The organism is Micromonospora sp. WMMD975, assembly GCF_029581215.1.
Classification (GTDB): Bacteria; Actinomycetota; Actinomycetes; order Mycobacteriales; family Micromonosporaceae; genus Micromonospora.
In genome coordinates, this window is record NZ_CP120739.1 from 3511552 (window position 1) to 3569222 (window position 57671).

Consider the following 57671-nt stretch of genomic DNA (forward strand, 5'->3'; position numbering starts at 1 on the left):
CGGTGAGGATCGCGTCGGCCGGCAGGCTGCGGCCGTCGGCGAGCTCGACGACGAGTGACCCGTCCGGGCCGGCGTCGGCCACCCGGCGCACCGCACCCTCGACCACCGGGACCACGGAGGCGACGAGGGTCTGCACCGCGGCCGGGTCGATCCCCGTCGCATCGTGCAGCACCACGGTCAACTGGTCGGTCAGGTGCCGTACCAGCGGGGTCGGATGCAGTCCCATCGGCGTCGTGACGATCTGCACGACCCGCAGGTCGCGGACCTCCCAGCCGTGGCAGAACGGGCAGTTGAACACCTGACGGCCCCACCGCTCGGCGAGGCCCTCGATGTCGGGAAGCTCGTCGACGATGCCGGTCGCGGCCAACACCCGGCGTGCGACGAGGCCGTGGCCGCCCGAGAGGGCGAGGTGGAACCCGTCGTCCTCTTTCCACGCCGCCAGGACACGGCCGGTCAGGACGTTGCCGCCGTAGCTGCGGACCTCCTCCCGCCCGATGGCCCACATCGCCTCGGGTGGGGTGCCCTCGCGTCCGAGGTAGCCGTGCATGTGTGCCGCCGGGGCGTTCCGTGGTGTGGCGTCGTCGACGACGATGACTGAGCGTCGCTGACGAGCGAGCTGCAGCGCGGCCGCCAACCCGGCCGCCGATCCGCCGATGACGGCGACGTCGCACCTGCGCACGAGGCTCTGGTGCGGTGTGTGTTCGGGTGTCTCGTGGGCATGGTCCGTCATGGCTCCAGCCTAGGAACACCTGGCGACATGTGACAGAAGGCTTGCGGAATCCGCAAGAGGTCTCGATGCTGGGGAGATGAACGACCGCAGTGAGGTGGAGCGCCTGGCACGCACGCGGTTGCGGAGCATCCGCACCACGCTCGGCTACTCCCTGGACGAACTCGCCCAGCGCAGCAACCTCAGCCCGTCGACGATCAGCCGGGTGGAAACGGGCAAACGGACGCTCAGTCTCGATGTGCTCGTGCCCCTGGCCGGCGCGCTGCAGGTCAGCCTCGACGTCCTCTTCGAGGCAACCAGCGACGAGGACGTGGTGATCCGGCCGGTTCAACACCGTTCGGGTTCACGCACGACGTGGCCGCTGAGCCGCGTCGATGGACGCACCATGGCGATGAAGGTCCGGTTGGAGCCGGAGACGACGATGCCGGCCCAGCGGGTCCATCCGGGGTACGACTGGTTCTTGGCGCTCGAGGGCAGGGTGCTGCTGTGGCTCGGCGAGCGGAAGATCGAGGTCGAGAAGGGCGAGGCAGCCGAGTTCTCGACGATGACCCCACACTCGATGACAGCGCTCCACGGCCCGGCCGAGCTGATCATGATCTTCGACCGTGAGGGGCAGCGCGCGCATCTGCACCAGTGAGCGTGGACCCGGGTAACCAACTTCTCGCGTCAGGCGTTGAGCAAATTCCACACCAGGCACGCCAAGTGAGCCCGCGAAGCAATACCGTGCCGGCTTGGGAGCCGGACCGAGGTATGCCAACGCAGCATACGGACCGACTGCCACCGAGCGGCCCGACAGTCCTTCGACCAGCGCCAGCGGACTGCTTGTCCGACTCGGCTGCGAAGGTCCTTCGTAGAAATGTCGGCGTGTCGGACCACCAGCGTGACGATCTCGAGGATTCCCTGACTCGATGGCTCAACGGGCAGCCGCAGGCCAACCCGCAGCTGCCTACCGAACGGCGGCGTGGTCTGCGGTTTGCGTTCTACGGTCGGATGTCGAGCGTAGAGCACCAGGACCGGGTGACGTCCCGGCACTGGCAACGGGACTGCGCCACTGAACTCGTCGCCGCTCACGGTGCGATCGTCGCCGAGTACTTCGATGTCGGCTGCTCGCGCCGCCGCGGTTGGCGGCAGCGCCCGCAGGCCGCCGCGCTGCTGGCCACGCTCGACGACCCGGATCGCGGGTTCGACGCGATCGTGGTCGGCGAGTACGAGCGGGCGTTCTCCGCCAACCAGCTGCAGCACCTGGCACCCGTGCTCGAACAGCACGCTGTGCAGCTGTGGCTGCCCGAGACGGACGGGCCGGTTGATCACCACGATCCGGCCCATCAGGCGCTGATCATGATGCTGGGCGCCCAGTCGAAACGTGAGGTGCAGCGCGCCCGGTTCCGGGTCATCACGGCCATGCGGGCCCAAGCGCGGGAGCAGGGACGGTACCTCGGAGGCCGACCGCCCTACGGCTACCGACTCGTTGACGCCGGCCCTCATCCGAACGCCGCCCAGGCGCGCTGGGGTCGCCGGCTTCAACGCCTCGAACCGGATCCGGCCACGGCCGCACACGTGCGGTGGATGTTCGCCCAACGCCTGGACGGCCACAGCCTCGCCAGCATCGCGCGCGCCCTCAACGACGCCGACATACCGTGCCCGTCAGGCGTCGATCCCGACCGTAATCCCCACCGCCGTGGCGAGCGGTGGACCCTACGAACAGTCGCGGCGATACTCGCCAATCCGCGCTACACGGGCCGGCAGGTCTGGAACCGGCAACCCGCGCGCACCGACACCGACGCCAGCCGCATGGAGCGACAACCCATCCGACGGAACCCGACCGGGGACTGGGTGGTCTCCACGCAACGGGCCCACACCGCGCTGGTCAGTGAGCAGGACTTCGTCGCCGCCCAGGCCGTCCGCTCCCACCGCAGCGCCCACGACGGCACCACCCGCCGCTACCTCTTCACCGGCCTACTGCGCTGTGGACCGTGCGGGCCAAAAATGGAATCCCACTGGATCAATCGACGTCCCGGCTACCGATGCCGCCACGGCCACACCAGCAATCAACATCCCACCGACCGTCGACGCAAGATCCTCTACCTCAGGGAAGACCGCATCATTGCAAGACTCGCCGACCATCCCCGCCTCCCCAGCGGCATTCAGACCCCACACGACCTGTTCACGCTCCTACACCGAGGGAAGATCAGCATCGTCTGCGACCAGGAACACTGCACACCAACCGCGGAAAGATCCGCGCAGGTCAACCTGCGCGGATCATGATCGATATGTGGTAATGATGTGTCCGAGATCGACACGAACCGATGTCCAACTCGGGCTGCGCATCGTCGGCGCCATCCCTATCGGCTGATTATTGCCCAACTAAACTGGAGGGGCCCGGGTTACCACCGGGCCCCTCAGGTTTCCGGGAACTCAAGTAACGGCGACGGTCACCAGCGCCACGACGCCGACCACGAGGATGCGGATGGACCAGGTGATCTGAGTGAACTTACGGTGCGCGACTATGTTTGCCGCCCAGATCTGTCCGATGATCTCCCGTTCGAACGCGTCCCCGTCGGCCGCCTGCTCCACCCAGGCGTCGATGAAGGCTTCCCGATCGCCGCCGTACCGACGGGCGACGTGGTCGAAGTAGTGCAGCGACCACGCGGCCGCCGCCCGCCTCGGTGCCAGCGTATACAGCGCCAACAGCGCGCTGAGCGCGATGCAGACGCCGGACACGAGTAGGACGCCGTTGGTCCAGGAGCGTTGATCCGACGGCAACTGCCCCGCCAGGACTCCGGCGGCCGCCAGGACCGCGGCCGCCTTCACGTCAGCAAAGCGGATCATGTCGTTCGCCTGTTGCAGGACGGATCGTTGGGCTTCCCTCATGTGGCATCAAGCCGTTCCGCCAGGTCAGTCCGGTTATAGGAGGAGAAGACCTGCCCCAGCTGCCTGAGAAGATATCGACGTTCGCCGTCCCCCATCTGCCCGAGGAATTCGTCGATCAGCTTGGCTATCACCAGAGAGCGGGATTCGCCAGCGTCTCCGAACTTCTCGGCGATCTCTTCGAATTTGATCTTGAGTAGCTCGTCCGGACGGTCGGGATGGTGGTAGAGCCAGTAGCTGCGGGCGACGTCGGGCCGGGAGTAGATGTTCTCTCTGAGGTGGTGGATCCGCTCCAACTCGGCCCGCTGCTTCAGGCGTTCGAGGGCGGTCTCCCGGGCGATTCTCAGGATGCCTTCGGCAGCGGTGCGCGCTTGCGAGCTGACTGCCAGTTGGACGCGTGCGCCGTAGGGGTTCAGGCTGTTGATCTCGTTTTCGGCGTTGCCGGCTTGGGTGACGCAGTATTTGGCGGTCACCTTGTCGGCCCACTCGGTGGCCCTTTGCCGCGTGGTCCAGGTGACGGCCTCGTCGCTGCCCCGCCGCCAGAGATGGAGGGTCGCGTCGAATGCGATGTGTGGGTGCCGGCTGCGCAGCTCAGCGATGAAGGTGACCGGCTTTGAGGGCTCTTTTGGTGTAGCCCAGGGTCGCGATAGGCGGCCCCGCCAATTCTCACTCATGGGCGCCCAGCGGGTTTGCTCGGTGGAGCCGCTCGTTGAGCCGGTCACGTAGTTCCCTGGCAGCCGGCGCTTGGGCATCGCGGTCGAGTGGCTGCCAATCGTACAGCAGGTCGGAAATGCGCGCGAAGCGGCTGCTGGCTCCTTCACCGGTTCCGCCGGCGTGGATCATCAGGTTGGTGATCAGGCCCGCGCACACGGGCTCCGCAGTTGCTGCGTCCAGCCAGCGGAAGAGCGCCTCGCGGATTCCGCCCTGAGGCCCTTCGCCGGTGAACAGGAGCGACAGGGCTTGTACTAGTTGGATCTGCCGTGCTGCGTCGCCAGCCAGCTCGCCAAGGAGGAACTGGGCCTCGTTCAGGGTTTCTGAGATCGCCGCCAAGGCACGCAGCCCTGCGTCGTGCCGTTGGTCTTGCCCGGCCGCCCAGTCGAGGACTTGGCGGAGCGTCGCCTGCCGGTGCTGCGGTCGGCTCCACAGCGATCGCACGGCCTCCACAACCGCGTCGGTGACGACGTCGATCCGCCGCCCTGCGAGGTTGTTGAGCCGGGTCAGCACCGCCTGCGGATACGCGTCTGCCAGTGCCCCGCCGCAGGCCGCGGCGACGGCGCAGAGCAGCGGGAGGCTTCCCGATTGGACGGCCCACTGGTTGAGCCGACTGCGCATCGCCGCCCCGGCTTCGGGGCTCATCGCCACTGCCGTCATCAGTTTGACGACCAGCGGCCGTAGGGTCTGGTAGCTCCACCATCGTTCGATCAGCATGCGCACCTCGGGGGCGTCGGCCCCGGGAAGCGACAGGGTCACGGCAAGCATGGCTGAGGCCACCTGTTCGGCGACGCGAGCGTTCGGGGCACCGCCGCGGCGTATGGGCAGGTCGGACGCCCAGCTCCAGAGATTCGTTCGGAAGGCCTTGGACTGGTCGCCGTGCACGTAGCGCAGGATCGCGACGTCGTAGGACGGCAGGGTGAAGAAGATCCGGTGCTCGCCGTCGATCCGGGCGTTGACGTTCTTGGCGAGTTGGCGGATTCCGGGGGCGCCGATGCCGCCGCGGACGTTCGCCGGTTCCTCCAGCTTCTTGGCGAGCTTCTCCATCGCGTGGAGGACGTTGGTAGCTTGTCCTCCCTGCAGGAAGGCCAGGGCGATGAGAAAGAGCCGGGTCCGCGGATCGGTGTGGGTCTCGAACCAGATGACCAGTTCGTCGTCCCAGCTCTGATAGGCCTGGACCGCCTGGCCAGCGATCTCGCTTAGCGGTTCCTGCGGATCAGCTGCGGCGGCCCTGATACGGCGGGACAGCCTGGCGATCTGGGCCGGCGTGGCACCCTCGAACATCGCCGGTAGCGGTGGTGTCTTGAGCAGTGCGTCCACATCCAGCCGGGTGCGCTGGTCGTCGAGGAGTCGGCTCAGCAGTTCCTCGCGGCTGGGAGCGTTGACTCTGAGGACGGTGAAACCGAGAACGTCCTCAGGCCTTTCGAGGCTCTTGCGGTCGACCAGGACGACTAGGTATGAGTCGTGCTTTTCCACGGCTTCTCGATAGGCGATGAGCAGTTCCCGCAACCGTCCGTTCCGGCTTCCGGGCGGCACCGTGAGCAGGTATGCCGAACGGCCATACGACGACCACGGCACCTCGTCAACGGGCAGGAGCCGCTGCTCGTCGTCGTTGATCGGGATCTCCCGCCGGGGCAAAGAGACCTCGCCGAGCAGCCCCACCGCGGCGGTTCGCCGTCCAGTGCCCGGATCGGCCACTAGCAGGACGTGCCGCCGCTCCCACAGGATTCTGGCCGCTGCCTCCCTGGACAGCTCACCCGGGTTATAGGTGCGCTTTACGAAAGTGGAGATGGTCTGCTGCACAAAGTCGTCCGAGAGCTCCCGAGCGGCCTGGTAGCGCCCGAGCCAGTTGTGAACGTTCTGCACCATGTCGCGGCCGACGCTGGAGGCAACCTGGCCGCTGTTCTCCTCGACGTAAGGGCTCTCGTCGATGTCGTCGGCGTAGGAGTCGTCGATGTCCGGGTGTGTGGGCTCGATCGGATCGGTCGTCACCGGTCTCCACCCCGATGCTGCGTCATGCTCTCGACCGTGGTGGCAACCTGACCTTCATTCCGCTTCACACGTGGGCCGGAAACTCTAGGCTGTGCCGGATGCCGGGCTGGTGGGGGAAGCGGCGTGCCCGGTAGCACGCCGAGAAGGTTTCCGGAGACCTCCGGAAGGTAGAGCCACGCCTGCCGGCTGAAAGCCTTGCCGTCGACCGTCGCTGTGACCGGGAGGCAGCGGTCGGGCTGCATGCCGGCGTACCCAGCGGCGATGACATCTCCGAAAACGCGGTCAGAGAAGATGCACGCGACGAATGTCACGCGAGGGCTGGCTGCGGCGAGTACGGCCTTCACCGGCGCGGAATCGAGCAGACGGTGGGTGTCGTTGCGCGAGTCGCCGTTGCCGGTCCAGTGGGGATTCTCCGGATCAGCCGGCAACGGCCCGACGTGCAGGCTGACCCGCAGCTGGAGGCGTGCCCGCGCCTGCCGATTATGCTCGGCGAGGCGCTGTTGGAGCAGGCGCGGGAACGGGTCTACCAGGTAAGGCAAAACGTGTGTGGGAAGCCCGACGGCGAAGCCGTCGCCGGTCGGGCCGAGGAACGCCGGGCGTTCCCACTCGGCCCGCAAGCCGGCCCCGTTCAGGGCGTCGCCGACCAGGTCCAGCAGGTTTCTGCTGATCGCCTCATGGGTGCTGCCTGGTTCGGCGGTGAAGCCCTTGGCGTCCACCGCCAGGATCGCGCGGTACGGCGGCAGATCGACTGATCTTTCGAACGGAATGTGTTCCACGGAAGGCCCTTCTCGATAACGGGACCCCCTCAGCGTCAGCCCGGACCGCGCTGCTCTCTGCCCAGTTCTGGGCGGAAACCGTGTGACCGGCCGCTCAGTGCAGCAGGCTCCACGATGATGACTTCACGCCTCCCGGTCACGACAATGCCGGCCTCCCGCAGGGCGGTCAGCTCGGCGACGACCGCGTTGCGTGAGGCGCCGACCAATTCCGCGAGCTCGGCCTGCGACAGCCGGATCGCGGGTTGCCCGTCAGCGCTCCGGCTCTCCCGATTGAGCTGGAGCAGCGCCCGTGCCAACCGCTCCCGAACCGGCAGGACGGCCAGCGCTGAACGCTGAGCGTCCGAGCTGCGCAATCGGCTCACCGTATAGGTGGTGAAGCCCGCGGCGAACGCAGGCCGGGTCAGAAGACGACGAAACTGCGGGCCAGTCAGCAGCCGGGTAACCGTAGTGGTGAGGGCAGTGACGGTGGCAGACCGAGGTTGCAGATCAACGGCTGCCAGGTCACCCACGACGTCGCCAGCGGCCCGCAGTGTCAACATCGACCGGCTGCCGTCACCCTCCGACCGCACGATCTTCACGCACCCAGCTAGGACCACGTGCACGTGCTGGGTAGTGTCACCTTGGCGCAGGAGCACGGCGCGGGACTCGAAGCGGACGGGGATCCCGGTGTTCTGCACCCGGTGCCACTCGTCCTGCGGCAGGTACGCGACGAGTCCAGAGTCACCGTAGTCACGCATGCACAGAATGTATCGCCGAGGCTTCAACGGGAACAGCCAGCGCCTGTTGGGGTTCGAGTCACCTCGAAGACCAGCGCCTCGAAGTTGGGCTTGACCTGGAGTGTTGGGCATGGGCTTGTATCGGGATCGACACGAACCGATGCCCACCTCGGGTTGCGTGTTGTTGGTGCCATCCCGATCGGTTGACGACCACCCTACCCGGACTACACAGGCCCCGGACCGCCAACGGGGACTCGTCCGGTACACCCTCGAGGGCTGGCCTGAGATGTGGGCCAGCCATCGACCCTAAATCGAGTCAATCTGAATTCGAACCGACGACCCCTTGTTACGAAAAGTAGCCATCCCGACCTTGTCCTTGACTGTCAGAAGCAAGCGCTGAGCTGCGCAGACACAATCAGACGATGATCGCATTTGTAACTGATTGTCAACCATGGGCGAGGGTTTTCGCGGGTGACTCAGGCTTCACCACCCCCACCCCCACCCCCACCCCCTCTGCCGAGCGGGAGCTGTCGGGGTGGTTATGCGCAAGGTGCTGGGGCAGTGCCGGGCTTTTCGGCTGATCATCGCGGTGATGGGCTGTTGGGCTGATCATCGTGGCCACGAGAAGTAGGCCTGGTATCAGGGCGAGCGCGGTCCTGCTTCCCTGAGCGTCCGCGATGTGGGCGAAGACGGCCGCCCTTGCGACACCGCCGGCTATGTCGATGCTGTTGAGCCAGGACATCATCTGGGTGACGCGCCCTTGTGGTGCCAAGTCGCCGCCCATGGTACGGAGGGTGGCGAAGAGCGAGCCGATCATCAGCCCGGCGGCTGGGCAGACCAGGAGCACCTCTAGAGTAGAGTACGCACTCGGAGCCAGGGCAGCGGATCCGGCCGCCGCTCTATTGGGCGACAGCGGAGGCTCGCGACCACGGCGATGAGGCGTCTTCTGGTCGCCGATGACATTATCTCGGCGTTCGACCCGATCACCCGATCACGGTCGACAGCCACCGTTTGAGATGCCGCCGGTAGAGCGAGGTGGACGTAAGGCGGTCACCCCGCAATCGGCAGTACGTGCAGACAAGGCTTCGGACCTGCTGCAGAATCGCATCCGCTGCTACCGATCAGGCCATCACCTGGAGACTGACCAGCCAGCCTCGCAGTCAGAGCAGATCGCCGGGGAAAGGGCGTTCCGCCTCGCCGCGCCAACCGGGCTCGACCCAGGGACCGTCGTACAGACCCTCGGCCGAAAGGGACGGGGCTGGCACCGTCAAACCGTCCCGGTACAGTCTCACAACCTGTTGGGCGAGACGCCACACGACTGCCTGGTAGGCGGCTTCCTGCCGCCTGAGCAGGCTATAGAGGCCGTCCTGCTGATATGACGACACCGTCTCCGGGTCAGGCAGGCTGGTCGGGGCGAACCAGCTGGTGCGACGTAGCGCAGCGGGAATCTCCACGGGCTCGACGGGTGCCCACAGGACCGGAAGGATGCTGCTCGTCGCGGGCATCCTAGTCGTCCGGAGCTCCCGCGGCCGGCGGGCGAACGTGTTCCATTCGATTCTGCAGAAAGGACTACGCAGCAGAGCAGGCGAGACCAGTGGCACGAACACCTGGCAGGTAGCCAGGGCGGCGAGGGGTTCGTCGGTCCAGCGTGACTCGCCCGAGAGTGGCGTGTCCATGAATCCGGCGGTCTGGGAGTGCAACGGACCGATGAGCTCGCTGACGTGTATGCAGAGATCATCGAAGAGTCGTATGATTCGTTCGTTCATAAGGCGGTCTCTGCGCTCGCGACCCATGCCCGGGGCGTAGCTGAGGTAGAACACCGGTGCTGGCTGGTCGGCTCCGCCGTCTGCTGGCCTCCGCTCGTCGCGGTTGCGAACAATGGCCCGTCCCCCTAGGGCTGGGGCTCGCGCGAGGAGGATCTGTCCCGTGCCGGTCGCATACCACAGCGGCCGCTGACGTGGCTGCTGTTGCTGTTTTGTCAGTAGCCGGTTCACGTACTGGTACAGGTCAGCGACTGAGATCGCTCCGTCTCCGTCGACGTCGCCCTTCGGATCGGTCAGCCCTTCGATCGCCGCACTGACGAACAGGGATCCGTTCTGGTTCTCCATCGCAATCTCGGTCGGACCGGTCGAGGCGATGAGCACGCGCGTACCTGCTCCTCTCACTTCACGTCGAAGCTCGTCCGTCTTGTCCCATACGCCCCTGCACTCCTCGGCGAAGAGGCCGGCGTGGCTGCAGTCGAGAAGAATGACCACCTGGCGTGCTGGGGCCTCGGCGACCAGTCTGGCGAGGAAAGTAGCCGACAGCGTGTATGCGTAGTCCGTTCTCCTGGCCCCAGCGTGAGCCGGGTCTGCCGGCACTCGCCGGGTCTCCACAGTGCCGAACTGCAGGCGACCGTAACGGTCGATGATGCCGTGGCTTCCGAGGTAGAGCAGCAGCGTTTCGTCGGGTCGACTGTCGGCGACGAACGCTTCCAACCTGGCCCGGAGGCCGCCGAGCGGTTCGTTCAGCGACACCTGGACGCTGAAACCGGCGGACGGCTCGCCCAGTACGCCGGCGAGCCGGGTCAGGTCCGGCGCCGCCGTGCGCAGGTTCGGGAGGCTGTCATCGTCAAATCGGTCAGTGGCGATCAGCAGAGCAGTCCGCCGGTTGCCGTCCGGGGTGCCACTGGGCGGGGTAGGGTCGGCGCGCCTCGGATCGGCCAGACCGAGCCGGGCAGCGGCGAGGGGATGGACTGCGGTGACGATGTCCGTGGACGCCTCGACGGGGCCTTCCGCGACGGCGGCGAGTCCGGCGAACGTCCGGCCGGCCTGCCCGGCGTGCCCCCCGAGGTAGCGCCCCACAGCCGCCAGCACGGCGTCGGCCTCGGTGCGCCGCAGTTGGTGGAGCAGACGGTCACGGACACCTGGCCGGAACTCGTACTCCTCCGCGCCGGTGTGGAGGAGCAGCCCACCGAGCATGATCTCGGCGAGCGCGGACGTCCGTGCGGTCGGAACGAGAACGTGCTGCACCAGACGCATCACCGGCAGCGTCAGGGGTACCGCCGACAGACACACCGCCAGCTGGTAGGCGGCCGGGGAGGCGCCGGCCCGGAAACGGCGTAGTTCGTCGCCCGGCTCGGCGGGATGGAAGAGTCCCCGCTCCGCAGCCGGTTGTGCGGGTTCCACCGCCACCGCTAGGGCCAGTCCGGAGACCCCGCCCCCGATCAGCTGCGCCCAGGAGAGAAGGGCCGCGGGTTCCACACCGAGCACGGGTACGACCGACGCGCCCGGCCTGTGGTGCGGACGGCGTCGCAGGACGGCGCGCAGCTGACTGTTCGGCGCACCGGGCCGGCTGGTGTGCAGCACGGCGGCCCGCGTAGGCAGGCCGGTGCGGTGCCACAGATCCTCGGGCAGCACCTGCACCACGGCGAGTGGGCCGGCGCGGGACCAGTCGTGCAAGGTGGCACTTGCGGCGCCGTCGTGCCACGGCTTCGCCGCGCCGTCCGTGACCACGAGGACGATCCGCCGTCCTGAGCTGTCGATGAGCTCCCGAGGGCTGCGTGGCGGCGCGGACGGGTTCGCCGCGACGTGACAGCCCTGCTCGTTCAGGGTGAGGTGCCACCGACGGACGTCCCGGAAGGCCCCGGTGCGGTGCAGCGTCTCCTCAAGCTCGGCGACGTCGGTACGCCACAGTTGCATAGTGGGTGATGCGTCGACGACGAGTGCCACGTCGAGCCATCGTTCCCGGGCGGGGCGTTGCACGACCGACCAGATGCCGGTGCTGGCGATGACCTCGACGGTGGCCGCCTCGTCGAGCACTTGGTGGCGGCGGGACGCGGCACGGCGGCGAAACGGCCGCAGCGCTTTCTGCAGCTCCCGGGGGCCCGTGAGGCCGGGTGCCGCGGGCAGCGCGACCGGATGTCCGGTCGTCGGTGGTCCGGTGGCCGTCGCCCGGACCACTCCGAGGGGGACGAGGCCCGGCGGCGGCTCGGGGTGCGGGGCCGACGCCGGCTCGTCCGGGGTCTCCTGCCGTCCGACCGGGGCGGGGACCGTGGACACCGGCGCCGACGGGGGCGGAGGCGGGGGCACCTGCCGCGCCAGCCACACCGCCTCGGCCAGCTCCCGCGCCGTCGGCGCGATTCCGGCCTCGCTCAGCGCCCGGATCAGCGCCGTGAGAGACATCCTGGGTCAGCCGGTCGGGTTGAGGTGGCGAAGGACAAGTTCGGCGAGCCCATACCGGTCGGTGACACCGGTTTGCTCGGCGTTCATAGTCAGAAAGATGGCGTTGAGCAGCTGGTCGGTGGCCAGTTCCCCGACCGCACGTCGTTCGAGGAAGCGCTGGATGAGGTCGGCGTTCGCCGCCAGCGCCTCGTCTCCCAGATGCGCCCGGACGATCGCCTCGAGCCGTTCGGCGTCGGGTTCGGCGATGTCGAGCCGGACGCATCGCCGCAGGAACGCCGGTGGGAACTCCCGTTCGCCGTTGCTGGTCATGATCACGATGGGGAACGCATGACAGCGGACCAGCCCGCGTTCCACCCGCACCGGGGTGGTGGCCTGTTCGATGCCGACCTCCACGCCCGCCACGGTGTCGGCGATGCGGACCAGTTCGGGGATCCGGTACTCCCCCTCCTCGAGCACGTTGAGCAGGTCGTTGGGCAGGTCCATGTCGCTCTTGTCGACCTCGTCGATGAGCAGCACCCGTGGCGCCTCGGTCGGCAACAGGGCGGTGCCCAGCGGTCCCAGTTGGAGGTATCGGCCGATGTCGGCGGCCGGGCGCTGTTGCGAGGAGAGGTTGGCGTCCTGGAGGCGGGCGATAGCGTCGTAGCGATACAGGCCGTCCTGCAACGTGGTGCGGCTGGTGACCGGCCAGCGTAGGACCGGGCCGAGCCCCAGCTCGTGGGCGATCGCGTACGCCAGGGTGGACTTGCCCGTGCCGGGGCGGCCGGTGACCAGCAACGGCCGACGGAGCATGATTGCGACGTTGACCAGCTCGACCTCGCGTGCGTCAGCCCGGTAGGTGACGGCCCGCTCGACGGCGTTGGGTCGGCTGCCGTCGCCATCGTCTTCGGTGGTGTAGGTGACGAGAGGGCCGCCGTCGAACTGCCGCCACGGAGGTGGGTCCGGCAACGTCCACGGGTGCGGGTCGCCGTCTCCCTTGAAGATCACCATCTGGGGCGTGCCTCCTCGTCGGTGCGGTCTTCGGGCTCCAGCACGGGAGCCAGCGGCTCGGCGCGGCCGGGGTCGTCCCAGAGCAGTACGGTTCCGCGACAGTGGAGATCGCTCTGACTGGGTTGGTGGCCCGCCGTCCGATTGCGGAGCAGTCGTACCCGTTCAGGAAGGCCGACCGTGGTGGTGAGGCTTCCGGTGATCGCCTCGCGGAACTGCCGCCCCGAGCAGTCCGCCACAACGGCACCCGTGTCGTGTTCCGCGCAGGTGTCGCGCCGCCACACCGCGACCGGCACCCCGGCGTCCAGCGCGACGCGTAGCAGTTCTTCGACGGCGCCTCCGGAACTGGGGCGTCGGGTGAGCGCGACCACGGTGACCTCGGGACGCTGTTCGAGCTCGGCGGAGAATTCCTGTGCGGTAAGTCCCTCCGTGCAAACGATCCAGCGGACGTCGCCGTCCACCGTCGTCAGTTGTTGCCAGCGTCGAAGCCAGTCGTATCGCACCTCGGGGTCGACGGACCGGTCGTAGTCGCGGAGCACCACCCGGTACTTGCGGCCCAGATTCGTGTAGGGCTTCGTCGGGACCAGCTCGTCGAAGGGCTCGTCGAACAGCCCGATGGGGAGGACGAATTCGATCGACGCCGCGCCGCCGAGCCAGCAGAGCGCGTCCCTGAGGCGCTCCCGGGCTACCTCTCTAACCTGGGCGAGGGTGTGCCGGGGCTCCTCGTCGGAATAGAGGCGGCGGGGCTCACGGACCGGGTCGTCGTGCACTGTCATCGTCAGCCGGTAACGATCGACCCTGGCGTAGCCGGGGACGATCTGCAGTGAGATGACCCCGCGCGGTGCGGCGGCCGCCGCCCGGTTCCCGACTCTCCATGCCTTCAGCACGTCCAGCCGGTTCAGCCGGGTGGCCAGCACGGTGGTCCAGTCGCGCAGCTCCCGGCCCGGTCCGGTGCCGTCGTGCAGGTGGCTGAGTTCGTGCGCCATTCGCAGCAGAGGCAGTAGCCGGTCCGGGTCTCCCGCCGGGACGTCCCACAGTGTCGCTGCGACGTCGCGTAGAGCGAGTAGCGGTGTGACGGGCGGGCGCCCGTCGTCCGCGCAGGTGGCGAAGAGCCGCTGCAACGTCAGCGGGTCAGGGGCGGGTAGTTCGGCCAGCAGTCCCAGCAGCTCCATCTCCTCCTGCGGTCCACACGGGCGGTCGAGACGGTCGCCCTGCCATGCCTGCTGCCGGCGCAGGTGCGCCCAGCGCTGGTCCCGGGCGTGGAAGCGGTCGTGTGCGGCCATCATCGTGCGCCATCGGGCGGCGGGCAGCTCTCGTAGCGCCGCGACCGGTGCGAGATAGCCGCCCCGGTCGGTGTCCTCGGCGACGGTCGTCGTCACGATGGCGCAGACCGCCCCGTCCCTCGCGTCGAGCACCGGTCCGCCAGACATGCCCGCCGCGATCTCATTTCCCGTGAGCTGCCAGTTGCGGCCGTTTCCGAAGAGGTGCCATCCGCTGAACCGGCCCTCCACGGCGGCAGGGCGCAGTCCCTCCCCCAGCTTTGCCGAGTGGCCGAATGCCGTTAGGGGTGCGGCATCGTGCGGCGCGGACTCGGAGAGCCAGGCGCACGGATGCTCGGGCGGGTCGGCCACCTCGATGACCGCCAGGTCGGGGTACGCCCACAGGCCGAGGTCTCCCCGCTCGGCTGGGACGTGGTCGGTGACCGCACCGTGCAGCACCCGGTCACGCCAGACGACCTCGGTCCTGCTGCCGGCTCCCTCGGGCACCACGTGGGCGCAGGTCACGATGAGGCCAGGGGCGACCCACACTCCAGAGCCGCCCTCATCCGAGGCGGCGACGGGGTTAGGTCCGACCCGGACGAGACAGTCCTCGACGAGGTCGCTCCAACGCTGGTGCCAGGCCGTCAACGCTCCGCCCGCTCACATCCCGTCGGCGCCGGGCGCTTCGGAGGCCGATATCCCGAGCGGTTGCTGCCCACCCCAGGTGAGGCTCACCTTCAGGCTAGCGGTGCCGCCCGCTTCGGCCAGCACGCTGGTCAATTTGCCCGACTTCACGGTCAGTGACAAGCCGAACTCCACTTGGACCTGGTCCGGCACGAAGTCCTCGATTGCCTCCCGCACGCTGCGGGTCACACCACTGATCGTGGACCGCAGTTCGTCGATATCGAGGCGTTGCAGGCCACCGGCCCCCACGTTGGTCGGGCCGTCCGTCCTGACTTGCGCCCAGATGACCTCACCGCTGGGCAACCGCACCTGCATGGCCTTACTGGTCATCGCACCTCAGCCGCTCGTCAGGTCGACCGTCGTTTCTCGACAGTGACGGTGATCGTATCGACGGCGAGGATGGCGGGGAACCGGCCCGACGGCCAGCGGAAGGGAGGTCGGATGTCCGGAACCGGACAGAAGCGGTGTCGGCACGCAACGGTCTCAACACACGGTAAGCCGGCGCGGCACCCGGGGACGCAAGAACCGCGGTTGGTGCCGGCACGGCCGCGAGGGCACCCCGTGCGGACGATCGGGGCAAGTAGCTGGTGCGGCGGTTTCTGAGATGAGGCTGCCGGTGGGAGCATCTCGCTGGCCGCCGCTGCCGTCCTGCTCGTGTCGCTGGCGGTGCACCGCCTGCGCGACGGGTTCAGCGCGATGTTCCTCACCGCGTCGCGACGGGGGCCGCCAGGATCAGGCCGTCCTTCTTGCCGTGTCGATGAAGCCGTTTGGTGCCCTCGGCTGATTCAGTTGCATGAACGAGCCGGTAGGCTCGGGCTACCGGCCGATGAACAGTCCTATACGGGGAGTCGATGGGACAGGACCTGGTCTATCTCGTCGAGGGGTCGTCAGCTACCCCCGCCGTTCGCGTTTCGCTGGCGGAGGCAGGGCTGAAGGAGCGCGAGGACCTGCAGGAATGGGTGGTGGCTCACCCCGAGGTCATTGCTGATGGCGTACGGGTCATCACGACCGAGTACGACAGGTGGTCCACCGGCTCTGGGACCAGCGCCCGGCAACGCCTGGACGTGCTGGGTCTCGACCGCGCTGGTCGGCTGGTGGTGGTCGAACTCAAGCGGGAGCGAGACCGGGACATCCATCTGCAAGCGTTGACCTATGCCGCATTGGTCTCCCGGTTCACGATCGTGACGTTGGCGTCCGTTCACGCCGATTTCCTGAGCCGCCGCGGTCAGCCGACATCGCCCGACGAGGCGATGGCGTACCTCCGGGATCATGTCGAAGGCGACTTCGACGCGGAACTGCTGGTCAATCCTCGTATCGTGTTGCTTGCGGCCGATCACCCGCCGCAGGTGGTGACCGCCGTGGACTGGCTCTGCACGGTCAGCGGGCACAGACTCAGCATCGAGTTGCGCACCATGAGTGCGTGGCGGGTCGGAGACCAGATCGCCGTGCAGTTCGACTCGATGTACCCGGTCGTCGGCATTGACGACATGCTGTTGTCACCGACCGAGGCGAACGCGACGACGACAACGGTTGCCGAGAAGACCACCGAGGCGACCCGCGCGGCCAACACTGTGCAACGGATCATAGACAACGGCCTGCTGGCGATCGGCGCTCCGCTGAACCTGCAACCAACGACCGAGATTCCCGCCGATACACGCGCAGCGATCGAGGCATGGGTGGCCGAGGAACCCTCCCGCGGGCGCGCGGCGTGGACGGCGGACAGCGCCGGCCCGCTGCGCTGGGAGGGTGACGGCAATACCTGGCGGCCCACCACATTGATTCGGCACATCATCAAGCAAGCCAGCGGCCTCGACCGCGGCGGCCGAGGCCCTGCCTGGTGGATTACCGAGGCCGGCTCAGACCTGACAGCCCTCGCGTACGGCAGAAACACCCGAGACTGGACGGACCTACACCAACTGATAGAGCAACTCCATCCCGGAGAATGGACCAACTACGGGGAGCTAGCGCAAATCATCGCGGTCCCAGCCATTAGCGTCGGCCAGCACATCGCAACCTGCCCCGAATGCCCCTACGGCGCTCACCGGGTCCTGACCTCCACAGGCAAGCCGGCAGGAGGCTTCCGATGGACCGACCCCACCATCGCCCAGACCTGCCAGGAGGTCCTAACCGATGAAGGGGTCACCTTCGACCCTGACGGTCGAGCCAACCCAAATCAAAAAATCTCCGCAGCAGCACTCCAGCAGCGGCGCAAGCTCGGCAACATTCCCAGCCAGAACGCGCCGACTATGTAGCTGTCCGTGGCCCTCGATCGCGCTGACCTCCTCCTACCTCTCCCCATCGGAGGCACGAGCAGCGCGTGCGGGTCCCGCGAGCTTTCGCAACGGCGACAGTCAGGCAGACGCCAGCTTGAGCCCCTACCCGACAGCCCTGGACCGGTTGCCGCCGTCCGGCCTGCGGTAGCCGGCTGCTGAAAGCAGGGCGGCGGGACTTCACCGGAGGAAGGTTCAGCCGGAGCTGCTGCTCTCCTCGCAATCTTTACAGCATCACGGCATCGCCAAGCCCGCCCTCCGGGAGTGTGCCGTGCTTGAAGAAGCGCGCGCGCTGCACCTCATGATGGATTGTGGTTCGGAACTCGCTGCGGAGCCCGATCAACGATTGCGCCAAATACCTTGGCTCGCAGCCGATGATCTCGGGAAGTTCAGCCGTCAGCAGGTGGGCGTGCCAGCCGAGGTACAGCCCCACCGACCGGATCGTAAAGGAGTCAGCTGAGTCGGACAGGACGTAACCCAGTAGCTGATCCATGAATTCCTGCAGTCCCGGTGCGGGATCGGCATACACCTTGATGTCGACCAAGCAGCCGCCGAGGACGAGGTCTCCAACAGCGAAGGCATCGTCGAACACGGGCTGGGTCACACGTGGGATCCCGAGTCGCACCAACTCCTGACGACCACCGTCGAGGTAGGCGTGCCAGAGAGCTGCCATCGCTTCTGCCACGCCGGCGGGAAAGGCGTGCGGCCACACCTGCTCCTGCATGATGCGGTACAGGCCCTGCCACTGCTGCCGGTCAGGCTGGCGCGTCCTGCGGAGCAAGCCGGCGAACTCGGACAGGTTCCACGCGTCCCGGTGCAGCTGCCCGCCCGCCCCGCGAGGATCCCAGTGGGCACGTCTCCCCCAGCTGCCGAACTCTTCGGTGGCTGGCGGTGCAACGCCGACCTTCTGAAGTCCGGCTGCGGTCAAGACCCGTGTCACTTCCCCCGGTGGCAACATCGGCAGCAGCTCTGGATACGGGGCCTCGTCTGCTAGGTCGAAGCCGACCCGCATCTCGAAGGCCGCCCCCAGTCGCGGACGGTCAGATGGATCAAGAGTCACGGGGGCCGGCACCGGCGCAGCCAACACCAGCTCCTGCGCCCAGCGGTCCACGACGCGTTCCCGTCCGGGCAGCCGATGACGCAGGAACGTCGACGACGAGGACGACGGGTTCCGAATTTCATCGATCAACGTCACGATTTAATCGTCCCACCACCGTCTGACAATGCTGAACGGGCCGAAGCCCCCTGATACCGCCTCGGGGAATAGCGAAGGTCGACCGCGAGGACAAGCGAAGCGGTCGCCGGTTCACGGCAAGCTTGGCCGCGTTCGTGGGTAGAGGCCGCCAGCTGCTCGGCTCTTCGCCGCGGTCCCCAGTAGAAGCCCGCCTGGGACTCCGCCACGGGCAGTGTCGGACGGACCGCAGTGGTAAAACTGTCGGACAAGTCCAGTGATCCACGCTGACACCAGCCACCATGGAGTGCGGCAGTGAGAGACAGCTCGCAGGATCTGGCAAACCTCATCTGGTCCACCGCCGACCTCCTGCGAGGCCCCTTCCGCGCGAGTGAGTATGGTTCGGTTCTCCTCCCCTTCACCGTGCTCCGCCGCCTCGAGTGCCGCAAGCTGCTCGGCGGCCAGAGCCTCGTCTTCCAAGTGCACGCCGGCACCGATCCACTTGAAGCCCTCCGCACCATGCACGACAACGCCCCGGCGAAGCTGGCCGACCTGCTAGCCCAGCTCGACTTGCACGCCATCGCCTCGCGACTCGCCGATGCCGGCCTCCTGCCCCTGGTGATCGCTCGGTTCGCCGCACTCAACCTCAGCGAGCAGGCCGTCCCCGACACCGAGATGGGCTCAGTCTTCGACGCGCTGATCCGCCGTTCCGCCGAGACCACGGCCGCCCTAGGCGGAGACCACTTCACCCCGCCGGATGTGACCGCCCTGCTCGCCATGCTGATCGTCGCGCCCGACGCCGCCCGACTAGCTCGCCGCACCGCCCCCATCCGCGTCTACGACCCGGCCTGCGGAGCCGGCGGCTCCCTCATGGCGCTCTGGGCCGCCACCGGTCAGCTGAGCCCAGTGGAGTTGTTCGGCCAGGATCTCAACCACACGTCATCCGCGCTGACCTCCGCCACCCTGCTGATGCACGGGCTCGACCCCGGCGGCATCGCCCTCGGTGACACCCTCAGCAACGACGCCCACCCCCACGACACCTTCGACTACATGGTCGCTGCCCCGCCCTTCGGCATGGAGTGGAAGAAGGTCCAAGGGGCGATCAAGAAAGAGGCCGCGCTCGGCGACGCCGGCCGATTCGGCGCCGGCCTTCCGCGCATCACAGACTCCTCGCTGCTCTTCCTGCAGCACATGCTGGCCAAGATGCGCCCACCGGAGGACGGCGGCAGCCGCCTCGCCGTCCACTTCAACAGCAGCCCGCTGTTCACGGGGACGGCTGGCAGCGGCGAGTCCGAGATCCGCCGCTGGATCCTCGAGAACGACCTTCTCGAAACCGTGGTTGCCCTGCCCGAGCGGCTCCTCTACAACACAAGCATCCCTACCTACATCTGGGTTTTGACCAATCGCAAGGAGCCCAGCCGCGCCGGCAACATCATCCTGATGGACTGCCGCCGGCACTTCGCGGCGATGCGTCGCTCGATCGCCGACAAGAGCAGATATCTGACGACCGAGCAGATCTCCGAGATCGCTGCGATCCGGCGGTCGGCCACCGCGACCGACACCGTCGCGCCCGACGTCGCCAAAGTCGTGCCGGTCGCCGACTTCCGCTACGAACGGGTCGTCGGCGGCGTCCCCCGCGTCGGCTACGAGATCCGCCCGTTCGCCTTCTTCTCCATCGCGCTCGGCGACGGCTTCGCGCCGCTCTCCTCGGTCGCGCAGGTCATGAGGCCCATCCATCCCGCCGGTACCGACCGGCCGCTGCTCACTGCCAAGGATCTCGACCGGCCCGACCTCTCCGCCGCTGATCTCGACACCGCCGAAACCAGATTGGCACTCACCCCGTGTGCCGCCGGCGACGTCGTCGGCCGCCCCGGCGACTGGCACCTGCTGCCGCCCGGCTTCGGCGAGGCATTCACACGCATGATCGTGCTCAGGCCGCTTCGCCGCACCGGCCGCGCGCTATGCGAGTTCCTCAACGCCCCGCACAACGCCGAGTACGACAACCGCCTCCACCCACTCACCGATCTGCCAGTGCCAGCCGAGATCCTCAACGACGAGACGTTCAGCGACCACCTTGAGAACCTCCGCCAGGCTCGCGCTGACCTCACCCGGATCACCGCCGGCATCCTCCCCAACGTATTCGAGGGCACCCGCGCAGACCTGGCCAAGACCCGGCGCGCAGTCAGCGTCTCGCTCGCCGAGGCGGCCCTCACCACAGAACTGCTACAACCGCTAGAGGACCCCTTCTGGCGCGCCGAGTACGCGTACCCGTTCCCCATCGCCGCGCTGGCCCGCCACTATCGGATCGCCGCCTCCCCCGCCCAGCGCAAGGAAGCCCTCCTCAAATTGGGCGAGTCGGTCGCCCGCACGATCGGGGGCCTTGCTCTTGCCGTGCTGGTCGGCCGCAACGACAACCGGATGTCGCCCGAGCTACGCCGCAAATTCGAGCGCAGCGCCACCTGGGGCACCTGGAACTGGATGATCAAGGACCTGCGCACGCCCGGCCCGGTGCCCGAGCTCCCCGAACTCGACAGCATCCTCGACGAGAACGGCACCCACACCCTGCTCACCCAGGCCCTTAAGTTCCGCAACGATTCCGGGCACTCCTTCGGCGTCCAGCCCGCGCACGAGCTGGAGGAGGAGATCGCCCAGATAGAGCCGGTCGTCCAGCTCACCCTCGAGTCCGCCAGCTGGCTCGCCCAACTTGAATACGACCTGGTCGACCGCTGCGAATACACCGGCACCGGCTTTCGCCTGATCGGCCGGCGGCTGCGCGGCAGCCACCCCGACTGGGAGCCGTTCGAACGCCTGGTCTCCGGCCCGGTCACCCCGCACCGCGTTTACGTTAACGGCCCCTCCAACAGAGCGGTGATCGAACTGGGGCCGACCGCCTGCGCCGAACTGTGCCCGAAGTGCCGCCAGTGGGAGTTCTTTGTCATCAATGAGGTCCACCGGCGCACCGCCACCCTGCGCAGCGGCCGCGACCACGAGATCGACCGCCAACTGACCTGATCAGCGGCGGTCTCGGGCCGTACGGATCCGGTGCGCAAGCAGCGACAGAACACTCGCCGGCCCCCGCCTCTCGAGGTCGGCCCACTCCCAGGCGAACGCCGCGTCCTTGCACTCGGCGAATCCCGGCGTCCCGTCACTCCCCCACCGCGCAGCCCCCCTCGCGGCTTCTTGACTGCGACGGGGTGTGCAGCGTTGGGGTTCGAGTCGCCTCGAAGGTCAATACCTCGAAATCGAGCTGACCTGGCGTGTTGGCTTTGGGTGTGTGTCGGGATCTACACAAACCAAAACCCAACCGGGTCCGACGCTGTCGGCGTCAATCCCGTTGCTATAGCGGCTGATCGTTGGCGGTGCTCCACTCTCAACACCTACCGGGTGGAGCAGTTCGTGGGGCGCCGCCTTCTCAGCGTCTTTGGGTTTCTGGTTCTGCTTCCCTTGCTCTCTTCATCTCTGCGCATCGCCTGCGCCGAGCGGCAGGCGATGTCCATTTGGTTACTGTTTAAGGGCTACGCTATGGAGCCGTTTTCATCAGCCATTCTTCGATGGCGTTGTAGTCCGCGTCGGTGAGGCCACGGCGTGGGTCGACACGATGCAGGAGCGCGGGAGCGCTGTGTTGTGCCGCCACCCAGGTCCGGTCGAAGTCGGTGATCTCGTCGTCGACCCATACGAACCGGCGGCCCGCGGCCCACTCGACGAGGTGGCGTGTCTTCCAGTGCAACCGACCGTCGTCGTCATCGTCGTCTGGCCAGTCGACGATCGGCAAGTGGGGCAGGCCGAGCCGCGGCGCGAGCACCTCGTTCGCTTCGGCCATCCAGGTCGTGGCCCACACCAGCTCGCACGACAACGCGGCCAGACGGCGGCCCTGTGCGGGGTCGAGCCCGGCCAGCAACGGATTGGCTTCGTCGCCCGCCTGCCGGGCGGCGCCGGCGAACGGCAGGAGCGTTCCGTCCACGTCGAGAAACAGCAGCGGACGCGCACCGATCCCGTGATCGGCGAGACGGCGTAGAACCGCCTCGCCGGAGTCCTCATCCGGCCAGATCTGGTCCGCGGCCCAGTCCAGCCACTCGTGCGGCGGTTCGTCAGCTTGGAGGTAGGCGATCCTTGCGGCCTCGTCCATCCCGGTGGGCTCCCACCAGTGCCACCAGACCATCAGGTGCCACTCGCCGTAGCCCATGCGCCAGCCGACGCTGTACCTCTCGATCTCCGGGTGCGCTCGCCACGGCGGCAGAACTCGGCCGTGAGTGCCAAGCTGTTCGCGCACCGCGACGTCGAGAAGTTCACGGGTCCGTTCGTCCACGAATAGACGCTCCCTCAATATCCGACAGCTCAGCCCCGGCTTCACACCATGATGGAGGTGATCCCGTCTACGACATAGCCGAGGTTCAGGTCCCGGTTCAGCAGCCCCACGAAGTGATCGTGTTGTACTCCGCGCTCCGGGTGCTCCCGGCACGATCAGCCGTAGGCGTACTCGTCGATGTCCAGCTCGGCGCCTGTGAGCCGCAGGAACTCGAGCGTCCGCCGGTCAAGGTGCCAACCCAGCAGCTGATGCTGTCCGGGTAGCTTCTCCAGTCCGCCGACCGGCCCGGATAGGTCTTCCGGCTCGCCCGCGGGATGCTCGAAAACCCGCACGACTTGAAGGACGGCCGATCCTGGACCGCCGTCTGTCCGGTCAAGTTCTGCCGCAAGCATGCCGACCTGCGGCGCGTGCACAAACAGACGTTCAACGATGTGTGCGATGTGCTCGTCAACGGTCATGCCAGAGGTTCGGCAGACCACCCGCCAGCAATGCGCGGCCGGAATCACTGGATCAGCCGGGCGGCGGCTGCCTCGAATCACGGCTTCGTCCGGCTCGATCCCAAGCCGGGCGGTGATCTCTGATGCGGTCATGCTTGTTGATTTCAGCGCGAAGTAGGCGTACTGGGAGATCAGCACTGAGCGACTCGATCTGTAACGTCGGCGGCTGTCATCGGTCCGCCTTGCCGTGGCCGTCGGCGCGAATGATCTCCGGGAGACGCAACAGTTCGTCGTCGCAAGCCAGCGACTCACCGGCCGAGACGAAGGTGAGCAGCCTGATCGGGGCGTTGTTGGCCGCAGCAGCTGCCATCTTGTGGTGTCCGTCGAGCAGGAAGTGGAACAGGCCCCAGTGCCGTTCCCGCCTGAACCACGGACCTTCGATGTCGAGCAGCCCGAAGGCGACGGCAGTCGGTCGGCCAGGCGCCTGGGAATAGCGCGCTACGACATCGGCGTCCAACTCGGTCGGGTCGCCCATCGGAACGGCGAACTCGAAGAGTTCGTCATGGTCGCCGACAGCAAGCCGATCGAGTCGGTAGTAGCTCGCGTTGGCAGGGTCGATGGAGTACTCGAACTCTTCGTTGCGCCAGCCGGCCGGCCCGTCGAGCGCGAAGTAGTCGTTCGTCGCGCCCGGCGCGGCGAGCGTTGGCAGCGTATCGAGGAGCATCACCTGGTAGTCAGCGCGCGGCAACTGGGCAGTGAAAGCGTCGATGACTTCCTGGTCAAGCCCGTTTAGTCCGGCGTTGAGACGATCTCGTACGGCGGCCGCCGATAGTGGCCCCGTCGGAGCGCCAGGCTGGCGGCGCAGGACGAGCCCGCAGGTGCCGCATGAGTAGCCGATCTGGTAGGCAGGGACGCCGTCGATGGTCAGGTAGCGGCTCGGCATCCTGCCCCCATCGACCCCAATCCGGGGGTTGGCGGTACCGAGCGTCATCAGCTCGTGGGCGATGAGCTGGCTCATACCGGCACCTGCCGACCGTCACGGCGCATGACCTGGCCGAGGACCTCATTCAGATCGGCTTCTACCAGGTCCAGCAGGTCGCCGCCGAAACACGCACAGCGATAACTCCCACGGGTGGCCGAAGGAGTCGGTTCGGTGATCGCCGGGAAGCGGCGCATGCTGGGTCGGAAGTCGAACGTTGCGTAGAAGCGGTCCCAGACCGCCGCCTCGTCGCCGCTCAACTCACGGTACGCCTTTGTCGCCATTCGTTGCTCACACTCGATCAGGCGCTGTAGTAGTTGGCGTACGAGGCCATCTGTGTCTCCACCGAAAAATCGGCGAAACCCCCTGCGGCCTCACTGCGGCGGATATGACCCAGCGCCTGCGCGGCGTCTTCGGAACCCTCCGTGAGCAGATATGCCTTCGTCTCGGCCAGCCCGCCGCCGCACAGCAACTGGACGTCGATCGAGCAGGACGCGTCCCAGCTTGACGACTTCGCCCGCCAGATCGTCAGGACATCACTCATCACACCGGCGTTGAACAGCTGGACGCAGCAGAGCTTCATCACCTCCGTATCGCCGTAGCCCTGGCTCTGCTGCTCAAGGTTGGTCTGTTTCGTGAGCAGGTCGCGGACCTGATCGAGGTGTTCTGCAGCTGGACGCAGGCCGTAGCGGTGTAGGATCTCATCCTCGTTCACTGTCACCACGTCCCCTTCAGCTGCCGGGCCGGAACTCGTGGACCACCTCGATCAGCCCGACGATGTGCCGGTTGAACTCGTCGAGTTCCTCGGCGGGCACCCACAGCTCGAGGATGTCGCGGCCGCCGGCCTGCCGGACCGGGTAGCGGGAGACGAACTCGCGGTCGACCTCGAACCGGGTGACGTAGCCGACGCCGGATGCGGGGACGTTCCAGTCCCGGGCGATCATGATCGCGTACTGCTCGTTGAGGACCGGGTAGAAGATCGGCTGGTCGGGCAGCCGAGGAGGCCAGGCTGTCCAGCCCGAGGCGCGTACGAGGTCGAGCTCCTTGGGGCCGGTCGGCCGCCACAGGGTCATTGTCTCGGTCATCGCCGCTCCTTCCTGGCTGGCGCAGAGTACTGGCTGGCCCACGACGTGGACCAGCCAGTTTCCGTCCTCAATGCCGTACAGGCCAGTCGAAGCCGAAGTGCCGGGCGGCTTCCGCGCTGCCGCCGGTCAGCCACTGCTGGCGGCGCGGGTCCGCGTCCGTGATCCGCCGAACAATCTCATCGGCCACGATCTCAGGGTCGCCCGCGGGCAGGTCGATCACCGCGACGAACTGCAGCCAGAGACCTTCCACACCAGCAGGCTGGTTGGGGCAAAAGTACGACACGTGCACCCGGCCCTGGTCGTCCGGGCGTGCTGCCACCCACCCAAGATGGCAGTCCCACCGGCCGAGCAGATCGGGATGTTCCCGTAGCCGCGCCCGCAGCAGCCTGGCGACGCTGCGGTCCGGCCACTCCCAGGAGTGATCGTTCTCAGCCCGAGCGATTTCGGCGTCGTACTGGCCAGCGTCGAAGCGAACGGTCGGCAGGTCAAGGCTGGACCGGTCGGGGTTACGCCAACCCCGCCAGATCACCTCGCCGTCACGGCGCTCGATGGTGACGTACAGCGCGCCGCAGCAGCCTTCGGTGCAGTCCGCCTCGGCCAGGCGCACCTCGTGCGGCTCGACCTCGGCGTGCAACCGGTGATCGGGACCTAGCAGGTACTCAGGCTCCTCGGCCGGTCCGGCCGCGAACACCTCGGCAACGACCGGACGGCCGTCGACGAAGACGCTTGTCTCGACAGCGCCACCGAGCGGCGGGTCCGGAACGGATACGCGGATCGCGAGCCGGCTGTGCTCGTCGTCCATCGAAAGCTCCGGCAGCGGCACCTGCCCGCAGGTGGTCCTCACCAGGGAGGCCCAGCGCGCCCGTTGGTAGATCGCGGGGTCGGTCGACCGTCCGGCGAGATCCAGGACACCTGCCCAGGCAGGCTGGTCGAGCAGACGCTCGAGCGTCGCCCGTACCCAACCCAGTTCGTCGCCCGGCCACTTGAGTGTTGCCGCCTGGCCTACATGGAGGTCCGCGAGCAGCGACACGATCATCGCGTACCTGTCGAAGGCGGCGCTCATCCTGCCGGCGGCCCGAGCAAAGCGAGCCAGCGCGGTCGGCGCATCGTTGTACCGGCGTAACTCCGCGTTGCCGGCACCACGCAGGGTCATGGCCACCAACAGCTGGCCAGCCTGCTCGACAACGTCCTCGCCGATCTCGTCATCACCGACGACATCCGCGAGCCCGACCGTCTCGGCGATCGTCCGCGCGTTCGTCACCGACGGCTCACCGGGCCGGACGCCCTCGCGCAGGAGCCAGCCGAATGTGACCGGCTCCGCGAGGGAGCACAACGCCTCGACAGCCTGAGCGTGCCGCCACGGGTCCGACCGTTCGGCCAGCCACACCAGGTCCCTGGCGGCGCCCGGGATCTGCCGAAGAACACGGATTGCTGTCTCGCCGAAATGCCTGCTCAGCAGGCCCAGCAATCGCACCGGTGCGGCGTCACGCGGCCCGGCCACGCCGCTCAGCAGCGCAAGTCCGACGGTGACCTTGCCGCGTTCACGGCTGCGGTATGCCAGTTCCCGTCCGACCCGACGCCGCCATGCCGGGTCGACAGACGCCACCGCCTCAGCCAGCGGCCCGACGAACCGCGGCTCCACACGCATCGACGTCAGCGCGTCGGACAGGAGCCCGCAGGCTCGGCCCGCGGAAGGCTCAGCCTCGTAGACCGACGTCACGACGTCGACCAGCTTCCGCTTGCGTGCGGCGTACGGTTCGTCCGTACGGGGCAGACCGGCAACATGTTCCGCGTCGGGATACGGCCGCCCGCCGTCCGGCAACGGTCCGTCAGGATGAGCGAACTGCAGGATCGTCGCGTGTTCAAGCAACGTGCGTGGTTCGAGCGCCTCGCGCTCGCCAGCGTCGCTCACCGGATCGGAGAAGACTCGATTCTGATCATTATGGCGACCACCATGCCAGCCAGGCACGTCATCGACAAGGCTATTCCGACCCGACGACCGGGCGCTGCCCGCTGTTCGGACAGAAAATCGGGCGCGAGCAGGCCCTGGCGCATCCCCGGATCAGCGACTTCTGGCAGGTGGTGGACTTCACCGTGGAGACCGACCCGCCGGTGCACGAACACCATTACGGGCATCAGCCCACCCTCGATGTCAGCCGGTCCATCTCGGGTGGGGAACGTGACGACCTCGGCGGAGCGAGCCACCTCGTACCGCCGGTGAAGACGATCATCCAGTCGCTTGCCGCCGCCGACATGGACGTCGCGGCGCTGCAGCCGCCAACCGTCGCTGCCCGAGGCGATGATGCTCGACCTCGCCGCGGAAGATTGCGCCGACGATCTCGGCCCGAACCGGCCCGCCTCCGGGTTTTCTCTGGGAAACCGTCCTGCGTGTCCCACGGCGGTACGTGGCGGCCGGGCACGTGAACCCGATTCGCAAAGCCGCGCAACCGGAGTCAGCCTCCGTCGTTCTATCGATGTGCTTTCCCTCGATGCCGCCTCGCCGCCGTCACCGGCCGGAGCGCCCAACGTCCTGGCCAGCCAAGCAACGATCTCTGCCGTCCTCACGGACTGGGCCGGCGCCGGGCGAAGGCAAACTGGCCGCAAGAGGCAGCCACGGATATCCGATGGGTTGCGGTTCGCGTTCTACGGTCGGATGTCCACAAAGGAGCACCAGGATCAGCAGACCTCGTACCTGTGGCAACACGAGAACGCATCCGAGTTGGTCACCGGTCACGGCCTCATCGTGGCCGAGTTCTTTGACGTCGGATACAGCAGGCGACTTCCATGGTCGCAACGCCCGAAGGCTCGCCAACTTCTTGCCGCCCTGACTGATCCCAACCGCCCGTTCGACACGATCGTGATCGGCGAGTGTGAACGGGCGTTCTACGGCAACCAATTCACCGACCTGATGCCAATCTTCGCCCGCTACGGGGTGCAGGTGTGGCTGCCCGAACTGTGCGGACCCTACGATCCGGGCAACCCGGTGCATGACCTGGCGATCCTTCAGCTATCCGCGCAGTCGCGGCGTGAGGTGCTGCGCTCGCGATTCCGCACCACCGCAGCGATGCGGGGACAGGCCCGCGAGCAAGGCCGCTACCTGGGCGGCCGACCACCGTATGGGTATCGGCTCACCGAGGCTGGGCCGCACCCCAACCGAGCCGACGCCCGGCGAGGCCGGCGTCGCCTGCGGCTTGATCCCGACCCGGCCACTGCGCAGGTTGTCACGTGGATGTTCACCCAGCGCCTGACCGGACGCAGCATCGCCAGCATCACGCGTGAACTCAACGAGAACCACGTGCCCTGCCCATCGGATGAAGACCGCAAGCGCAACAGCCACCGCACCAACGAAACCTGGTCGCTTCGGTCGGTGGCCGCGATCCTTGAGAATCCACGCTATACCGGTCACGAGGTCTGGAACCGTCAGCGCACCGACCGCGAACCCATCGACCCCGCCGCGCCCAGCCGCGGATACCGGGAGGTCCTGCGCTGGAACCCTGCCAGCGAATGGGTAATCTCCACTCGCGTCGTCCACCCGCCGCTGGTCAGCGAACAGGACTTCATCGCCGTGCAGGCGGTCCGCTCCACCCGGCCCACCGCAGACGGCAAACCACGCGTCTACCTGCTCGCTGGGCTTATGCAATGCGGCTTGTGCGGCCGCCGGATGGACGCCCATTGGGTCAACCACCGCCCCGGGTATCGCTGTCGCCATGGCCACAGCAGCGCCAAACCCGCCGACGCGACACGTCCAGGCAACCTGTATGTCCGCGAGGATCAAACCCTGGTCTACCTGAGCGGCCAACTCGCCCGCCTCGGCGCAGACCTCAACCAGCACAATCTGGTCAAGCAACTGCGAGACCATGGCATGACGATCATCTGCGGCGTGGATGGCTGGATGCTCGGCACCGTGGCCGATGCGACCCCGCAGATCCCCACCCAGAGGCGACCTGACTGGCTCTTCTGATCTTCATGGGGTAATAACGTGTCCGAGGGGGGACTTGAACCCCCACGCCCTATACGGGCACTAGCACCTCAAGCTAGCGCGTCTGCCATTCCGCCACCCGGACTTGCCCGTCCAGCCTACCTGGTCGGCCCCAGTGACTTTCGCACCGGATCGGCCGGCCCGGCGGGCCGCACGGGGCATTACTGTACACGGCTCGAAACGATCATGCACATCACCATCAGAGCCCCACGTTTCCGCAGCTCAGGACCCTCAGCCACCGGACGGGTAGCGCGCAACCGACGATTCCGGGCAGCATTGCTCCCGTGTCCCACCCCGCCCCGCTGACCGCCGTGCAACACCAGGCCCTGGCCCTCCGCGCCGCGGGCGACCTGACCAGCGCCCGCCGCCTGCTCGCCGACGCGATCACCGCGGCCCGTCCGGCCTACGGCGAGGACCACCAGGACGTCCTGACCACCGGCCACCTGCTGGCCCGCCTGCATCGTGAGGCCGACGAGCCAGCCGCCGCCCGCCGCGTCCTGGAAGAGGCGTACGCGGCGGGCGAGCGCCGTCGCGGGGACGCCGATCCGCTGATGCTCGCCCTCAGCTTCGACCTCGCCGGGGTGGCGGAGGAGTTGGGCAACCGGCACGAGGCCCGCCGCAACTACGGTCGCGTGGCCACCGCCGGGCCCGCCGTGCTCGGTCCGGACCACCCGGCGGTACGCGCAGCCCGCCAGTACCTCGGCGGCTCCGCCGCCGCTCCCGCCGGTTATGGACCCCCTCCCGGCGGCTTCGCCCCCGCTGCCGGTGAGCGCTCCGATCCGGCGCTGTCCGGGCCCACCGTGTCGCTGCCGGCGGTCCCACCGACGTACCCTCCCCAGTCCACCGTGCCGCCACCCGCTGCCTCCACGGCACCCGCCGCCGCACCGGTGCCCGGCGCCGAATGGGCGCCGCAGCCGGGGCCGGCGTCCCGAGCACCGTGGCCCGGAACCGCGTCCGACCCGGGAGCCCGTCCCGCTCCGCCCCCGATGCCCCAGAGCGCCCCGACGCCGCTGCCCCGAAGCGGCCCGGCGTCGCTGCCGCCTCCTCCGGTGATCCCCACCTCGGCGCCTCCGGTCCGGCCCAGCGGCTCGGATCGGCCGGCCAGTCCCTGGGCGCCTCCTCCTCCACCGCCGGCCGCCGACACCGCCGGCGGTTTGCCGGCGCCGCCCGGACAGGCCACCGCACGTTTCCCGGCATCGCCGGCCACCGCCCACAACCAGCCGGTGCCCACTCCCGGCGTGATGCCGGTGCCGCCCCGGCCGTCGATCGTCCCGACGACGCCTCCCGGCCCGCCAACGCCTCCAAGCCCGCCGGCACATCCCGGCCCGCCCGCACATCCCGGCCCGCCGGCACATCCCGGCCCGCCGGCACATCACGGTCCACCGCCGCCGACCGTCGGGGCGGGTCCACTACCGCCCCCGCCGGTCATCCCATCGCCCCGTCGGCAGTCGTCGCCCGACGGTTCCGGCGCACCTCCCTGGGCGGCGGCCCCGCCGTCTTCTCCCGGGTCGACGCCGGTCGCCCCACCGGCGTCGCCGGCTCTGTTCTCCGGGCCGCCGGCGCCGCGTGTACCGACGCCGATCTCCGGTCCACCGGGGAGTGGAGTGCTGCCGCCTCCCCCGCCCGTTCCGGCCGCCCGGCCGTTCCCGAGCCCACCGATCACAGGCCCGACCCCAGCCGCGCCGATCCCAGGCGCGCCGATCTCAAGCCCGCCCGGCTCAGGCCCCCCGATCTCAGGGCCACCGATCCCGAGCCCGTCGGCGACTGGGACGCTGCCGCCACCCGCCCCACCGGTTTCCCATCCGCCCGTCCCGGCGCCGGCATCGGTCCCGCCAGTTGATCGGACCGGCGCGCCACCCGCGCCGGAGACCGCCACGGGGCACCGGCCCGCGGTTCCGGCCGCCACGTCGCCGTCGCGCCCGGCCGACCGGCCCGCCGGCCCGGGGGTGGGTGGCCCCGGACCCGGATCGGCGACGCCCGCCCCGGGCTGGGACAAGCCGACCATTCAGGTGCAGCAGATCGGCCCGTTGCTGCGGGAGGAAGCGGAACGGCAGGCCGCCGCCTCCGCCTCGCCCAGGGGCGCCGCGACAAGCAAAGCGCACGCCGCCGATGCACCACCTGTCAGCGCACCGCCGGTGAGTGGACGCCCGATCCCGGTCAGCGGACCGCCCGTGAGCGGAACACCGAGCAGCGCACCTGACGCCGCCCACTCGGCGAGCGGAACGCCGAGCAGCGCACCTGCCGCAGACCGACCGCCGGTGGTCGGCCCGCCTCCGGGCGCGCCGCCCGCCGCCGGCCCGGAGCGGGATCACCAGCCCGATGGCCCGCGCCCGCCGGCGAGCGACGCCCCGCCCGGCGCTCCGACGCGTCCGGCCGCCGGACCGCATGCCGCCGCCTATCCGCCGGCCGGCTCCGCGAGCGCACCACCGCATCCCGTGAGCGGGCCGCCCGGACCGCCCGTAAGCGGACCACCAGCGAGCGGACCACCAGCGAGCGGACCACCCGGGTACCCGGTGAGTGGACCACCCGGACCGCCGGTGAGCGGACCCGGCGGGTATCGGGTCGGCGGCCACCCGCCGTCGGTCAGCGGGCCACCCGCCATGCCCGTCAGCACCGCGCCGACCAACGCCACGCCCGTCAGCGCCACGCCCGTCAGCGCCACGCCGACCAGCGCCGCGCTGACCGGCGCCGCGCCGGTCAGCGGCACGCCCGCCAGCGCCACGCCGACCAGCGCCGCGCCGGTCAGCGGCACGCCCGCGCCGCCGTGGGGCATGGTCGCGCCGCCGTGGAGCAGCGTGGCGCCGTCGCAGCCGGTCGGTGCCGAGCCGGGGTCGGACCTCACGCCGACTGTGGACGACGAGGACGGCGGCACCACCGGGCAGGACCGGAGCCCCACCGGGTGGGACCCCGCCGTGGGGGCGAACGGCAACGACATTGACCAGCATCGGAACGTCGAAGGCCGGGGCGGCAGCGCCACCGGGGCGGACCACCACCCCGGCGGGGACGTCCCGGACGAGGGTCGGGCGTTACCGGTCTACGACGGGTTGCTGGACTTTCCCGGACCGGCGCGGCCGGAACCAGCGGCGTACCCGGAGCAGGGGGCCTGGCCGGCGGTGCCGCAGACGTTCCACCAGAGCGCCGCGTACCCGGTGGCGGAGGAGCCGGAGCGGCGCGGCCGTAACCGGACGATGGTGGCCGTGGTGGTGGGTGGTGCGGCGGTCGCGTTGGTGGCCGTGGTCGCCGGGGGCGCGGTGTGGCTGGGCCGGGATGCGCCGCCGCCCGCGCCGGCGCCGAGCGTGGCCAAGCCGAAGGTGACCGGGCCACCCCCGGTTGACCTGCGGTTGCGGGACGACACCACCACGATCACGGTGACCTGGACCGATCCGACGGACGGCGGGGTGCCGTTCGTGGTCGCCGGTGGGCGGGCCGGGCAGAAGCTCGGGGTGATGGCCACCGTGGACGCCGGGCAGACCCGCTACACGGTGAACGGGTTGAGCGCGAAGCTTGACTACTGTTTCACGGTGCTTGCGGTCTACTCGACCGACTCGTACGCCACCTCGGGTCAGGTCTGCACGGACCGCGAGGGCGGTGGCACGCCGAACTGACCGGCCACCTACGACACGCTCGGTGTCCACAGGGGGACGGTGCGGGTTTCACCAGCCCCGGCCGGCACCTATGATGGCTCCCGGCTCTGGGGAGGGTCGACCACGTGCGGCGCCCTCCCCCACCGACGCGGGGAGGCAGCCGGCTGTGACCACCATTGAGGACGTCACGAGCACCGCCGGGTCGGAGACGGTCCGCCCGCGGAAGCGGTTGCGCGGCGGGCTGGTCACCATCGGCACGGTGGCGGCGCTGCTGGCCGCGATGGGGTTGACGGTGCTCGGGCTGGGCGCCGCCGACAACGCGGTGGCCAACTTCGACTCCTCGTCCTGGCTGTGGAGCACCACGCGCAGCGAGCTGGCCCGGGTCAACGGCATCACCGCACGGGTGGACACCCGGATGGAGGTGCCCGGCGGGCGGCGGCACCAGATGCTGGTGGCGCAGACCGACCGGCTGCTGATCCTGCGTGACCTCAACACCGGCCAGGTCAGCTCGCTCGACCTGGCGACGCTCCAGATCACCGCGACCACCCCGACCGCGCCGGGGCTCGGGGTCAGCGTGGCGTTGCACGAGGACGCGGCGTTCGTGGTGGACGCGGTGCAGGGCATCGTCCGGCAGCTCGACCCGCGGGCGTTGACGCCGGTGGGCGAGCCGGTCCGTTATCCGCCGGGCATCACCGGCGGGGCGTTCGACGGCGACGGGAAGTTGTGGGTCGCGGTGCCGAGCGAGGGCACCGTCTCGGCGGTCACGGCCGCCGACCTGCCGGCGACGCCGGGTGACGCGCCGCCCGCCGGGCTCAGCCCGAAGCGGGTCGAGACGTACGACGTGGCCGAGCCGGCGCACGAGCTGGTGGTGTCCACGCTCGACGAGGGTGTGGCGGTGCTCGATCGCACGTCGGCGTCGCTGGTGACGATCGTCGGCGGCCGGACCCAGCGGGCCGACCTGACGGTGACCGCCCCCGGCATCCTGCCGACCCGAAGCAGCGGCCCGCAGGTGCCGGTGACGGTGGCCGGTGACCGGTCGGTGCACGTGGTCCGGGACGGCCGCGAGGTGCGGACGTTCACGGTGCCGGGCGCCGGGGTCCGGCTGAGCCCGGCGGTGGCCTGGGCGGGGCGGTTCTACTGTGCCGACGAGGACACCGGGGCGGTCTACTCGTTCGACGCCGCCGGCCAGTTGGTGGAGACCATCAAGGGTTCCGGCCGGCCCGGGCCGATGGAGCTGGAGGTCCGCGAGAACCACCTGTTCATCAACCCGCCGGACTCGTCGACCGCGCAGGTGGTCGACGACCGGAACCGGGTCCGTGAGGTCAACAAGTACGCGAACGACGTGCTCGGTGGCGACCCGCCGCCGGCTCCCCCGCCGCCGCCCCCGCCGAAGAAGCCGAAGGTGAGTAAGCCGGGCGCGCCGAAGTCGGTCCGCGCCGCCGCCGGCAACGCCTCGGCGCGGGTGAGCTGGCAGCCCGCCACGTCCAACGGCGCCGAGATCACCAGGTACGTGGTGGAGGGCGGCGGTCAGACCCACCAGGTGGGCGCGAACCAGCGGGCGCTTGAGGTGACCGGGCTGACCAACGGCGAGTCGTACACGTTCTCGGTGCACGCGGTGAACGCGAAGGGCGACGGGCCGGCGCGGCGCAGCAACCCGGTCGTGCCGACGGCCGAGGTGCCGGACCCGCCGGCCTCGGTGACCGCCGAGGCGCGACCGGACGGCACGGTGCGGGTGAGCTGGCCGGAGGCCGACGGGCAGGGCAACAAGGTGGCGCGGTACGCGGTGACCGCGACCTCGGCCGGGGCGAGCGCCCCGGCCGGCGAGTCGCCGAAGACCGAGCTGGTGGTGCCGGCGGGTCAGTTGGAGTACGGCACGCAGTACGCGTTCACGGTGACCGCGGTCAGTGACAAGGGCGCCGGGTCGAAGGCGTCGCCGGTGAGCAACACGGTGGTGCCGTTCACGACGCCGAAGGCCCCGACCGAGCTGCGCGCGTCCACCGTGGCCGACCAGCCCGGCACCGTCGCGGTGCAGTGGTCGCCGGCGGTGGAGAACGGCCGCCCGGTGATGAAGTACGTGGTGGAGGCCGCCGGGAAGACGGTCGAGGTGACCGACGTCAAGGCCACCGTGGGCGGGCTCGGCAACGGCCAGAACGTGACGGTGAAGGTGAAGGCGGTGAACGAGGCCGGTCCCGGCGCGGAGGCCACCACCACCGCCCGTACGGTGGCCGCGCCCCGGGTCACGGTGACCGGTTCGTCGGCGGACGCCACCTCGGTGACGGTGACGTTCACCGTGGACGCCGGCGGCGGGCGGGCCACCTGCACGGCGGCCACCGGCGGCAAGACGGCCAGCGGCGGCTGTGCCAGCCTGCGGGTGACCGGGTTGTCGCCGGGCACGGCGTACACGGTGACGGTGACCGCGAGCAACGCGGCCGGCAAGGGCACGGCCAAACGAGCCCAGACCACCGACGCGCTCTACGGAATCGCGACCTGCCGCAACGGCTCTTCCGGCGCCGAGGCGACCTACTGCTCACGGGATGTGCCGGGTGAGCGCAACGGCAACGAGATCTTCTCGGTGGCCGAGCAGGACAACAGCAAGCAGAAGGGCTGGGAGCCCAACGGCGCCCGGCTCAAGGCCTACTGCAAGAAGAAGGGCGAAGAGGTCTACGCCTACATCTACAACAACGACAAGAAGAGCACCTGGTGGGTGCGCGTGGACCACAGCAAGGGCCGCGACTACATTCCGTGGGCCTGGCTGAACCTGGAGGGCGGCGACGACCTCAACTTGCTGCCCACCTGCTGACCGCGCCGTTTCGGAAGGGCACACCCGTGAACACGCACGAACCGCTGAGCCAGCCGGAGGTCCAGGGCTTCGCCGCCCTGGCCGCCCGGCTGGCCGACAACGTCAACGCGGTCGTGCTGGGCAAGCCGCAGGTGGTCCGGCTGGCGCTGACCGCGTTGTTCGCCCAGGGGCACGTGCTGCTGGAGGACGTGCCCGGGGTCGGCAAGACCACCCTGGCGCGCGCGGTGGCGGCCACCGTCAAGGGTGAGTGGCGGCGGATCCAGTTCACCCCGGACCTGCTGCCCTCGGACGTCTCCGGGGTGACCATCTTCAACCAGGCCAGCCGCGGTTTCGAGTTCCACCCGGGGCCGGTGTTCGCGAACATCGTGATCGCCGACGAGATCAACCGGGCGTCGCCGAAGACCCAGTCGGCGCTGCTGGAGGTGATGGAGGAGCGGACCGTCACCGTGGACGGCGTACGCCATCCGGTGCCGCAGCCGTTCCTGGTGGTGGCCACGCAGAACCCGGTGGAGATGGACGGCACCTACCGGCTGCCGGAGGCGCAGCTCGACCGGTTCCTGGTGAAGCTCTCGGTGGGCTATCCGGACGAGGCGGTCGAGGTGGAGGTGCTGCGCGGCGCCACGGTCCGCTCCCCCGACTCGCTGACCGCGGTCACCGACACCGCCACGGTCGGCGAGATGGTGAAGATGGCCCGGCGGGTGCACATCGCCGAGCCGCTCTACGCGTACGCGGTGCGGCTGGCCGCGGCGACGCGGACCCATCCGCAGGTGCGGGTGGGGGTGAGCCCGCGCGGGGTGATCGCGTTGACCCGGGCGGCGTGCGCGTACGCGCTGATCGACGGGCGGGGCTGGATCATGCCGGAGGACCTGAAGGCGCTGGTCGAGCCGGTCTTCGCGCACCGGCTGCTGTTGACGCCTGATGCGCAGGTGCGGGGCGTCACGCCGGCCGAGGTGCTGCGTCAGGCGGTCGCCTCGGTGCCGGTGCCGCTGCCGTCGGGCCAGCCCGCCCCGGTGCACGGCTGAGCGTGGGGATCACCGCCCGTGGCGTCGGGCTGCTCGTCGCCGCCCTGGTGCTGCTCGGGGCGGGTTTCCGGTACGCGTACCCGGAGCTGACCGTGCTCGGCGCGGCGGCCGGCGTGGCGGTGGCCTACGCCGGGGTGACGGCCGTCTGGCGGCCCCGGTTGGCCGTGGAGCGTCGGGCCGACCCGGATCGGGTGGCCCGGGGCGAGCCGGCGGCGATGGAGTTGGCGGTGCGCAACACGGGCCGGTTGCGGGCGGCGAACCTGGTGGGGGAGGACCGCTGCGCGGGCGCGCCGGTGCCGGTGCCGTTGCTGCGGTTGCGTCCGGGGCGGGACACGCGGGTGCGGTACGCGGTGCCGACGCACCGCCGGGGTGTGGTGCCGGTGGGGCCGCTGCGGGTGGTCCGCCGGGACCCGCTCGGGCTGGTGGCGCTGACCCGCGGCTACGGCGGCACGGTCGCGGTGTGGGTGTACCCGCGGATCCACCCGTTGTCCGCGGTGCCGACCGGGGCGGGGCGCAGCCTGGACGGGCGCGTCGACAGCGTGCCGCACGGGTCGATCACGTTCGACTCGTTGCGCGAGTACGTGGTCGGCGACGAGTTGCGCCGGGTGCACTGGCGGACCAGCGCACGGGTGGGTGAGCTGATGGTGCGGGAGAACGTGGACACCAGCCTGCCGCGCCTCGTGGTGGTGCTGGACAACCGGTCGGCGGCCCATCCGGGGCGGGTGGCCGGGGTGGCGGAGTCGTTCGAGGCGGCGTGCGAGGCGGCGGCGTCGGTGGTGGCCGCGGCGGTGCGGGAGGACCTGCCGGTGCACCTGCTGCTCGTCGCGCCGGCCGAGGTGGAGCCGGCGGGGGCGGCCGGGCCGCTGGACCGGCTCGCCGCGGTCGAGTTGGCCGGCGGCGGGGTGGAGGTGCTGTCGGCGGCGACGGGCCGACTGCGGCAGGAGCGGCTCGGCGACACGCTCGTCTTCCTCACCGGGCCGGGCGCCGCCGAAGAGTTGGGGCATGTGGGCGCGCTGCGCGGGGCGTACCCGTCGGTGGTGGTGGGGATGTTCGGCGGGTCCGCGCCGACGGCGGCCGGCGCGACGGGCCTGGTGGTGCTGGACGCGGCGGACGGCGCGGCGTTCGCCGCCGAGTGGGACGGGATCCGCCGGTGGTGACCGTGTCGCCGCCGCGTCCGGCCGCCGGGCCGCCGCCGACCCCGACGCGGGGGTGGGCGGCGCGGGCGTTGCGGGCGGCGCCGGTGCCGGTGGCGCTCGTGGTGCTGGTCGCGTTGTCCGCCGTGGTGCTGGGCCGGGTGTACGCGGACCCGCTGCTGACCCGGCTGATGGTCGGCGCGGCGGCCGGTTCGGTACTGGTGAGCGTGGCCGCCCGGCGGTTGCCGTCGTGGCAGGTGGCGCCGCTGTCGGTGGCCGCCCTGGCCGGCTGGACGCTGCTGTCGCTGCGGCTGGCGGCCAGCCACGCGGCGCTGCCCGGTGGGCTCGGTGAGGTGGCAGCGGACGCCGCCGGCAACGCGATCCCCCGGCTGCTGACCGCGATGATCCCGGTGCAGCCGACGCCGGACACCGTGCTGCTCCCGGTGGTGGCGGCCTGGCTGGCCGGGTTGACCGCCGCCGAGGTGGCGCTGCGGGCCGGCCGGGTGTTGCTCGGCTACCTGCCGCCGGCGCTGCTCTACGCCGGCGCGCTCTACGTGGTCGGGCCGAACGCGGAGCCGGCGGTGGGCCCGACGGTGCTGTTCGCGGCGGTCGCGGCGGCCGGCCTGGCGGCCACCGGACGACCGGCCGGTGCGGATGCCGCCGACCCGGTCGCCGGGGGAACCCCGGCGGTACGCGCGGCGGTGCGGCTGCGGCCGGCGGTGGCGAGCGCGGGCGGGCTGGCCGTGGTGGTGGCGCTCGCCGCGCTGCTCGCCCCGGTGGTCGCCGGTCAGGTCGACGACCATCCGGTCGACCCGCGCCGCTATGTGGAGCCGCCGCGGGTGGAGACTCTGGATGAGAACCCGCTGATCCGCATCTCCGGCTGGGCGTTGAACCCGGACCAGCGGCTGCTCGACGTGCGTACGGTCGCCGGTTCGACCGGGGGCGGGCCGCCGCGGATCCGGCTGGCGGTGCTCAGCGACTACGACGGGGTGACGTGGCGGGTGGGTGCCACGTACCGCAACGCGGGGCGGATCCTGCCGGCCGTCGAGCCGGCGCCGGGCGCCACGACCGACGTGGTGCGCCAGGAGATCACGGTGGCGGACCTGACCGGGCGGCTGCTGCCGGCCGTGCCGACGCCGCGTGAGGTGGGCGGCGCGCGGGTGGCGTACGACCCGGCGAGCGGGACGCTGATCCGGCCGGAGGGGCTCGCCCCGGGGCTGCGGTATGACGTGTCCTCGGTGCGGGAGCGTCCGGACCCGAACCTGGTCGCCACCGCGAACGTGCCGGCCGGGGAGGCGGTGGCCCGGGTGCTGCGGGTGCCGGACGGGGCGCCGGAGCAGGTGCGCCGGCTGGCCACCCAGCTCGCCGAGGAGAACGGGGCGCCGTACGCGCGGGCGGACGCGATCGCCACGTTCCTCGCCGAGCACTACCGGGTGACCGCCGACGCGCCGAGCGGCCACGCCTACCCGAACCTGACGTTCTTCCTGTTCGGGCCGCGCAACGGCGGCGGGCAGCGGGGCACGTCGGAGCAGTTCGCGGCGTCGTTCGCGGTGCTCGGCCGGCTCGCCGGGCTGCCCACCCGGGTGGTGGTCGGGTTCGCGCCGAAGGCGGACGGGCCGGTGCGGGCCGCCGACGCGTATGCCTGGCCGGAGGTGCTGTTCGAGGGTGTCGGCTGGGTGCCGTTCGACCCGATGCCGCGCCCGGACTCCGAGCCCCGGCCGGTGGAGGAGGACTTCCGGCCGCAGCCGGAGGATCCGCCGCCGTCGGAGGTGCCGGCGCCGACCGGGGAGCCCACGGCCACGCCCCCGGCCGCCGGGTCCGCGCCGGACCGGGCCCGCGGCGGTCCGGGTACGCCGGTGCTTGTCGGCGGCGGCTTCGGTGGCCTGCTGCTGCTGGTGGGCGCGGTGCTGGCGGCGTTGGCCACGATGCGCCGCCGGTTGACCAGGTCCCGGTTGGAGCGGGGTGACCCCGGCGGGCGGGTCGCCGGCGCCTGGCGGGAGCTGACCGACGCGTTGCGCCTGGCGGGCCGCCCGGTGGGCGACGACCTGGCGGCGGCGGAGGTGGCCGAGCGGGCCCGCCGCACGCTCGCCGAGGCCCGCGCGGCGACGGCGGGCGGCGCGGCGACGGTGGCGGCGGGCGGCGCGGTCGACGAGCTCGCCGGACTTGTCAACCAGTTGGCCTTCGCGCCCGGCACCATGACTCCCGGCGAGGCGGACCGGGCGGCGGCGCTCGCCTCGGCGTACGGCGACGCGCTGCGCGACGCCCGGCCCCGCTGGCGGCGGTTGTGGTGGCGGGTGCACCCCGGGCCGCTGCGCTGGCGGCGCTGACCGGGCGGGACACGCGGGCGCCGGAGCACGATCGGCGGAGCGATCCGCGCGATCCGCACCGCGACGCCGGGAAAGAGTGTTACGACTGCCGGGTGGGCGCGAGCGAGGGCGGGGGACGGCGGTGAGGATCGCCGAGCCCGGCGCGCTGCGCTCCACCGACGACGACGGGGAGCGGGCCACGTTCCTGGAGCTCTTCTTCGATCTGGTCTACGTGTTCGCGCTGACCCGGATCTCCGCGCGCGCGTTCGAGGACCTGGCGTTGCAGGGCGGCCAGAGCAACTGGGCGGCGGTGACCGGCGCCGGCAAGACGCTGCTGTTGCTGCTCGCGCTCTGGATGCTCTGGCAGGGCACCGCGTGGACGACCAGCCGCTACGACCCGTACCACCTCTGGCTCCAGGTCATCGTGGTCACCGCGTTGGTGGCGGCGATGGTGATGGGGGTGGCCGTCCCGCGCGCGTTCACCGGCGGGGCCGGCCTGACCTTCGCCGTCGCGTACGTGGTGGGGCAGGTGGGCCGTTCGGCGATCCTCGTGCTGGTGCTGCGCCGGCAGCAGTACCGCCGGCTGAAGCTGCGGATGCTGCTCACGTACTGCCTGTGCGGGGTGCTGTGGCTGGCCGGCGCGGGGATGTCCACGAACGCCCGGGTGGTGCTCTGGAGCACCGCGCTGGTGATCGAGTATCTCGGTAACCGGTTCGGCTGGCCGGTGCCGGGGCTCGGTCGCTCGACCGTCTCCCGCTGGGACATCCACGGCAAACATCTGGCCGAGCGGTACCAGCAGATCTTCCTCGTGGCGATCGGCGAGACGATCCTGGTCGCCGGCCTCACCTACACCCGCTCGACCGCTGGCTGGCCCAGCACCGTGGCGTTCGCCGCCGCCCTGGCCACGTCCGTGCTGATGTGGCGGATCTACGTACAGCGGGCCGGGCAGATCCTGGGCGAGGCGGTGACCGGGGCCGAGCACCCGGCCACCATCGGCCGTTCCGCCGCCGACACCCACATGGTCATGGTGATCGGCGTGGTGGCCACCGCGATCGGTTACGAGCTGTCCATCGAGCACCCCACCGGGCACAACGAGTTGCCGTGGCTGGCCATGGTCCTGGGCGGGCCGGCGCTGTTCCTGGCCGGCCGGGCCCGGTTCGAGTACGAGGTGTTCGGCCGGGTCTCCCCGTCCCGGCTGCTGGCGATCGCCGCGCTGCTGCTGCCGGTGCCGCTGCTGGCGCGGGTCGCGCCGCTGCTCGCGGCGAGCTGGGCGGTCGTGGTGCTGGCGGCGGTGGCGGTGGTCGACCTGCGCCGGGCGTGGGGTCGTCCACCGGAGGCCCACGCGACCCCGTTCTAAGCGCCGGTGGCGGCCCCGGACCCGGGCTACGATCCGCGCGTGACCTTCTCGCTCGTCGCCCGTTCCGCCGACGGGCACCTGCACGGCGTGGCCGTGGCCAGCCGCTTCCTCGCCGCCGGGGCGCTGGTGCCGGCGGCCGAGGCGCGGGTCGGGGCGGTCGCCACCCAGGCGCACGCCAACCTCGCCTACCGGGCGCAGGCGCTCGCGCTGCTGCGCACCGGCGTCACCGCCGCCGACGCGGTGGCCGGGCTGGTCGCCGCCGACCCCGGGCGCGACGACCGGCAGCTCGCCGTGGTCGGCGCCGCGGGCGCGGGGGCCACCTGGACCGGGCCGCGCTGCCATCCCTGGGCCGGCGGGCAGGCCGGCGACGGCTGGGCCGCGCAGGGCAACATCCTGACCGGCCCGCAGGTGATCGACGCGCTGCGCGACGCCTGGCTCACCGGCACCGACCTGCCGTTCCCGCAGCGGATGCTGGCCGCGCTCGGGGCCGGTGACCGGGCCGGCGGTGACCGGCGCGGCCGGCAGAGCGCCGCGCTGCTCGTGGTGCGACGCCACGGCGGCTACGCCGGCACCGGGGACGAGTTGGTGGACCTGCGGGTGGACGACCACGCCGACCCGGTCGCCGAGCTGCGCCGCCTGCTCGACCTGCACACCATGATCTTCGGTCGCCCCGACCCGGCCACCCTGCGCGACCTGACCGGCCCGCTCGCCGTCGAGGTGGCGGAGCTACTCGCCGCCGCCGGGCACCCGGTCGGTCCGGCCGGCCTGGACGACGCGCTCGCCGCCTGGTCCGGCCTGGAGAATCTGGAGGAACGCTTCGTGCCCGGCCGGATCGACCCGATCGTGTTGGACCACCTGCGACGGGCCGCGGCGGGCTGACTCCGGCTCAGCCGCCGAAGGCGAGCCGGCGGATGCCGGCCGCCGCCAGCGCCGCCCGCTCCGCGCCGGTCAGCGGCACCCGGCCGGTGGCCTTGCGCAGCACCAGGAGCGCGTCCCAGCCGAGCCGGTCCGGCACCGGTGTCCCGGTGGTGAGCACGTCGACCACCACGGCCGCCGCGGCCGGTGTCGTCCACGGCGGCCGGTCCAGCGCGTCGGCCAGGTCCAGGCCGTGCACCGCCACCTCCACCACCCGGGTACGCAGGAACTCGGTCAACGCCATCGCGTCGCCGTGCCGGGTGCGCACCACCCGGCCCGGCGGTTCGGCGGCCACCGCCGCGTCGGTGGCCCGCCAGGCCCGCCCGAACTCCCGCGCCAGCTCGACCGCGCCCGGGTGTTCCCGCGCCGCCGCCCGGGCCCCGTCGATCCGGTCCCGGTCGACCGCCGGCGCGAACTTGGCCGCGCCGAAGTAGCCGGACGCGGTCACCTCCGGCCGTGGCGGGGCGGGTTCGGCGAGCATCGCGACCAGCCGGCCGGCGCCGGCGCGCACGTGCGCCAGCAGATCCCGTACCCGCCATGGCGGGCACGGCGTCGGACGATCCAGCGCCGACTCGTCGAGCCCGCGCAGCACCCGCTCCAGCCGCTCGCACTCGACGCGGAACGCCGCCCGTACCGGCTCCACTCCGGCGTCCTCAGCCCTTCTGGCGGGGCACCAGCCGGTGCACGACGGCGAGGACCAGCGCGGCCACCACGGCGATCGTGCCGGCGATGCCGGCCGCGCTGCCGGCGTACCCGATGAAGAGCGGACGGCGGCCGAGCGCGTCGACGGCGACCGTGGAGTGGTCGACCAGCCAGGACAGTGCCAGCGCGGAGACCAGCAGGGCCAGCGCGCCGCCGCCGCCGAGCACGGCGGCGGCGAGCCGGTGCGCGTCGCCCGGCTCCACCACGGCCCGCTCCCGCTGGAAGACCAGCAGCACCAGCCCGGCCGCGGCGGCCCAGGCGCCGACCAGCAGGTACGCGGCGACCGCGTCGCTGGGCCGGTGCCAGCCGGCGGAGAGCGTGGCCACGCCGGCGGCGGCGGCGTAGCCGGCGCCGAGGAACGCGCCCGCCACCCGCACCTGCCGGGGCAGCACCAGGATCAGCGCGATCGCCACCGAGGCCGCCACCGTGGTGTGGCCGCTGGGCAGGCTGTTGCCGGCGGCGGCCCGTTCCGGGTCGATGCCGAAGTCCGGTCGGACCAGGAACTGTTTGAGCACCTGCGTGCTCACGTTCGCGCCGGCGATCAGCAGCGTCGCGGTGACGGCGAGCGCCTTGCGGCCCCGGATCAACGCGATGAAGCCGATCACCGCGGTCGCGGCCAGCAGCGACACCACCGACATGGCGTTGAGGAGGGTGTCCACCGGGCCGTCGACCCGGTCCTGCCCGATCTGGTTGCCGGTCAACGCGACCGTGTCCAGCCACTGACCCAGGTCGGTGTGCACGGCGAAGCGCCACACCATCAGGAACGCGGCCGTCTGGGCCAGGGCCAGTACGACCAACCAGACTGCCGTCCACCCTCTTGCCGTCTCCCGCACCCGGACAACTTAGCGGTCGGGCCGGTGCGGCGCGCGTCGGAGCGCCTCGGATCTGGTGGGGGGTCCGGAAAAAATAGTGGAGAGGCCGCCACGGGGGGAGCGGCCTCTCCGTCAAATACGTTACTCCGTCCGCGCCACGGATGTGATCCCGTGGAGCGCTGAATTTTCCGTGCCTTTTCGCGCCATGGGTCGCCCCGGGCGGAGTGGTGGGCCGGTCCGTCCGCTGCGTCGGCCGGACGGCCGGCCCACCCGGCCTGACCGTGGGTGTCAGGCCGTCCGCCGGCCCGGCCGCTCCGTTCCCCCATCGGCCGGGTCGACCTCCTCCGTGGACGGGTCCTCACCCGCCCACGGAGGAGTTGTCACCTCATCCCTGCGGGAAGTAGGTGCCGTAGTCGGCGTACGCCATGGCGACGTCCGCCTGTGCCCAGAACCGGTGGTAGTTGAAGACCGGCTCGTCGCCGCCGTCCAGGTACGCCTGGACCTTCGGCCAGTCCGGGTCGTTCTTGTAGAAGGACCGGATGTCCAGGAAGCTCTTGCCCGGGGCGATCGTGTCGCCGTTGGGCATCTTCCCGGTCCAGCCCGGCGGGATGTAGAGACCCTGGCCGTCGGAGGAGTTGTAGACGTCGTCGAAGCGCTTGTAGTCGCCGCGCTTCTCCGGCATCGAGACGCCCTTGCTGTCGGCGGCGGCCGAGAGCGCGTCCAGCAGGCCCTTGGCGGTGGTCTTCGCCGCGGTGTTGCCGGACTTGGCCGCGTAGGCGATGAGGGTACGGGCGTAGGCGGCGGCGACGCCGACGTCCTGGCCCTTGACCGTCACCTCGACGTGCAGGTTGGTGTTCGGCTGCGGGCTGCTCGGGTTCCAGTTGGCCGGCTGGCCGGTCCACTTCATGTCCGACGGGATGGACCAGTTGGCGCCGGTGGTGGTGTTGGCGATCGCCCACGGCACCCACTTGTCGAGCAGGGCCTTGGCCTTGGCGTTGCCGGTCTGCAGGTACAGCTCGGCGATGCGCTCCATCGACCACGCCTGCATGCCGAACCACTGGTTCGACGGCGGGTCGTTGTAGACCGGGTCGACGTCGTAGAACATGCCGTAGAAGGTGGCGGTGCCGGCCGGCGGGGTGCCGTAGTTGCCGTCCCAGCTGTTGGTGGCGCCACCGGCGATGCCGCCCTCGGCGGACTGCAGCCAGGTGTAGAACTCCAGCTGCCGGTCCATGCTCTTCTGCCAGTCCGAGACCGCGGTCGGCGACTTCGGCTTCAGCTCCGAGATGTTCGTCATCGCCCAGGCCGCGAACGGGTTCTGGTAGCCGAAGTGGCTGTGGCTGGAGCCGATCCGCCACGACCAGTTCTGCGACGTGTCGTACGCGCCACCCCAGGCGTAGTACCAGGAGAGCAGGTAGTGCGCCGAGTCACGGCCGCTGCCGGCCGGGCAGGAGGACGCGCCGACGCAGTTGCCGATCTTCTTGAAGTACTTGTCGAACAGCGCGTAGCGCAGGTAGTCGCCCATCTTGGCGGCCTTCGCCACGGTGGCCGCCACGTCGGCCTCCTTGCCCTGCGCCTTGGCCCAGGTCAGCGCCCAGTAGGCGGCCTGGACGGCACGCGCGTCGGCGTCCGGCGCGTTGGTGTACTTCCACTGCTTCGCCGGGGCGCTCGACTCCTTGACGAACAGGTCGAGGTAGCCGTTCGGGCCGCCGTGCTTGAACGTGTCGCAGGACGGCTGCGGCACGGTCTCCCACACCGACTCCTGGGTGCCCCGCTGGAACGTGTTGATGTAGGCGGGCTTGGTGGTGCCGTCGCCGCAGCGGCCGAAGCCGTAGGTGTTGTCGACGTCCATCAGCCAGTGCATGCCGTAGATGTCACCGGTGCCGTAGGTGGACTGCAACTCCGAGCGCAGCGGGTCCTGGCCGACCGGGACGCTCGCCTCCAGGGCGGACGGGTACTGGCTGGGCAGGTTGTGCTCGGCCGCGTACTGCGGGGTGCCCGGAGCGCCCGCCGTGGGCTGATCCGCGTGGCTGGGGATGATGTACTTCTCCATCACCGTCCAGGAGTTGTTGAACGGGCTCCAGTTCTGGGTGACCCGGCCGTACTGGGCCTCCAGCCAGATCCAGAAGCTGAACGCCTCCGAGGTGGTCTCGTGCCCGTGGTCGGGCGCCTCGACGATGAGCGTCTCGATCGAGTGGTACGGCACGCCCTCGGGGCTGAAGTAACCCGAGTTCTTGATCTTGCCGTACTGGTCGAGGAACTTCTTGATGTAGGCGTTGTCGCCGCCCGGGCTGTCGTTGTCGACCTCGGTGGCGACGACCGAGACCGGCGCGTAGCCGGTGGCCGATGCCGTGATCGTGGCGGTGCCACTGACGGTGTCGGAGTCCTCCGCGGCGGAGACGGTGGCGGTGACGCCGGTGCTCCAGTTGCTCGGGGTGAGCGTCAGCGTGGACGGCGAGACGGTGATGTCGCTGTCACCGGTGACGGCGAGGCTCACCGGGACGTTACCGCTGGGCGCCGCGCTGAGCGTGTACCGGACCGTCGCGCTGCCGCCCTCGTCGACGCTCACCGCCGACGGCGTGGCGACCAGCTTCGGCCCGGTGGCCGCGGTCACCGTGAACGACTTCTCCGCGGTCGCGGTGCCGCCGGCGTTGTCGTACGCCTTGGCCTGCACGGTGTAGCTGCCGGCCGGCAGGCTCAGCAGGTCGTAGCCGTACGGGGCGGTGGTGTCGGTGTTGACGAGCATCCCGTTGCGGTAGAACTCGACCTTGCTGATGGTGCCGTCGGCGTCGCTGGCGGTCGCCGTGAGCGGCACGTCCGCCGGGGCGGTGAACGGACCGGCCGGCACCCCGAGGGAAACCGTCGGCGGCTGGTTGGTGGAAGCGCCGTTGCAGGCGACGCCGTTGAGCGTGAACGAGGTGGGCTTCGGGTTGCTGCCGCTGAACGTGCCGTTGAAGCCGATGTTCGTGGACGCGCCGCTGGGCAGGCTGCCGTTCCACGACTCGTTCGTCGCGGTCACGTCGCTGCCGGACTGGCTCCACTTGGCCGACCAGCCCTGGGTCACCCGCTGGCTGCTGTTCGGGAAGGCGAACTTCAGCGACCAGTTGTTCAGCGCGTCACCCAGGTTCTTGATGGTGACGTTGGCGGTGAAGCCGTTGCTCCAGTCGTTGGTCGCGTAGGTCACGTCGCAGGCGGGGGCGGCCTGCGCGGCGCTCGCGGGCAGGCTCACCCCGCCGATGGCGAGGGCGGTGGCGGCGAGCATCGCTATGCGGCGACGCCTGGCCATGAGTCTCATCTGGGCGGTGTCTCCTCGGACCGGGCCGGGACTCTCGGGTCCCGGCTGGGCGCCTCCACGCGCCGACAGGCGTACGCGGGGGGACGGAGGCGTCCGGAAAGGTGGTCGTCCCGGCCGTGCCGGGGATCGGGGCGCCGCACCGGTTTGTCACCGGGTGCCCTCGGCGGCCCGTGCTCGCGCGAGCTGGCTCCGCGTCGCGTATCGAAAGTCTGCCATGGAAGCGCTCCCACCACAATGGCCAGGGCGGACGCCCACTTCCATGTTTCGATCTCGTTTAGGGGCTTTCACAAAGCCGTGACGGGCGTTACAGTCGCAGCATCGCCGATGGGAGCGCTTCCATCGACGGAGATTGTAAGTACTGAATCGCCGGGGACACCCGTGCTCGGCGTATCGGCCCAGTGGCCGACGGCGATACCAGCCCGGACGCCGCCGCCGGCCATCACCCGCCAGACGGAGGGAGGTGGAACCAGAGCCACTCGCGTGGCCCGGCTCCCGCGCGACACGCACGACGGACGCCAATTCCATGTCGTGTGTGTGTGTGCATCTCGGTGGGGACGGGGGTTGCCCTCCCCCGTCCCCACACTAAACCCCCGTTGTCGACGGCAAAAGAGGCCGACGGGACAGGCGTGTGACGCCACCCGGACGGCCTTTCTCGCTATCTGCCCCATCTCGCCGCTCGCCCCCCACCCCCCGAGCGACACCCGCCCACCAACTCCGGCCGCCCGCCGGCCGCGCCGCCATACGCGCCGCGACCGCCGGAATCGAGGCCGGCCGCCTCCGGCCTATGCTGGGAGCGCTCCCGGCCCGCCGGGCGGCCCGTCACTCCGAGGAGAGACCCCATGTCGTTACTCACCCGACGGCGCCTGCTCCGCCGCGCCGCCCTGTCCGCGACCGCCGCCGGCGCGGTCCGGACCGGGCTCGCCGGCGCCACCGCGGCCGGGATCGCGGCCTCCGCCACCGCCCTCGGCGGCTGCGACTCATCGCCCGAGCGCCGCACCGACCAGGAGTCGGACCGGGGGCTGCGCTTCCCGCCCGACTTCGGCTGGGGCGCGGCGACCTCGGCGTACCAGATCGAGGGGGCCGCCAAGGAGGACGGGCGCGGTGAGTCCGTCTGGGACACCTTCAGCCGTACCCCCGGGCGCACCCGCAACGGCGACACCGGCGACGTCGCGGCCGACCACTACCACCGCTACGCCGAAGACCTCGACCTGATGCGCGAGCTGGGGCTGCGCAGCTACCGGTTCTCCATCGCCTGGCCGCGGATCCAGGCCGACGGCTCCGGCCGCCCCAATCAGCGTGGCCTGGACTTCTACCGCCGGCTCGTGGACGGCCTGCACGAGCGGGGCATCGCACCGATGGCCACCCTGTTCCACTGGGATCTCCCCCAGGCCCTCCAGGACGACGGCGGCTGGGAGAACCGCGACACCGCCGAGCGTTTCGCCGACTACGCCGACATCGTGTTCCGCGCCCTCGGCGGGCAGGTACCGGTGTGGCTGACCGTCAACGAGCCCAAGACCGTGGTGCAGAACGGGTACATCTGGGGTCATCACGCGCCCGGCCACAAGGACGAGGCGGCGGCCTATCTGGTGGCCCACCACCTCCAACTCGGCCACGGCCTCGCCGTGCAGGCGCTGCGCGCCTCCGGGGTGCCCGGACGCATCGGCCCGGCGCTCAACCTGCACCCCTGCTACCCCGCCGACGACACCGCCGAGGCCGCCACCGCGACCCGCCTCTACGACGGCTATGAGAACCGCCTCTACCTCGACTCCATCTTCAAGGGCGCGTACCCGCAGGACGTGCTCGCCGACCTGGGCCCGGACAGCCGGATGGTCCGGGCCGTCCGGGACGGCGACCTGAAGATCATCTCTAGTCCGGTGGACCTGCTCGCGGTGCAGTACTACACCCCGATCTACGTCACCGGCGGCGGCGGCACGGTCCGCAAGTTGCCCACCACCGAGGCGGAGTGGCAGCAGATCTACCCCGAGGGCATGTACGACGTCCTGACCCGGGTCACCCGCGACTACGGCCCGGTGCCGATCACCGTCACCGAGAACGGCCTGCCCTGCCCGGACGTCCCCGGACCGGACGGCACCATCGACGACGCCGGCCGGGTCACCTTCCTGCGCGACCACTTCGCCGCCGCGCACCGTGCGATCCGCGACGGGGTGCCGCTGGAGAGCTACCACGTCTGGTCGCTGCTCGACAACTTCGAGTGGGACCAGGGCTTCGAGCAGCGCTGGGGCCTGGTCTACGTGGACTACCGGACCCAGCGACGGGTGTTCAAGCGCAGCGCCCACTGGTACCGCGACGTGATCCGCCGCAACGGACTCTGAGGGTCTGCCCCGGCCGGCGGCACCGCCGGCCGGGCACCCGGGCAGCGCGGCAGCGCCTGGTTCGGCTCAGCGCGGCAGCGCCTGTTGCAGTTCGGCCCGCAGCGCCGGGGTGAGCATCTCGCCGGTCTGCTTGGCCAGCCGCGCCATCTCGTAGCCGACCACGCCGATGTCGGCGTCCGCGCCGGCCAGCGTGGCCAGGATCGAGCCGTCCCGGATCTGCATGACCAGGAAGTAGCCCCGGCCCATCTCGACCACGGTCTGCTTGACGATGTCGCCGTCGAACATCTGGGCCGCGCCCGCGGTGATGCTCATCAGACCCGAGGTAACCGCGGCCAGCTTGTCGGCGTGGTCACGGGGCAGGTGCGCGGAGATCGCCACCAGCAGCCCGTCGGAGGACACCACCACGGCGTGCGCCACACCCGGAACCCGCTCGGCGAACCCGTTCACCAGCCAGCTCAGGTCCCGTGCTTCCTGGCTCAACGTCGTCACTGTCGTCGTCCTCCTTGGTCCTGCGGCAGGTACATCTCGGTGGTCTCCTCGGTCTCCGCCCGCCGCACGCCGCCGTAGAAGCGGGACAGCATGCCGCCGACCGCCTCCGGGTCCGGCTCGTGCCGCACCGCCGCCCGGTCCGGTCGGTCCGCCGGGGAGACGGCGGCGAGCTGCGCCATCGGTACGCGTACCGGCAGGCCACGTGCGTTCGTCCCGCCGGTCACCGGCGTCGGTGCCGGCGCGGGCGTCACACCCAGCACCGACGACGTCGGCCCCTGCCGCGAGAACCAGCCGCCACCGGCGGCCGGGCCGGCCACCGGGGCGAGCACGTGCTCGGCCCGGCCGGGCGCCGGTCGGTGGCGCGGCACCGCGCCGGGCGGACCAGCGGGTGCGGGCGGACCGGTCGGCCCGCACTCCGTCGCGTCGCCGAGCGGCCGGCCGGTCAGTGGCGACACCGGCAGCGACGGCGCACCCGGTGGCGCCATCTGCGCCGTGGCCATCTGCGGCGGGGCCGGGTGCCGGCCGGCCACCGGCAGCTCGGCGGTGGCCACGCCGAACGTCCGCGACCCCACGGCGACCTCGCCGGTAAGCGTCCGCGCCGGCATCGGCGGGTCCAGGTCCGGCGCGGACGCCTCCGCCAGCAGGCCGGCCGGGATCCGGACCCGGGTGACCAGGCCCTCCCGGCCGGGGCGCAACTGCACCCACACCCCGTGCCGGGCACCCAGGTGGCTCACCACGAACAGGCCCATCCGCTCGGAGGCGCCCACGTCGGCCGCCGGCGGCTCGGCCAGCACCGCGTTCGCCTCGGCGAGCGCGGCCGGACCCATGCCGAGCCCCTGGTCGATGATCTCCACAAGCGCGCCCGGCCCGTCCGCCCGGACCACCACCCGCACCGCCGTCTCCGGCCGGGAGAACGCGGTGGCGTTCTCCAACAGCTCCGCGAACAGGTGCACCAGGTCGCCCACGGCGTGCCCCACCACGTGCAGGTCGGCGTGGCTCTCGTGGCGTATCCGCTGATATTGCTCGATCTCCGCGCTGGCCGCGAGCAGCACCGCGCCCAGCCCCACCGGGCGGTTCCACCGGCGGGTGGACTCGGTGCCGGCGAGCACCAGCAGGCTTTCGTCGTTGCGGCGCATGCGGGCGGCGAGGTGGTCCAGCTTGAACAGGTTCTCCAGCTGATCCGGGTCGCTCTCCTCGCGTTCCAGGTCGTCGAGAAGCTCCAACTGCCGCTCGACGAGCACCTGACTGCGCCGGGCCAGGTTGACGAACATCGCGTTGACGTTCTGGCGCATCGTCGCCTGCTCGACCGCGACCCCGACGGCGCTGCGGTGCACCGCCACGAACGCCTCCGCCAGCTCGCCGATCTCGTCCTGCGATTTGATCACCGCCGGGGGCACGGCGATCGCGCCCACCGGACGGTCCACCGCGCGCAGCCGCTCCAGCGTCATCGGCAGCTCCACCTGAGCGATGCGCAGCGCCTGGCCACGCAGCTGGCGGATGGCGCGGGCCACCGACCGGCCCACCAGCAGCGAGATGAGCACCGCCACCAGGAGCACCGTGACGATGCCGCCGGCCACCAGCAACGTCTCGCGCAACTGCCGGGCGCTCGCGTCGTCGGCCCGGCGCCCCGCGTCGTCGACGATCTCGCCCTCGAGCTGGCCGAACAGCGCCTGCCGCTGCTCGGTGGCCGCCCACCAGAGCGTCGCGGACGGCAGCGCCGGCTTCGCGTCGCCGACGGGCAGGGTCCGCTCCTCCAACCGGGCGGCCGCGACGAACGCCGGGTCCACCGACGTCCGGTCGTAGCGGCGGATCTGCTCGTCGGTGGCCGCCACCCGGAACGCGCCGAGCGCGGTCAGCTGCTGGGCGCGCAGATCGCTCAGGGTCACCTGGTTGTCCGAGGTGTACCGGCCGGACCGGGCGGCGGCGTAGAGCTCGCCGCGGATCCGCGAGGACAACTCCTTGACCCGGGCCAGCTGCACGTAGCGCAACACCGCCTCGGTCAGCTCCTGCCGGTCGCCGCCGGGCGACGGCTCGGCGAGCAGGCTGATCAGCGCCGCGACGGAGCGGTGGTAGTTGCTGAGGATGGTGTCGCTGGCGAGCAGCGCGGCTGGCACCGCCGCCCGGATGGCCACCACCTGGTCGTACGCCTCAAGCGCCTCGGAGTAGGCGATCCGCCAGGCGGCGTCCGCGTCGGCCAATGGCGCGGCGACGGTCCGTAGCTCGTCCATTGCCCGGTCGGTGGCCTCCTGGAACGGCCGTAGCGCGACCACCGCGGCGTCCCGGTCGGCGCCGGCGCCGGCCCGGCGCAGCGCGGCCAACTCGCCCGCGGAGCGGTCCCGCTCCTGCTGGATCCGATCGATCACGGTGGTGATCTGGCGACCGATGCCGACCTGATCGGCGAAGTCACTCAGAGTGGTGGTCGTACCCACCAGACTCCGGGTCTGCACGCCGGCGAGAACCAGGAACGCCAGCGTGGGGATCACCAGCACGGTGGCCAGTTTGGTCCCCATCCGCCAGTCCCGCAGCCGGAACCCCGAGCGCCGCCGGTGCGGCGCCGGGGCCACGCCGCGGGCCGGGTCGGGACGTGCGCCCACACTCGCCTCCTCGATCCGCTCCACCACGTCGGGGAGCGGCTCCATCCAACCAGGCCAGCGGGCGGTGTCAACGGCCGCCCGGACGGCATGAGCAGGACGATCAGTGTTCAGACGTCCGGTGCGGCGTCCTCGTCGGTCCCGCCGACGCCGCCGATGGAGGTCGCCTCCGGCACCCGTCCGAGGGCCACCAGAGCGGCCCCGGTCGCCCCGATCTCCGGGTTCCGCTGCCACCGCACCGTACGCGGGACGAGCGCGTCGGCGAAGGCCGTGCGCCACCACCGCGAGGCGGTCAACGCCCCGCCGCCGAGCACCACCTCCATCGGGTCGCCGACGCCGGCCTCGAGCAGCGCCAGGTCGTCGGTGACGAGCCGGCACAGCCCGTCCATCAGCCCGGCCAGGATGTCCACCGCGGTGGTGCCGAAGCTCAACCCGCGCAGCTCGCCCGAGCCGGCGGGGGCGGTGCCCGGGGGCCGGTCGCCGCCGAAGCGGGGATCGGCCCGCACCGGCCGGGCGGCGGCGGCCCGGCGCAGCGCGGCCTCCAGCTCCGCGTCCTTCGGCAGCCGCAGCTCGCGGGCGGCCCAGGCGAACAGGTTCCCGCCGCTGGAGTACGCCGCCCCGGTGACCACGTGGTCGTGGTCGACCCGATAGCGCCAGAGCTGGTCCGGCAGCGGCGGCAGCTCCGCGCCGGCCGGAACCGCCTGGATCACGCGGACCGCGGCGGAGGTGCCGACGGTGACCGCGGCCCGGGACCCGTCGACGCAGCCGGAGCCCACGTTCGACGCGGCACCGTCGCCGATCGGCGCCGCCCAGCGCGCGTCGGCGAGCGCCGGCCAGCGCCGGGCGTGTCGCGCGTTCAACCGGCCGTGCCAGCCCTCCGGCGCCAGCGGCGGCAGCCGCCGCGGGGACAGGCCGGCGAGCGCCAACGCCTCCGCGTCCCAGTCGAGGCGACGAAGGTCGAGCAGCCCGGTGCCGGAGGCCAGCGACGCCGACATCGGCGCCTCGTCGAGCAGCGCGCCGAGGACGTACTCGGCGAGGCCGACGAAGCGGGCGGCCGAGTCGCCGCCGCGCTCCCGTAACCAGGGCAGCCGCATCGACCAGTAGCAGCGGTGCCACCAGGTGCCGGTCCGCCGGTGGTAGTCGTCCGGGTCGGCCGGGCCGGACGCGCCGGTGGGCGGCGCCGCCCGGGTGTCCAGCCAGGTCAGCACCGGGCCGGACGGGGTGCCGTCGGGGGCCAGCGGCAGCACCGAGTGCCACTGCCCGGACGTCGCCACCAGCCCGACCTGCCGCAGGTGCCCGCCGGCGGCCAACTCGTCCAGGCACTCCACCAGGCACGCCAGGTAGCCGGGGCCGTCAAGCGTCCCGGTGCCGTCGTCGCCGGTGACCAGGTGCACCTTCCGGCGGGCCAGCGCGCCCGGACGCGGCACCGCGTCCGGGTCGAGCACCAGCCCGCGTACCGAGGAGGTGCCCAGGTCCAGAGCGAGAATGTCCATCGCCGGTCAACCTACCCGGCGCAGGCGGCGACTCTGATCGGCTTCCGCAGCAGCGGACGCGTCAGCCGGCCATGCCCCGCTTGAGCGCGGCCCCGGTCAGCACCGCCCGCTTGGCGGTGAGCGCGGTGGCGGCCAGCGCGACGTGGTCCGGGGCGATCTCGCCGTTGTTGCTCGTGTGCGACGCGCCGTACGGGTTGCCGGCGACGAACTGGCTGGGGTCGGTGTAGCCGGGGGTCACCACGATGCCACCCCAGTGGTAGAAGACCGTGTACAGCGACAGCAGCGTGGCCTCCTGGCCACCGTGCGAGGTCGCGGTCGAGGTGAAGCCGGTGTAGACCTTGTCGGCGAGCAGTCCGTTGGCCCAGAGCGGGCCGGTGGTGTCGATGAACTGCTTGAGCTGCGCGGCGATCATGCCGTACCGGGTGGGCGATCCCATGATCACAACGTCGGCCCAGGACAGGTCGTCCGGCTCGGCCTCCATCACGTCCTGGGTCTCCAGCCGGTGCGCCTGCCAGCCCGAGTTGGAGCGGATCGCCTCGTCGGGCGCCAGCTCACGCACCTTGCGCAGGCGGACCTCGGCACCGGCTTCCCCCGCCGCCTCGGCCGCCGACTGCGCCATCTGGTAGGTGATACCGGTCGCGCTGTAGTAGATCACCGCGACCTTGACCTGGCCATCCATCAGACGTTCTCCTTCTCGAATTGCCGGTGAGCTCCGGCGACTACCCGTTAGTTGCCGGCGCAAACGCCGCTCAAGATTTGCGCAAGTTCGGCCGGCAACCGCGCGCCCGGCCGCGCGCACCGAGGATCCTGTTCACACCGGCGCCGGCCGATCGCCGCCCCTGCGCCGGGAACCTGAACGGGGGATCGCGCTCCGTCGGCACCGCTGCCGGCGTAGCGCGATCAGGGGTCCACTCCCGCCCGGCGCTGTCGGAGTCCGGCCCTATGCTCACCGTCCAGCCGCTGACGGGAGGCCGCCGTGACCGTACGCCTCGATCGCGCCGAGGCGCTCGCGCTCCGCATGACCAGCCTGCTGCTGCGTCCGCATCCGGCCACCCGGCCGCGGAGCGTGTCCGATGTGGTGGAGTGGTTCGGCGCCATGCAGTCGCAGGACGCGGCAAGCGGGCTGTGGTCGCTCGGCGTCCGCCTGCCCGGCCGCACCCGGGGTGACGTCCACGCGGCGCTGGAGCGACGCGAGGCGCTGCGGACCTGGCCGATGCGGGGCACGGTGCACCTGGTGCCGCCGCGGGACGCGCACTGGATGCTCGCCGTGACCGGGGTCCGCGCGCTGGGCGGGCTGGCCGCCAGGTGGCGTCAGCTCGGGCTCACCCTCACCGACGGCGACCGCGCCGGCGACGTGCTCGGCGCGGCGCTGAGCGGCGGCGGTCGGCTCACCCGCGCCGAGTGCCTGGCCGCGCTGCGGACCGCCGGGCTGGACACCGCCGGCCAGCGCGGCTACCACCTGTTGTGGTACGCGGCCCAGCGCGGCATCACCTGCATCGCGCCGCAGGTGGGCAACGAGCAGACATTCGCGCTGCTCGACGAATGGGTGCCCGACCCGCACCGCCCGGAGCGCGACGAGGCGCTGGCGGTGCTGGCCCACCGCTACGTGCGCGGCCACGGCCCGGTGACCCGGCACGAGCTGGCCCGGTGGAGCGGGCTGACCGTCACCGACGCGACCCGGGCCCTCACCCTGGCCGGTGACCTCCTCGCCCCGGTCGAGGTCGACGGCGAGCCGGCGACGGTCGACGCCGCGCTGCTCGACGCGCCCCGCGCCCCCGTCGACGACCTGCACGTGCTGCCCGGCTTCGACGAATACCTGCTGGGCTTCAAGGACCGTTCGCTGATGCTCGACCCGGCGCACGCCGCCGCCGTGGTGCCCGGCAACAACGGGATGTTCCAGGCCACGGTGGTGCGCGGCGGCCGGGTGGTCGGCACCTGGAAGCGGACGCTCACGGCGAAGACGGTGACGGTGACCGTGCGGCAGCTCGTGCCGTTCGACGCGCCGCTGCGCGCCCGGGTCGACGCGGCTCTGGCCGGCTACGCCCGCTTCCTCGGGCTGGAGCTGCGTCACTCCTGGTGACGGCGCTCCTGCCCGGAGCGCGCCACGTCGCGCTCCGCGTTCTCCTCACCCGGGCGCGCCTCGGGGGCCGGCTGCTGCGGCCGGCCACGGGCGTGCCGGCTGCGCCCGCGCCCACGGGCGACCGGAGGGTCGGCGACCGAGGCCGCCGACCCTCCCGCGCGCACCTACGCTCAGTCGGCGAGCGCGCCGGCCGACCGCCCCTCGTGCAGGGTCAGGTTGCGACCGCTGCCCGGGTCGAACAGGTGGATCTTCTCCAGGTTGAACCACACCCGGCGCGACTCGCCCTCCCGCGCGGGCGACTCCGCCGACAGCCGGGTGACCAGGCTGGACCCGGCGCCGGCGAAGTCGGCGGCCCCCGCGTCGGCGGCCAACTCCTCCAGCTCGGCGGCGGTGGCCCGCTCCCCCTCGACGGTGAAGTAGACGTACTTGTCCGAGCCCATCGACTCGACGATGTCGACAGGCGCCTCGAACTCCACCCCCCGGCGGCGGGTCTCGTCGTCGATGAGCGCGGCGTCCTCGAAGTGCTCCGGGCGGACGCCGAGGATCAACTCACGCGGGGCGTCGCCGGCCTCCAGCTCGCGACGGATCCGCTCGCCGATGGGCACGTCGCCGAGCGCGGTCCGCAGCTTCCCCTCCTCCACCTTGGCGTGCAGGAAGTTCATCGACGGCGAGCCGATGAACCCGGCGACGAAGAGGTTGCGCGGGTGGTCGTACAGCTCCTGCGGCGGGCCGACCTGCTGCACCGCGCCGCCGCGCATGATGACCACCCGGTCGCCGAGGGTCATCGCCTCGGTCTGGTCGTGGGTGACGTAGACGGTGGTGGTGCCGAGCTGCTTCTGCAACCGGGACACCACCGTGCGCATCTGCACCCGCAGCTTGGCGTCCAGGTTGGACAACGGCTCGTCCATCAGGAACGCCTTGGGCTGGCGGACGATCGCCCGCCCCATCGCCACCCGCTGCCGCTGGCCGCCGGAGAGGTTGGCCGGCTTGCGGTCCAGCAGCGCGGTCAGCTCCAGCACCTTGGCGGCCTCGTCCACCTTCTGGTTGATGGTCTCCTTGTCCATCTTCGCCAGCCGCAGTGGGAAGGCCATGTTCTCCCGCACCGTCATGTTCGGGTAGAGCGCGTACGACTGGAAGACCATGGCGATGTCCCGGTCCCGGGGCGCCTTGTCGTTGACCCGCTCCCCCGCGATGCGCAGCTCACCGGCGCTGATGTCCTCCAGCCCGGCGATCATGTTGAGGGTGGTGGACTTCCCGCAGCCGGAGGGGCCGACCAGGATGACGAACTCGCCGTCGGCGATCTCCAGGTCGACGTCCTGCACGGCGGTGGTCCCGTCCGGGAACCGCTTGCTCACCTTGTCCAGCACGATGTCAGCCACTGTTACCACCTATCCCTTGACTGCGCCGGAGGTCAGGCCGGAGACGATGCGGCGCTGGAAGAAGAGCACGAACAGGATGATCGGTACGGTGATCACCACCGCGGCGGCGCAGATCGCCCCGGTCGGGTCCTCGAACTGCGACTCGCCGGTGAAGAACTGCAACGCCACCGGGACCGTGCGGGACCGCTCGGTCGAGGTGAGCGTGATCGCGAACAGGAAGTCGTTCCAGCAGAAGATGAAGACCAGGATGGCCGTGGTGAACACGCCGGGCGCGGC

General features: G+C 70.8%; 42 protein-coding genes, 1 tRNA gene and 1 pseudogene (2 of these 44 only partly in view). 15 read left to right on the top strand and 29 right to left on the bottom strand.

From position 1 onward, the window contains the following. Positions 1-730 carry the 5' portion of an FAD-dependent oxidoreductase gene (locus tag O7613_RS15090; RefSeq protein WP_282289094.1) on the bottom strand. Its footprint begins 890 nt before the window's first position, so 730 of the gene's 1620 nt are visible here — the first part of the coding sequence; its start codon is at positions 728-730; its stop codon lies off the left edge, out of view. A 76-nt stretch (positions 731-806) separates the two neighbouring features. On the opposite strand from O7613_RS15090, the gene O7613_RS15095 reads away from it, so the two are divergent. Beyond that, positions 807-1364 carry a helix-turn-helix transcriptional regulator gene (locus tag O7613_RS15095; RefSeq protein ID WP_282289095.1) on the top strand — a complete coding sequence of 186 codons (558 nt, stop codon included), beginning with the start codon at positions 807-809 and terminating at the stop codon, positions 1362-1364. Positions 1365-1591: 227 nt separating this feature from the next. Next, positions 1592-2992 (top strand): recombinase family protein, encoded by a 1401-nt coding sequence (locus O7613_RS15100; protein ID WP_282289096.1) that lies wholly within the window; start codon positions 1592-1594, stop codon positions 2990-2992. 150 nt (positions 2993-3142) lie between these two features. On the opposite strand, the gene O7613_RS15105 is transcribed toward O7613_RS15100, so the two are convergent. The 10 genes from O7613_RS15105 to O7613_RS15150 all read right to left on the bottom strand — a co-directional run bounded on the left by O7613_RS15105 (position 3143) and on the right by O7613_RS15150 (position 15210). Continuing rightward, complete coding sequence (locus tag O7613_RS15105) at positions 3143-3598, bottom strand: Pycsar system effector family protein (RefSeq protein WP_282289097.1); 456 nt, start codon at positions 3596-3598, stop codon at positions 3143-3145. Beyond that, entirely contained in the window at positions 3595-4269 is a 675-nt protein-coding gene (locus O7613_RS15110; RefSeq protein WP_282289098.1) for a hypothetical protein, read from the bottom strand. The genes O7613_RS15105 and O7613_RS15110 overlap by 4 nt, the downstream gene beginning before the upstream one ends. Beyond that, the gene (locus O7613_RS15115; RefSeq protein ID WP_282289099.1) at positions 4262-6298 is read right to left on the bottom strand and encodes a hypothetical protein; all 2037 of its coding nucleotides are present in this window, start codon (positions 6296-6298) and stop codon (positions 4262-4264) included. Before O7613_RS15115 ends, O7613_RS15110 begins: the two co-directional genes overlap by 8 nt. Continuing rightward, positions 6295-7074: a hypothetical protein gene (locus tag O7613_RS15120; RefSeq protein WP_282289100.1), complete on the bottom strand. Its 780-nt coding sequence runs from the start codon at positions 7072-7074 to the stop codon at positions 6295-6297. Before O7613_RS15120 ends, O7613_RS15115 begins: the two co-directional genes overlap by 4 nt. A gap of 35 nt (positions 7075-7109) precedes the next feature. Further along, the gene (locus O7613_RS15125; protein WP_282289101.1) at positions 7110-7811 is read right to left on the bottom strand and encodes a Crp/Fnr family transcriptional regulator; all 702 of its coding nucleotides are present in this window, start codon (positions 7809-7811) and stop codon (positions 7110-7112) included. Positions 7812-8235: 424 nt separating this feature from the next. Further along, positions 8236-8637, bottom strand: coding sequence for a hypothetical protein (locus tag O7613_RS15130; protein WP_282289102.1), 402 nt, complete (start codon positions 8635-8637; stop codon positions 8236-8238). Positions 8638-8950: 313 nt separating this feature from the next. Next, the gene (locus O7613_RS15135; RefSeq protein WP_282289103.1) at positions 8951-11953 is read right to left on the bottom strand and encodes a TIR-like protein FxsC; all 3003 of its coding nucleotides are present in this window, start codon (positions 11951-11953) and stop codon (positions 8951-8953) included. Between the two features lie 6 nt (positions 11954-11959). Then, positions 11960-12940 (bottom strand): MoxR family ATPase, encoded by a 981-nt coding sequence (locus tag O7613_RS15140; RefSeq protein ID WP_282289104.1) that lies wholly within the window; start codon positions 12938-12940, stop codon positions 11960-11962. Then, positions 12934-14844, bottom strand: coding sequence for a trypsin-like peptidase domain-containing protein (locus O7613_RS15145; protein WP_282289105.1), 1911 nt, complete (start codon positions 14842-14844; stop codon positions 12934-12936). Before O7613_RS15145 ends, O7613_RS15140 begins: the two co-directional genes overlap by 7 nt. Before the next feature lie 12 nt (positions 14845-14856). After that, entirely contained in the window at positions 14857-15210 is a 354-nt protein-coding gene (locus O7613_RS15150; protein WP_282289106.1) for a CU044_2847 family protein, read from the bottom strand. Positions 15211-15731: 521 nt separating this feature from the next. On the opposite strand from O7613_RS15150, the gene O7613_RS15155 reads away from it, so the two are divergent. After that, entirely contained in the window at positions 15732-17132 is a 1401-nt protein-coding gene (locus O7613_RS15155) for an endonuclease NucS domain-containing protein (RefSeq protein ID WP_282289107.1), read from the top strand. Positions 17133-17376: 244 nt separating this feature from the next. Here O7613_RS15155 and O7613_RS15160 read toward each other — a convergent pair whose 3' ends face one another. After that, positions 17377-18345, bottom strand: coding sequence for a hypothetical protein (locus O7613_RS15160; protein ID WP_282289108.1), 969 nt, complete (start codon positions 18343-18345; stop codon positions 17377-17379). A gap of 291 nt (positions 18346-18636) precedes the next feature. Between O7613_RS15160 and O7613_RS15165 the strand changes: the two genes are divergently transcribed. Beyond that, positions 18637-21333 carry an N-6 DNA methylase gene (locus tag O7613_RS15165; protein ID WP_282289109.1) on the top strand — a complete coding sequence of 899 codons (2697 nt, stop codon included), beginning with the start codon at positions 18637-18639 and terminating at the stop codon, positions 21331-21333. Positions 21334-21841: 508 nt separating this feature from the next. Here O7613_RS15165 and O7613_RS15170 read toward each other — a convergent pair. The 7 genes from O7613_RS15170 to O7613_RS15200 all read right to left on the bottom strand — a co-directional run bounded on the left by O7613_RS15170 (position 21842) and on the right by O7613_RS15200 (position 27097). Continuing rightward, positions 21842-22312, bottom strand: a complete 471-nt coding sequence (locus tag O7613_RS15170; protein WP_282294545.1) for an HAD domain-containing protein — start codon at positions 22310-22312, stop codon at positions 21842-21844. A gap of 470 nt (positions 22313-22782) precedes the next feature. Beyond that, complete coding sequence (locus O7613_RS15175) at positions 22783-23262, bottom strand: DUF4279 domain-containing protein (RefSeq protein ID WP_282289110.1); 480 nt, start codon at positions 23260-23262, stop codon at positions 22783-22785. A 31-nt stretch (positions 23263-23293) separates the two neighbouring features. Continuing rightward, on the bottom strand, positions 23294-24082 hold the full coding sequence (locus O7613_RS15180) for a hypothetical protein (RefSeq protein WP_282289111.1): 789 nt from the start codon (positions 24080-24082) through the stop codon (positions 23294-23296). After that, positions 24079-24303 carry a DUF2716 domain-containing protein gene (locus O7613_RS15185; RefSeq protein WP_282289112.1) on the bottom strand — a complete coding sequence of 75 codons (225 nt, stop codon included), beginning with the start codon at positions 24301-24303 and terminating at the stop codon, positions 24079-24081. The genes O7613_RS15180 and O7613_RS15185 overlap by 4 nt, the downstream gene beginning before the upstream one ends. 41 nt (positions 24304-24344) lie before the next feature. Beyond that, positions 24345-24764 (bottom strand): hypothetical protein, encoded by a 420-nt coding sequence (locus O7613_RS15190; protein WP_282289113.1) that lies wholly within the window; start codon positions 24762-24764, stop codon positions 24345-24347. A gap of 10 nt (positions 24765-24774) precedes the next feature. Further along, complete coding sequence (locus O7613_RS15195; protein ID WP_282289114.1) at positions 24775-25128, bottom strand: ADP-ribosylation/crystallin J1; 354 nt, start codon at positions 25126-25128, stop codon at positions 24775-24777. 67 nt (positions 25129-25195) lie between these two features. Beyond that, on the bottom strand, positions 25196-27097 hold the full coding sequence (locus tag O7613_RS15200; protein ID WP_282289115.1) for a hypothetical protein: 1902 nt from the start codon (positions 27095-27097) through the stop codon (positions 25196-25198). Between the two features lie 270 nt (positions 27098-27367). On the opposite strand from O7613_RS15200, the gene O7613_RS15205 reads away from it, so the two are divergent. After that, positions 27368-29089, top strand: a complete 1722-nt coding sequence (locus O7613_RS15205) for a recombinase family protein (RefSeq protein WP_282289116.1) — start codon at positions 27368-27370, stop codon at positions 29087-29089. A 19-nt stretch (positions 29090-29108) separates the two neighbouring features. Here the strand turns inward: O7613_RS15205 and O7613_RS15210 are convergent. Next, positions 29109-29192 (bottom strand) — tRNA-Leu (locus tag O7613_RS15210). 199 nt (positions 29193-29391) lie between these two features. Here O7613_RS15210 and O7613_RS15215 point away from each other — a divergent pair. From O7613_RS15215 to O7613_RS15250, 8 genes and pseudogenes are all read left to right on the top strand, one after another. Continuing rightward, positions 29392-29832: pseudogene (locus O7613_RS15215) on the top strand (tetratricopeptide repeat protein); the annotation flags it as partial. A gap of 1875 nt (positions 29833-31707) precedes the next feature. Further along, positions 31708-32712 (top strand): hypothetical protein, encoded by a 1005-nt coding sequence (locus O7613_RS15220; RefSeq protein WP_282294661.1) that lies wholly within the window; start codon positions 31708-31710, stop codon positions 32710-32712. A 145-nt stretch (positions 32713-32857) separates the two neighbouring features. Next, entirely contained in the window at positions 32858-35491 is a 2634-nt protein-coding gene (locus O7613_RS15225; protein ID WP_282289117.1) for a fibronectin type III domain-containing protein, read from the top strand. Between the two features lie 26 nt (positions 35492-35517). Next, positions 35518-36513, top strand: coding sequence for a MoxR family ATPase (locus tag O7613_RS15230; RefSeq protein ID WP_181569257.1), 996 nt, complete (start codon positions 35518-35520; stop codon positions 36511-36513). Positions 36514-36515: 2 nt separating this feature from the next. Continuing rightward, positions 36516-37670, top strand: coding sequence for a DUF58 domain-containing protein (locus tag O7613_RS15235; RefSeq protein ID WP_282289118.1), 1155 nt, complete (start codon positions 36516-36518; stop codon positions 37668-37670). A 68-nt stretch (positions 37671-37738) separates the two neighbouring features. Next, a complete protein-coding gene (locus tag O7613_RS15240; RefSeq protein ID WP_282294546.1) occupies positions 37739-39973 on the top strand; it encodes a DUF3488 and transglutaminase-like domain-containing protein in 2235 nt (744 codons plus the stop codon). A gap of 121 nt (positions 39974-40094) precedes the next feature. Then, positions 40095-41309, top strand: a complete 1215-nt coding sequence (locus O7613_RS15245) for a low temperature requirement protein A (protein WP_281587787.1) — start codon at positions 40095-40097, stop codon at positions 41307-41309. 39 nt (positions 41310-41348) lie between these two features. Continuing rightward, on the top strand, positions 41349-42188 hold the full coding sequence (locus O7613_RS15250) for a DUF1028 domain-containing protein (RefSeq protein WP_281587785.1): 840 nt from the start codon (positions 41349-41351) through the stop codon (positions 42186-42188). Positions 42189-42195: 7 nt separating this feature from the next. Here O7613_RS15250 and O7613_RS15255 read toward each other — a convergent pair whose 3' ends face one another. The 3 genes from O7613_RS15255 to O7613_RS15265 form a co-directional block, all read right to left on the bottom strand. Continuing rightward, positions 42196-42867 (bottom strand): maleylpyruvate isomerase N-terminal domain-containing protein, encoded by a 672-nt coding sequence (locus O7613_RS15255; RefSeq protein WP_282289119.1) that lies wholly within the window; start codon positions 42865-42867, stop codon positions 42196-42198. A 10-nt stretch (positions 42868-42877) separates the two neighbouring features. Continuing rightward, positions 42878-43759 carry a phosphatase PAP2 family protein gene (locus tag O7613_RS15260; RefSeq protein ID WP_281587781.1) on the bottom strand — a complete coding sequence of 294 codons (882 nt, stop codon included), beginning with the start codon at positions 43757-43759 and terminating at the stop codon, positions 42878-42880. Between the two features lie 364 nt (positions 43760-44123). Continuing rightward, positions 44124-47021: a glycoside hydrolase family 48 protein gene (locus O7613_RS15265; RefSeq protein ID WP_282294547.1), complete on the bottom strand. Its 2898-nt coding sequence runs from the start codon at positions 47019-47021 to the stop codon at positions 44124-44126. Positions 47022-47869: 848 nt separating this feature from the next. Here O7613_RS15265 and O7613_RS15270 point away from each other — a divergent pair. Beyond that, positions 47870-49363: a GH1 family beta-glucosidase gene (locus tag O7613_RS15270; protein WP_281587780.1), complete on the top strand. Its 1494-nt coding sequence runs from the start codon at positions 47870-47872 to the stop codon at positions 49361-49363. A 66-nt stretch (positions 49364-49429) separates the two neighbouring features. Here O7613_RS15270 and O7613_RS15275 read toward each other — a convergent pair whose 3' ends face one another. The 4 genes from O7613_RS15275 to wrbA all read right to left on the bottom strand — a co-directional run bounded on the left by O7613_RS15275 (position 49430) and on the right by wrbA (position 54615). Beyond that, positions 49430-49843: a roadblock/LC7 domain-containing protein gene (locus tag O7613_RS15275; RefSeq protein WP_348651316.1), complete on the bottom strand. Its 414-nt coding sequence runs from the start codon at positions 49841-49843 to the stop codon at positions 49430-49432. Positions 49844-49848: 5 nt separating this feature from the next. After that, entirely contained in the window at positions 49849-52491 is a 2643-nt protein-coding gene (locus tag O7613_RS15280) for a nitrate- and nitrite sensing domain-containing protein (protein ID WP_282289120.1), read from the bottom strand. 62 nt (positions 52492-52553) lie between these two features. After that, entirely contained in the window at positions 52554-53936 is a 1383-nt protein-coding gene (locus O7613_RS15285) for an FGGY family carbohydrate kinase (protein WP_282289121.1), read from the bottom strand. A gap of 61 nt (positions 53937-53997) precedes the next feature. Beyond that, on the bottom strand, positions 53998-54615 hold the full coding sequence (gene wrbA / locus O7613_RS15290) for an NAD(P)H:quinone oxidoreductase (protein ID WP_281587774.1): 618 nt from the start codon (positions 54613-54615) through the stop codon (positions 53998-54000). A 297-nt stretch (positions 54616-54912) separates the two neighbouring features. On the opposite strand from wrbA, the gene O7613_RS15295 reads away from it, so the two are divergent. Beyond that, the gene (locus O7613_RS15295) at positions 54913-56016 is read left to right on the top strand and encodes a winged helix DNA-binding domain-containing protein (protein ID WP_281587773.1); all 1104 of its coding nucleotides are present in this window, start codon (positions 54913-54915) and stop codon (positions 56014-56016) included. A 170-nt stretch (positions 56017-56186) separates the two neighbouring features. Here the strand turns inward: O7613_RS15295 and ugpC are convergent, their stop codons facing one another. Both ugpC and O7613_RS15305 read right to left on the bottom strand, forming a co-directional pair. Next, the gene (gene ugpC, locus O7613_RS15300; RefSeq protein ID WP_281587771.1) at positions 56187-57395 is read right to left on the bottom strand and encodes a sn-glycerol-3-phosphate ABC transporter ATP-binding protein UgpC; all 1209 of its coding nucleotides are present in this window, start codon (positions 57393-57395) and stop codon (positions 56187-56189) included. Positions 57396-57404: 9 nt separating this feature from the next. Continuing rightward, positions 57405-57671, bottom strand: the 3' end of a protein-coding gene (locus tag O7613_RS15305; RefSeq protein ID WP_281587769.1) for a carbohydrate ABC transporter permease. The gene runs 570 nt beyond the window's last position; 267 of the gene's 837 nt are visible here — the last part of the coding sequence; its start codon lies beyond the right edge, outside the window; its stop codon occupies positions 57405-57407.

What these genes read in the sequence shown, in the direction of transcription:
- O7613_RS15280 (WP_282289120.1), bottom strand. Translation starts at nt 52,491, where the DNA reads ATGGAGCCGCTCCCCGACGTGGTGGAGCGGATCGAGGAGGCGAGTGTG.
- O7613_RS15270 (WP_281587780.1), top strand. Translation starts at nt 47,870, where the DNA reads ATGTCGTTACTCACCCGACGGCGCCTGCTCCGCCGCGCCGCCCTGTCC.
- O7613_RS15095 (WP_282289095.1), top strand. Translation starts at nt 807, where the DNA reads ATGAACGACCGCAGTGAGGTGGAGCGCCTGGCACGCACGCGGTTGCGG.
- O7613_RS15105 (WP_282289097.1), bottom strand. Translation starts at nt 3,598, where the DNA reads ATGAGGGAAGCCCAACGATCCGTCCTGCAACAGGCGAACGACATGATC.
- O7613_RS15220 (WP_282294661.1), top strand. Translation starts at nt 31,708, where the DNA reads ATGCCCGTCAGCACCGCGCCGACCAACGCCACGCCCGTCAGCGCCACG.
- O7613_RS15195 (WP_282289114.1), bottom strand. Translation starts at nt 25,128, where the DNA reads ATGACCGAGACAATGACCCTGTGGCGGCCGACCGGCCCCAAGGAGCTC.
- wrbA (WP_281587774.1), bottom strand. Translation starts at nt 54,615, where the DNA reads ATGGATGGCCAGGTCAAGGTCGCGGTGATCTACTACAGCGCGACCGGT.
- O7613_RS15265 (WP_282294547.1), bottom strand. Translation starts at nt 47,021, where the DNA reads ATGGCCAGGCGTCGCCGCATAGCGATGCTCGCCGCCACCGCCCTCGCC.
- O7613_RS15140 (WP_282289104.1), bottom strand. Translation starts at nt 12,940, where the DNA reads ATGGTGATCTTCAAGGGAGACGGCGACCCGCACCCGTGGACGTTGCCG.
- O7613_RS15155 (WP_282289107.1), top strand. Translation starts at nt 15,732, where the DNA reads ATGGGACAGGACCTGGTCTATCTCGTCGAGGGGTCGTCAGCTACCCCC.
- O7613_RS15110 (WP_282289098.1), bottom strand. Translation starts at nt 4,269, where the DNA reads ATGAGTGAGAATTGGCGGGGCCGCCTATCGCGACCCTGGGCTACACCA.
- O7613_RS15125 (WP_282289101.1), bottom strand. Translation starts at nt 7,811, where the DNA reads ATGCGTGACTACGGTGACTCTGGACTCGTCGCGTACCTGCCGCAGGAC.
- O7613_RS15180 (WP_282289111.1), bottom strand. Translation starts at nt 24,082, where the DNA reads ATGAGCCAGCTCATCGCCCACGAGCTGATGACGCTCGGTACCGCCAAC.
- O7613_RS15150 (WP_282289106.1), bottom strand. Translation starts at nt 15,210, where the DNA reads ATGACCAGTAAGGCCATGCAGGTGCGGTTGCCCAGCGGTGAGGTCATC.
- O7613_RS15285 (WP_282289121.1), bottom strand. Translation starts at nt 53,936, where the DNA reads ATGGACATTCTCGCTCTGGACCTGGGCACCTCCTCGGTACGCGGGCTG.
- O7613_RS15135 (WP_282289103.1), bottom strand. Translation starts at nt 11,953, where the DNA reads ATGTCTCTCACGGCGCTGATCCGGGCGCTGAGCGAGGCCGGAATCGCG.